Source organism: Anaerobacillus sp. ABR4_321, assembly GCF_056158505.1.
In genome coordinates this window covers 170,284-227,181 of the sequence record NZ_JBSWTK010000001.1, presented here as the reverse complement: position 1 = coordinate 227,181, position 56,898 = coordinate 170,284, and the positions used below count along the sequence as shown (strand labels likewise).

Here is a 56,898-nt window from a genome sequence, read left to right as displayed (position 1 = left end):
TTCCCATGCCGAACACGGAAGTTAAGCTCTTCAGCGCCGATGGTAGTTGGGGGCTCTCCCCCTGCAAGAGTAGGACGTCGCCAGGCTAAACATTATTCCACAGTAGCTCAGTGGTAGAGCTATCGGCTGTTAACCGATCGGTCGTAGGTTCGAATCCTACCTGTGGAGCCATGGAGAGCTGTCCGAGTGGCCGAAGGAGCACGATTGGAAATCGTGTAGACGGTCAACGCCGTCTCGAGGGTTCGAATCCCTCGCTCTCCGCCAGCTACATACTAGATTGGCCCGTTGGTCAAGCGGTTAAGACACCGCCCTTTCACGGCGGTAACACGGGTTCGAATCCCGTACGGGTCACCATTTTTCAAAGAAGCTTACGGGCTTCTCACCCAAGGGTTCCCCCGCAAGATGCAATCTCAAGAAGATTCGCAGCGGGACTAGCTAACGCGTCGGAATCCCGTACGGGGTACGGGTCACCAACTTAATTTATTGTTTTACTCTGTGGAGGATTAGCTCAGCTGGGAGAGCATCTGCCTTACAAGCAGAGGGTCGGCGGTTCGAGCCCGTCATCCTCCACCATTTCAAAGGTCCCGTGGTGTAGCGGTTAACATGCCTGCCTGTCACGCAGGAGATCGCGGGTTCGATTCCCGTCGGGACCGCCATTTTCAATCAACATAGTTGGTTTAGAAAATTCATTATATTATCGCGGGGTGGAGCAGTTCGGTAGCTCGTCGGGCTCATAACCCGAAGGTCGCAGGTTCAAATCCTGCCCCCGCAACCAATTTAAGATTTCTAACTACGTCGAATAGACTTCTTGCTAGAAATCAATGGGAGTACTCGGTAGAGTGCAACCAAAAAATTCCACTACGTCGAATAAGCATCTTAGCTGAATTTTAATTGTAGCCCTTTAGGGCAACCTAAACTCTTACTATAAGCTAGATCTAAATAACGTAAAAGCGGAATGTTTAAAACATGGCTCTGTAGCTCAGTCGGTAGAGCAGTGGACTGAAAATCCACGTGTCGGCGGTTCGATTCCGTCCGGAGCCACCATGTTGCCGGTCTAGCTCAATTGGTAGAGCAACTGACTTGTAATCAGTAGGTTGGGGGTTCAAGTCCTCTGGCCGGCACCATTTTTCTCAAAAAGGTATCAATTTCCATTGTTTTTATATATAGTATATATTACAATGATAATTGCCTGTTTTGGAGGGGTAGCGAAGTGGCTAAACGCGGCGGACTGTAAATCCGCTCCCTCAGGGTTCGGCGGTTCGAATCCGTCCCCCTCCACCATTTTGATAGGGGTATAGTTTAAAGGTAGAACAGAGGTCTCCAAAACCTCCGGTGTGGGTTCGATTCCTACTACCCCTGCCAATTAAGATTTAAAATAATGGCGATTGTGGCGAAGTGGTTAACGCACCGGATTGTGGTTCCGGCATTCGTGGGTTCGATTCCCATCAGTCGCCCCATTATGTTGGGCTATAGCCAAGCGGTAAGGCAACGGATTTTGATTCCGTCATGCGCTGGTTCGAATCCAGCTAGCCCAGCCATATTAGTTGCGGAAGTAGTTCAGTGGTAGAACACCACCTTGCCAAGGTGGGGGTCGCGGGTTCGAATCCCGTCTTCCGCTCCATTTTTATAACGGCGGCATAGCCAAGTGGTAAGGCACGGGTCTGCAAAACCCTTACGCCCCGGTTCGAATCCGGGTGCCGCCTCCAATCTTCATATTTTTTTAAAAAGTCCTGCCGGAGTGGCGGAATTGGCAGACGCACAGGACTTAAAATCCTGCGGAGGGTGTACCTCCGTGCCGGTTCGAGCCCGGCCTCCGGCACCATTTACTTTCCGAAATTAAAAAATTGTCTTTATGCCGGTGTGGCGGAATTGGCAGACGCGCACGACTCAAAATCGTGTTCCGTGAGGAGTGTCGGTTCGAACCCGACCACCGGTACCAGTTACATATTTGATACTTAAACGTCAGGATTTCTACAGTGTAGAAGTCTTTTTTTATTGTCTTAAACCTTCGATAGAAACAACCACTTCTTCATAATGTCTCATCTTTCAGTGAAAACTAGAATGTGTGATAGCCGAGATCGACTTCATGAGAAGGAGGAGAGGGTGTGTTGGATTATTCATTGTTATGGAAAGCTGTATTACTCGTTGTTGGAGGAACGTTCATCTTGCGGATTGCAGGACGAAAATCGATTAATCAGATGACGATCGCTCAGGTCGTTATTATGATTTGAATGGGTTCCTTGATCGTACAGCCGATTGCTGGGGAAAATGTGCTAGTGACGTTGTTAATAGCTTTAGTACTCGTACTTACTCTGGTTTTAATCGAACTTGGAGAGCTGAAAGTCGACTGGATCGAAGGATTGGTTTCTGGGCGGTCTAAGATGGTTATTAAGGACGGTACATTGCAAGAGAAAGAACTAAAAAAGCTGAGGTTAATTGTTGATCAATTAGAAATGAAATTAAGACACTCTCAAATCTCCTCGATCGAAGACGTTCAGGAAGCTACAATGGAAGCGAATGGCCAACTGGGTTATACACTAAAGCCTCACATGCAAGCAGCGACAAAAGGCGATGTCGATTCATTACGTCAGGATTTGATAGCGATTCAACGTTTATTAGGTGGAAGTCCATCCAATTCAGCGATAACGACAGGCCCAATGAATTCAAAATTGTTTTCTGAAGTTGAGGCATCGATGTCCTCTTCTCCAGATAATCAACACAATAACTTGCAATGAGCGAAACATTATCTCTCTATCAGCGAAAAATGGTACACTGACTGTAAATCGATTACTATGAAAGAGTGATAACCATGAGAGTAGAAATTTGGTCTGATTTTGTATGTCCTTTTTGCTATATAGGAAAAAGACGCTTAGAAACCGCGCTTCAATCCTTTCCACATCGCGACGAGGTTACGGTCGTTTATAGAAGCTTTGAACTTGATCCGAACGCAGAAAAAGCAACTGGAAAAAGCAAAGCTGAGCTTTTAGCGAGTAAGTATAATGTCAGCCTTGAACAGGCTGAAGGTATGTGTGAGAACATGAGGCAACAAGCAGAAAACGAAGGCTTAACGTTTGATTTTAAGAATATGAAGCCTACTAATTCTTTTGATTCTCACCGACTGCTTCAGTTTGCCGCAAAACACGACCTAATGGAAAAGATGGCAGAAAGACTTTTCTATGCCTACTTTACTGAAACGGAAGACATCTCTGATCATGACACGCTTTGTAACCTAGCTGAAGAGGTAGGACTTGATAGGGTAGAAGTGAATGATATGCTTCGTAGTGAAGAGTTTTCAAAAGAAGTACGCTTTGATGAGTCTCTTGGCAGCCAATTAGGCATTCAAGGCGTTCCATTCTACGTCTTTAATGAAAAGTATGCTGTTTCAGGGGCCCAGCCTCCAGAGATGTTCCAACAGGCGTTAAACAAAGCCTGGGAAGAGGATAAGCAGCTTCAGGTAATCACTAGTGAAGGTGACGCTTGTGGTACTGATTCATGTGACATCAAGTAAACGAATTAAAAGGCTCTCTTACATGTTGTAAGAGAGCCTTTTGTTATTCTTCCGCCTTTTCTTCTTTAATCGTCTTGTATGCAGTATCCAGGTTTCGAATTCTACGAACGATCTCAGAATTTTTGTTAAGATTGTCGTAAATCATAGAAGACACAACTGACCGGTAGTAGCTGTTCATCGCTTCTTGCTTTGAGAACACATCATCGTTTTTCTTTATGTACTGTCTAAAGTTTTCTTCAAAGAATGGTATTGAAAAAGGTTCCATATGCTCATTCCTTTCACATTGGTTTCAGTCACTATCATACACTTGTAGATTCTATATTGAAATATTGTAAAGCAAATCTAAAGAAAATTAAAATTACCTATTGTTTTGCTATTATACTTTGTGTTATTCTAACTACATCAGCGAGGTTTGTAGAAAAACCTCGAATTTTCACCATTTACCCAACGCAGTGTTTCGTTATGATTAACGAAGCGTTGCGTTTTTTTATGTTTGCTCTATTATCGTTCAGTTTGCTAATCCGTAATTAAAGTCTCCGCCATGAATCTGATTAAACATTTCCCCAGAAGCTTGTAAAAGTTTATTTGCCTCCTCATTAGAGAGGGAAGGTTGAATATAATATAGCTGTATAGCATTTGTCGTTTCCTCAGTAACAGCAGTACGCTCTGAGTCCACAATCGGACTTCCGAATGGTCCTTTTTCGTCTAGAGAGACTAGCTTGTTAGTGAAGTTCACTTCTCGACCATTCAATCCTTGATACGTTGTAGACTCATCGCCAAGAAGGATGGTGATCGATCCTTCTACCTTATCTAGATCATAGATACCGATCGGAATCTTATACTGCAATGAGAGAAGGTTGTTTATATCTGCAGCAGAATGAATCCTAGGAAGGTCAGAACCTTTCTTAAGCCTTCTTAATAATGCTTCTGACGAAGGGCGATAGCGTGAAGGATCGGTTCCGAGCTTTTTAAATACTGTTCGCCATTCTTTAACTGGTTGAAAAGATGTGATCTCTGCATCTTCTAGATCCATCATCATAGTTTCAAGGTAGAACTGATATCTTCCGCGCACCATTTGCGGTGAGTTTTCAACCACGATATCATGATATGTGATCCATCCAATCTTAAAGTCAGGAAGTATTTCGGTAATAGATGTTGAGAGAGAAATGTTAGTCATGTTACCGTTCTCCTTATTGTTTATTTCCGTTCATTTTATCATAAGCGACTACTAGAAGCTCAAAAGGAGGCTCACCTCATATGAAGAATTTGACCGATCATTTACAACGTATAGATGGAAAAAGTTATAAAGCTTATAAAGATATAAGAGGGAGCTATGATTTCGAGAATTACACTCTTTCGATCGATTATGTACAAGGAGATCCATTCGCAAGCCCATCTAGAATAAGAGCTATCATTCCTCGTGACAAAGCTAAGGTGAAGACTGAGTGGTTTGATGGTGACCAAAGGCGGATCAGGTTAGAGGATTTTATCGCAAGGAAGGTAGCGAAGTCCATTTATAAACACAAAGGAAATATCAAGGGTTCCGGTAAGAGTGGCACCTTTATCATTGATGCTCCTAAACAAAAAGTATTAGAACGTACAGCCGTGTCAGTAACAAAAACCGACATCACGATCTGTTTATCAGTGGGCTTACCAGCACAAGGTAGACGTGTGCTTGGTAGACAAGCCCAGCAAATGTTAACGACCTATTTACGAGAGATTCTAAAAGCATCTATTTTTTCTCTAAATGAGGGAGAGGTAATTGAAGCCATTCATCTAGCGGATCAACAAGAAACGATCAGAATGTTCTTGAAAGATAAAGGGTACGTGGCGTTTATCGCGGATGGTGCCATTTTGCCCCGAGAGAGTGGTATTAGCGATCGGCCGTTACAGAATAAAGCTGTTCCATTCAAGTCTCCGTCTAGCAAAGAAGTCTCGATCTCGATCCCCCATAAAGAAGAACCGATAAAAGGGATGGCGATCGAGAAAGGGATATCCCTCATAGTAGGGGGCGGGTATCATGGCAAAAGTACCCTCTTGCATGCACTCGAGCACGGCGTTTATGATCATATTGCAGGTGATGGAAGAGAGTATGTGATCACTGATGAACTAGCTATGAAAATTCGATCTGAAGATGGAAGAAAGGTGACAGGGGTAAATATTTCACCGTTTATTGAGAATTTACCTTTTGGGAAAGATACTCGTTCCTTCACAACAGAAAATGCTAGTGGAAGTACATCTCAGGCAGCTAATATAATAGAAGCAGTTGAGGCAGGCTGTCATGCACTGTTGATCGACGAAGATACAAGTGCAACGAATTTTATGATTCGAGATGTTCGGATGCAGCAACTCGTCTCAAAAGACAAAGAGCCGATCACACCTTTTATTGACCGTGTACAACAACTATATAACCAACATAGTGTTTCAACAATACTCGTCATGGGAGGGTCAGGCGATTATTTCGATGTAGCCGATACGGTTATTTTGATGGAGAATTACCTTCCATATGATGTAACGAATGAGGCTAAAAGGATTTCAGCCGAGTCTAATACAGCTCGAAATAAAGAAGGTGGCGAGCTTTTCGGAGAGGTAGACCGTCGCCTTCCTCATAAATCTAGTTTAAATAGTCAAAAAGGGAAAAAGGCGAAGGTTTCTGCGAAAGGACTTCACCACATTCTATATGGCAATACTGATATTTCACTCCTTCAAGTCGAGCAGCTGATCGATCCGAGTCAGACGCGATTAGCTGCGGAAATTCTTCATTTTCTTGAAAGGAAGAACAAACTTGGAGACGTATCCGTGTCGGAGCTTTTGGATGCAGTTGAAAAACAAATGAATGATGAGGGAATCGGATCCTTCTCTATGTTTGCCAATCAACATCCAGGTGATCTCGCTCGTATTAGAAGAACAGAGTTGGCAGCAGTATTAAATCGACTTAGAACATTGAAGATCGTCTAATAACATTAATTTTCATGAAGAAGGGAGGGAGTAAAGTGACAAACGCCCAGTTAAAGGAAGAGATCGTTGCATACAGTAAATCAATCGGAATCGATAAGATAGGTTTTGCTGCAGCTGATCCTTTCAAATCGCTCAAAGAGCGGTTGAAGCAACAGCAGCAGTTAGGTTATCAATCAGGGTTTGAAGAACCTGATATTGAGAAACGAACGGAGCCTGAGCTCTTGTTACGTGGCGCGACTACGATCGTTTCGATCGCCATTGCATACCCATCAAAAATGAAGGATAGTCCAAGAAGTAAAAGAGGCGAACGGAGAGGTCTATTTTGTAGAGCGTCGTGGGGCGTCGATTATCATCACGTGTTAAGAGAAAAGCTCTCCCTTCTTGAATCATTTATAAAATCGAAAGTTCCAACTGCTCAAACAAGCTCAATGGTTGATACAGGCGAATTATCTGATCGAGCAGTAGCCGAACGAGCTGGACTTGGATTTACTGGGAAGAATACGATGCTGATTACGGAAGAGTTCGGTTCTTGGGTCTATCTTGGTGAGATGATCACAGATGTCTTTATAGAGCCGGATGAACCAGTGGAAGAAGGTTGTGGAGATTGTAATATTTGTGTAGATGCTTGTCCAACTGGAGCACTAGTTGAAGGTGGTCAGCTAAACGCAAGTAAATGCATTGCTTTCTTAACTCAAACTAAAGGTTTCCTTCCTGATGAGTATCGCTCAAAGTTAGGCAACAGACTTTATGGATGTGATACATGTCAGCTGGTGTGTCCCAAAAACAAGGGGATCGACTTTCACCATCATCCTGAACTTGAACCAGATCCAGAAGTGGTGAAACCAAAGTTGATTCCACTGCTTACGATGAGTAATAGAGAATTTAAAGAGAAGTTTGGAAAAGCGGCTGGTTCATGGCGAGGGAAGAAGCCAATTCAACGAAACGCCATTCTTGCTCTAGCGCATTACAAAGACGAAGCAGCGGTGGATACACTGATCGATTTGATGAGAAATGACCCACGACCTGTCATTCGAGGGACATCCGCTTGGGCCCTCGGAAAGATCGGTGGAAACAAGGCGTATGATGCTTTAATAAATGAGCAAATGAAAGAAAAAGACCAGGAAGCGGCAGATGAGATTGAAAAAGGGCTGTCTATGCTTCAAAATAAGTCTTAATGGTATTGGTCAAATAATATAATGTCTTGTAAGATAATGAAAAATGTTGAATAAAAGAAGGGATAGCATGGAGAAACAAGTGATCAGTTATGGGGAGTTCCAATCACCGATTGGAACGCTGACATTATTTGCGGGTTCTGAAGGAGTTTACAGACTTGATTTCGGATTTGCTGAGGATATGCTACCCGCGGCTGAAGCATGGTTTAAGAAAAATCATGTAAAACCAGATTTCGTTATGAATTACGAAATCATCGACCCGATTATTGTTCAATTAGAAGAGTTTTTTAGCGGAAAAAGAAGGATGTTTGATTTAAAACTGAATTTGATTGGAACACCTTTTCAAAAGAAAGTATGGAATAGTCTTAGTACGATTCCATACGGTGAGACCCGCTCATATAAAGACGTTGCTGTTGATATTTCTGCTCCTCGAGCAGTACGTGCGATCGGTTCTGCCAACAACCGGAATCCACTTCCGATCATTATTCCTTGTCATCGTGTGATTGGAAGCAATGGTGCTCTTGTTGGATACGGTGGAGGAATGGATAAGAAGGAATACTTGCTGTCACTCGAACAGCAGACCGCAATTCAAACAGCAGTAACTTCATAAGTATTATCGAGCTCGGAGTTCATAGACGAACTTCCGAGCTTTTTTGTTCTATTCAACGTTTCACCTTGCACTAAGTGGTATGTGTAACCATTCACCAACATAAAGTGCGAAGAGGGGGGAACGCAAAATGGGTTGGGAAGAGCAGCTTAAACCCTTTTGGGAAGAACAAGCGTCATACTTAATGAACGGATCGCTATCCTTTAGAAGCAATGGAAAACGTCCAGCTACGGAAGAAGAAGCTGTTAACAGGTTTATTAAGAAATGCAACGCTCGAGAAGCTACAGTTGTGAGAGTACTGAATAAAGGTGTACTCCTCGGCAAAAAGAAGTTATCCAAAACTCGAATCTTTGATTACTATCTTCACCAGCAATTTGTGATCAAGCATGGTAAGAAGATGTATCAAGAAGAGCGTTTTGAAAAAAGGCTTGCAGAGTTAATCGATGGAGAGCTAGTCCATGATCGTTCCGTTGAGCAAGAAGGTGTACACTGTGATAATCCTGTACGGGCAGGCAGGGGAGATGAAAGGTTGAAGGGATCGTATTATGATCGCTTATCTGCTGTGAAATATGCTGAAAACTGGTGGGATGATTATAATCCTGCTTATCCAATATTTGATGGAGACTGTACGAACTATGTCTCTCAATGTATCCATGCAGGTAAAGCACCTATGAGGGGTTATCCTGATCGAACGAGAGGATGGTGGGTGCGGAAAAACAGCTGGAGCTATTCGTGGTCAGTCGCTCATGCATTACGGTGGTATCTTAGTGGTTCAAAGAGTGGGCTTAAAGCAAGAGAAGTCTATCAGCCTGATGATTTAGTACCGGGCGATGTAATCAGCTATGATTTTACTGGAGATGGGAACTGGCAACATACGACGATTGTGGTCGATCAAGATGGAAAAGGGCAGCCGCTTGTAAATGGGCATAATACGAACTGTAGAATGCGATATTGGGATTATGAAGACTCAACGGCATGGACACCGAATATCCAGTATAAATTTTTTCATATTGAAGATGAATAGCATATTCTTTCTCTCCGTGGAAAACATGCTATAATAGATATGTTTTGAAGCGGAGGTGAATCATTATGTCTTTAAATATCGTGTTATTTCAGCCAGAAATTCCTGCAAACACTGGGAATATTGCTCGTACATGTGCTGCTACGAATACAAGTCTTCATCTTATTCGTCCATTAGGTTTTTCTACAGATGATAAGATGCTAAAACGTGCAGGTCTAGATTACTGGAAATATGCTGACGTTCATTATTACGATTCTCTAGAAATATTCTTTAATCAGAATGAAGGCGGAGAATTTTATTATATTACGAAGTATGGTACGAATACTCATACTGACTTCGACTATTCGGATGTTAGTAAAGATACGTTCTTTGTTTTTGGAAGAGAAACAAACGGTTTGCCAGATGAGCTGATCGAGAATAATAAGGAGCGCTGTCTACGCTTACCTATGACAGAACACGTGCGTGCGCTTAACTTATCGAATACAGCGGCAATCATGGTGTATGAGGCACTTAGACAACAAGGATATCCTAACATGAAATAAAAAAGAACGACCGTAACGGTCGTTCTTTTTTATCGACTACCTTTTTTGGTTTTTTGAGGTCGATCATTGTACCCAGCCGTAAAGATGGCTGCTAGAAAAGCAAGTATTACTACTAAAATACCCAGGAAACTCATGGTTTCATCCTCCTCAGGTAAAATTATGTCCAAGTCTATCTATGATTATAAACGATGTTGAAGGTGTTGTGAATGTTTTGAAGGTAATTCGATACTCTTCGGGATGAATGAGTTGGAAAATTTGCCACATTCCTATACGATAGAAGGAGATTATTAAAAGGAGGCTTTTGTTTATGTATGTTGTTATGAACGAATTGAAGGTACCTGATGAACACAAAGCTGTAATGAAAGAACGCTTTGGAAAAAGTGCAGAAAGCATGAAGAACGTTGAAGGTTGTCTTGAGTTTCTTTTTCTTGAACAGCCATCTGAAAATGGAAAGCTGATCGTGTTTACGAAATGGGAAGATGAAGATGCCTATCAAAAATGGATTCATTCTGACTCATTCAAAAATGCACACAAAGAAAAGCGTGAATCAAAAGAAAAGTCTCCTGCATCTGGAAACGAGCTAAGTGAATTTAATGTTGTTTACCACACGTAAAACCGGCTATGCCGGTTTTTTTGTTTGTAGTAGACGTTATGGCTATACAGAAGAACAGCCTTTTTTTACGTAAGAAAGAAAACAGAATGTTATAGGACATCCCCGCATACCATGTATTAAATCCGATGAATCAAATTTGGAGGGGGCTCGTAATGGATATCTTACGTAAAATCCAGCAGCATCGAGATGAAGAGAGGCGGCTGAAGTGGGAAGGAACCTTTGGCGAGTACTTAGAAATTATCAAAGAACGACCTGAAGTAGCGCAGTCAGCTCATTCACGCGTTTATAATATGATAAAAGATGCTGGTATTAACGAGGTAGATGGCAAGAAAAGCTACAACTTCTTCGCTGAAGAACTTTATGGTCTTGAGGAAGCAATCGAAAGGTTAGTCGAAGAATACTTTCACCCAGCTGCAAAGCGATTAGACGTCAGAAAGCGTATCTTATTGCTTATGGGTCCTGTAAGTGGAGGTAAATCCACGCTCGTTACCATTTTAAAAAGAGGCTTAGAGAAATATTCACACGAAGATGCAGGAGCGGTTTATGCAATCAAGGGCTGCCCGATGCATGAAGATCCGCTTCACTTAATTCCTCACCACATGCGAGAGGAGTTCTACAAAGAATACGGTGTTCGAGTCGAAGGTAGCCTATCGCCATTAAACCTTATGCGTCTCGAACAAGAATACGGTGGCAGAATCGAAGAAGTTATGATCGAACGAATTTTCTTCAATGAAGACAAACGGACAGGAATTGGAACATTCAGTCCTTCTGATCCGAAGTCACAAGATATAGCAGACCTCACTGGTAGCATCGATTTCTCGACGATCGCAGAGTTTGGGTCTGAATCTGATCCAAGAGCATATCGATTCGACGGTGAATTAAACAAAGCGAACCGAGGTATGATGGAATTCCAGGAGATGCTGAAGTGTGATGAAAAGTTTTTATGGCATTTGCTATCGTTAACACAGGAAGGAAACTTCAAAGCCGGTCGCTTTGCATTGATATCAGCAGATGAATTAGTAGTAGCTCATACGAACGAAGCGGAGTATCGCTCGTTCATCTCAAATAAAAAGAACGAAGCTCTCCATTCCCGTATCATCGTGATGCCTGTACCGTACAACTTAAAAGTAAGCCAGGAAGAGCGCATTTACGAGAAAATGATTCGAGAAAGTGATGTTGCTGATGTCCACATCGCGCCACATGCACTTCGAGTCGCTGCAATTTTCTCTATCCTCACAAGATTGAAGGATTCAAAGCGTCAGGGAGTAGACCTCGTCAAGAAGATGCGTTTGTATGACGGGGAAATTGTTGAAGGATTCAATCAGGTAGATGTTGATGAGATGCAGAAAGAGCATTCTGATGAAGGAATGAGTGGTATTGATCCACGTTACGTCATCAATCGAATATCTTCTACGATCATCAGAAAAGAAGTACCTTCAATTAATGCACTGGATGTGCTTCGTTCGTTGAAAGACGGCTTGGATCAGCACGCTTCCATTTCAAAGGAAGATAAAGAGCGCTATATGAACTTTATCTCGGTTGCTCGAAAAGAGTACGATGAGATTGCTAAGAAAGAAGTTCAAAAAGCATTCGTGTATTCTTATGAAGAAAGTGCTAAGACGCTCATGGATAACTACCTTGATAACGTAGAGGCGTACTGTAACAAGAATAAGCTTCGCGACCCTCTTACTGGTGAGGAAATGAGTCCAGATGATAAGTTGATGCGTTCCATTGAAGAACAGATCGGTATTTCAGAGAACGCAAAGAAAGCTTTCCGTGAAGAAATCTTGATCAGAATTTCGGCATACGCAAGAAAAGGAAAGAAATTCGATTACAATTCGCATGAGCGTTTAAGAGAAGCGATTCAAAAGAAATTGTTCGCTGACCTTAAGGATGTTGTGAAGATCACGACTTCTTCTAAAACGCCGAACGAGAATCAGTTGAAGAAAATTAATGATGTTATCGCTCGATTGATCGATGAGCATGGATACAATTCAATCTCTGCCAATGAACTTCTTCGTTATGTAGGAAGCTTATTGAATCGATAACTGGTGAAAAAGCATGCCTAACAGGTGTGCTTTTTTTCTTGAACAGCGTCTAATTTGTAAAAAGTTTGTATATCCTATAGTGAGATTAACCGGGTGCTTGTGCCTTTTTAGTATGAGTGATAGATTATACGTAAAGACGTATTGAAGAGAGGTTTGACATGAAAAAGGAACGCAGTCCGCTTTGGGAATGGCTAAAAGCATTTTCAATAGCCGTTGTCTTGGCGATTGTAATTCGTGAATTTATCATAACGAACTATGTTGTTCACGGAGAATCCATGATGCCTACCATTCAGGATGGAAATCGGCTGATCATCAATAAAATAGGGTATGAAGTCTCTGAGCCAGATCGTTTTGATCTCGTCGTGTTTCATGCGAACGAGAATGAAGACTATATCAAAAGAGTGATAGGACTTCCTGGTGATACGCTTGAGTATAAAGATGACCAACTTTATATAAATGGCAAGAAGATGAAAGAACCGTATCTAACTCATTTTAAAAGTGAGGTCTTTAATGGGAATTTGACTGAGAACTTTAAACTCGAAGATAAAACGGAAAAAGCTGTAGTGCCAGAGGGGTACTTGTTCTTAATGGGTGATAATAGACGCCATAGTTATGATAGCAGACATATAGGTCTCGTCCCGATCGACCAAGTCGTCGGTGAGGTGAACCTGCGTTACTGGCCGATCGAAGAATTTGATTTCACTTTCAAGAAATGAATTTTCAGGTTCCAAAAAGGTGAAGCAGGGGTATTCTCTTCTTAAGGAGGTAGTTCATTGTGTCAGAACGAAAAGATAAACCTGCAAACAGTTCAATGGCAATGGATGAGAAAGAGATGAAAGAGCTTGGTAAAGAGATGGAAGAGCTTGAAACCAACCAGGAATTAAAGAAAAATGGGCGACGCCCTGACCCTGTTCAAAACGAAAAAGATAAGAAAGAGTAAAACCCATGCTTTGAGGCTGTCGAGATGTTCTCGGCAGCCTTATTTTTGTTAAAAAAAGTGTCTAGGCAGCATGGGCAATTAACGAAAAGAGAATATTCTTAATGCATTTCTTATACAATCTATCAATAGTTTTACAATTCGTACGTTCCGAGCTTGATTTGTCAGAATTAATTGTCAATTATCGCTTGTATTTGCATAGGATAAAGTATACTACCTTTTAGATTCAGGGAGTCAAAATTAGTATTCCGCTTTTGAACAATCACCATGAGCGATCATCGATCATTGAATAAATATCCGATAGAAATATTATTTTTTTAAGGAGGGGAATATGGCATGAAAGACAGGAACACCAAAAACTTTGTTGTCTCTCAGGAGAATTGGTCCCTCCACCGAAAAGGCTATCAGGATCAAGTGCGACATTCCGAGAAGGTTCAAGATGCTATCAAAAATAATTTACCAGATCTAATTAGTGAGGAGAACATTATACTATCTAATGGTCGTGACGTAATTAAAATACCAATTCGCTCTCTTGATGAATATAAAATTCGGTATAACTATGACAAATCGAAGCATGTTGGCCAGGGTGACGGGGATAGTCAGGTTGGAGATGTTATCGCCCGTGACGGATCAGGTGAGAAGAAGCCTGGTGGAGGTAAAGGCGAAGGAGCTGGGGATAAACCTGGCGATGATTTTTATGAAGCTGAAGTCTCATTGATGGAGCTGCAGGAAATTCTCTTTAAAGAACTAGAACTACCTAATTTACGTGAAAAAGAGACAGCTGAAGTTGTGAAGAAGAAAGTTGAGTTTAACGATATTCGTAAAACTGGCTTGATGGGTAACATCGATAAGAAGCGAACAATTCTTTCTGCTTACAAACGAAATGCAATCGAAGGAAGGCCAGGAATAGCACCGATTTATCAAGATGATCTTCGCTTTAAAACGTGGAACGAAGAAATAAAACGAGAATCAAAAGCTGTTGTACTTGCTATGATGGATACGAGTGGATCAATGGGTAAATGGGAGAAATATATGGCGAGAAGCTTCTTCTTTTGGATGACACGCTTCTTACGTTCGAAATACGAAACTGTGGAGATCGAGTTCATTGCTCACCATACCGAAGCGAAAGTCGTCTCTGAGGACGATTTTTTTTCAAAAGGTGAAAGCGGTGGAACCATTTGTTCATCTGCCTATCGTAAAGCTTTAGAACTGATTGAAGAAAAGTATTCACCAGCTCGCTATAATATCTATCCATTTCATTTCTCAGACGGTGATAACCTTACTTCCGACAATTCACGCTGTGTGAAGCTTGTGAATCAGATCATGAAAGTATCGAATATGTTTGGGTACGGGGAAGTTAATGCCTACAATCGCCACTCAACATTGATGAGTGCCTATAAGAATATCCATGATCCAATGTTTAGACACTATATTTTGAAAGAGAAGAAGGATGTTTACCACGCAATGAAGAGTTTTTTCAAAAAGGAAGAAGTTCATTCGTAATGGTTTCCCACCAGGGGAACCATTTTTTTGTTTTGGAAGCATGAAAAGAAAAGGAAGCTTCATACTAAAATCAACAACAAAAATGGAGGATTGCTTATGAAGAGTGCTTCCTTAGCAATTATTTTCTTCATCCTTATCCTATTTCAACCTTTCATTGCGGTTGCTGATGAAGCTAGCGCAGAGCTTCATTTCATTGATGTCGGACAAGCTGACAGTATCCTTGTACTGCAAGCAGGAAAAGCAATGCTCATCGATGCTGGAGATAATAAGGATGGTGACAAAGTTTCGAGTTATTTAAAGAATCTTGGTATCAAACGATTAGATTACCTGATCGCGACCCATCCGCACCACGATCATATTGGGGGAATGGATCAAATCGTTAACGACTTCAAAATAGGAAAAGTGATCATGCCTGATGTATCTTACCCCACTCGTCATTACCGCTCTTTAATGAAGGTGATCAAAAAGAGAGAGATACCGGTTAGTGTTGCTGAGAGCGGAAAGAAAGCAAGGTTTGGGAAGGGAATCACGCTTCATTTTTTTTCGCCCATCCGACATGCGGAATATGAGGATTTTAATGACTACAGCGCAGTCGTTCAATTAAGGCATCACAATAATTCATTTTTGCTGATGGGAGACGCTGGTGAACAAGCTGAAAAGGAGATATTAGCAGATGCAAAGAAAAAACTCCCTTCAGATGTGATTAAGATCGGTCATCATGGAGCTGATTCTGCTTCAACCAAACCATTTATAAAAGCTGTAGCTCCTCAAGCAGCCGTTATCTCAGTTGGCAAAAACAATCCTTATCATTATCCAGATAAATCTGTTTTAAAAACGCTTAGTACGATGAAGATCCCCATTTTCAGGACAGACCAACTTGGGACAATTATCGCAAAAAGCGATGGGGAAAGGATCGTTTTTCATACGGGTCAAAAAAAGGAAAAATAATTTGAGCAAACGAAGCTCAGACTAGTTTGTGTAAGACCTCGTCTTTTGAGTCTTTACCATTTATCAACTGGGAGGAATGTTTGTGCATAATAATCTGCAAGGCGTCATGTCCAGAAATGTCGTATCTGTTACACCAGAACAATCTGTTCAGGAAGCAGCCGCATTGATGAGTCAGCATAATATCGGTGCCCTTCCTGTAATGAAGGATGGGCAACTGTGTGGAATCATTACCGATAGAGATATTACGACGCGTTCGACTGCTAGTGGCGGGGCAGCAACTTCACAGGTTGGACAGTGTATGTCGAACAACTGTGTATCAGCGAACCCTAACATGTCAGCAGATGAAGCAGCAGCATTAATGGCACAAAATCAAATCCGTCGACTGCCAGTCGTTGAAAACAACCAGGTAGTCGGAATGGTTTCGCTTGGGGACTTTGCTACGAAAACACCGGATCAACAGGAAGCTGGCCCAGCTTTATCCAGCATTTCTCAAAACGGTACAACTCGAGCATAACGATGTGGAGGCTGGCTGATGTCAGCCTCTTCTTATTCTGAAAATTGTTACCTCTATGATAAAATGAAGATAAAGTCGGGTACATAGTAAGATAGGCAGTTACGTGGAGGTTGATAAGATGTCTGAATTAGATGTTTCTAAATTCGAAAAAAAGATGGAACTAAGAGGAATCAGAAAAGAAGATATCGACGAAATACTCGCTTTACAAAATGAGTGTTTTCCAGGTATGGATCCATGGAAGCGGGAGCACTTAGAAAGTCATCTAGCTGTTTTCCCCGAAGGTCAATTTTGTGTTGAATATGAAGGGAAAATCATCGGTACCTGCTCGAGCTTGATGGTGAATTTCGATGAGTATGACGATCAACATACGTGGGATGACATCACAGACGAAGGCTATATTACAAACCATAACCCAGATGGTTATAACTTATATGGAATCGAGGTAATGGTTCATCCTGAGTATAGACGAATGAAAATTGGTAAACGTCTTTATGATGCTAGAAAAGATTTAGCAAGAGAATTAAATGTAAAGAGTATCATCATTGGTGGACGTATTCCGAACTATCATAAGTATGCCGATCAGATGAAACCATCTGAATATGTTGAGGAAGTTAAATTCCAAAACATTTATGATCCTGTCCTTACATTCCAGCTTATGAATGGATTTAATGTGATGCGGATCAATCCTAACTACTTACCAGATGATAAAGCTTCAAGACGTTATGCCACGCTTATGGAATGGAATAACGTTGAATACAAAGCGAAGACGAGACGTCATTTCAGATCTTCATTCCCAGTTCGAATTTGTGCGATCCAATACGCGATGAAGAAAATTTCCTCATTTGATGAATTTGCTAATCAAGTTGAATATTATGTGGATGTTGCAGCTGATTTCGGTTCGGATTTCGCAGTGTTCCCTGAAATCTTCACGACACAGCTCATGTCGTTTATGGATGAAGACATTCCTAGTAAAGCTGTGAGACGTTTAACGGACTATACTGAACCATACATCGAGCTATTTACAGACCTTGCCGTCAAATACAATGTGAACATTATCGGAGGCTCTCACTTCGTTTTAGAAGATGAGAAGATCTATAATATCGCGTATCTTTTCAGAAGAGACGGTACGATTGAGAAGCAATATAAAATACATGTGACCCCAAATGAAAGACGTTGGTGGGGGATACACGGTTCAGATGGAATCGAAGTGTTCGATACAGATTGCGGTAAAATCGCGATCCAAATCTGTTATGATATCGAATTCCCTGAACTAGGTCGTATTGCGACAGACAAGGGCGCAAACATTATCTTCACACCGTTCTGTACGGATGATCGACAAGGGTACTTAAGAGTACGCTATTGTGCTCAAGCCCGTGCGGTTGAGAACCAAATCTATACCGTTATAGCAGGAACGATCGGAAACCTTTCACAGGTAGAGAATATGGACGTACAGTATGCGCAATCTGGCATCTTTACGCCATCTGATTTTGCGTTTTCAAGAGATGGTATTGTTGGAGAGTGTCACCCTAACATCGAAACGGTCGTTGTAGGTGATGTCGACCTCGAAATATTAAGAAGACAGCGCCAATCTGGTACTGTTCGTCAATTAAGAGACAGAAGAAAAGACTTATATGAGATTCATTACAAGAAGTAAGCCTTCCACGGCTTGCTTCTTTTTTTATTACCTTTCACTTTTTTTATTGGAATTCGTTGGAATTCATATTAATATAAACTCTAAGAGCAGGGTTTTCTTCTTTAGAGAGAAGGAATTTTGTTCATTACATAGAAGACAAATATATGCTAAAAGAAGCTAGACACAACACAGGAGGCAGAGATGAACTGGAAAAACGAATACAAACGATGGAATACAGCAACTGACCTTGATGAGGAGTTAAAACGCGACCTTACGATGCTTGAGGGTGATGAGAAATCACTAGAAGATGCATTTTATAAGAACCTTGAGTTTGGTACAGGGGGCATGCGTGGAGAAATTGGTCCTGGTATTAACAGAATGAACACGTACACGGTAAGAAAAGCTTCAGAGGGCCTTGCTCAATACATATTGAAGAATGGCGAAAGTGCTAAGAAACGAGGAGTAGCGATCGCCTATGATTCTCGTCATAAATCACCAGAGTTTGCGATGGAATCTGCAAAAGCATTGGCTAGTCATGGTATTCAAACATACGTATTTGAAGAACTAAGGCCAACACCGGAACTTTCGTTCGCTGTAAGGAAGCTGAATGCTTTCGCGGGAATCGTTATCACAGCTAGTCATAACCCTCCTGAGTATAACGGCTACAAAGTGTATGGTGAAGATGGTGGACAACTACCACCTAATGTAGCAGAGGAAGTCATCTCATATGTTAACAGTGTAGAAAACGAATTAGCGGTGAACGTTTCTTCAGAAGCTGATTTAAAAAGTCAGGGACTCATCAAAATGATCGGTTCTGAAATTGATGATCAATACATTGAACAGTTAAAGACGCTACGCGTGAATGAATCTCTCTTAGAAGAGATGGGAGATCAGCTTAAAATCGTTTTCACACCATTGCATGGGACTGCTAACCATCCTGTTCGTGATGGACTTAAAGCATATGGGTTCAAGCATGTCACTGTCGTTGAAGAACAAGAATTACCAGACCCGAACTTCTCCACAGTATCATCACCAAACCCTGAAGAACATGCTGCATTTGAACTTGCCATTCAATATGGCGAGAAAGAAGATGCTGATGTTTTACTTGCAACTGATCCGGATGCAGACCGTGTAGGTGTTGCGGTTAAGAATAAAGAAGGTCAATATGTTGTGCTTACAGGCAATCAGACAGGTGCACTATTATTGGATTACATCATTACTCAAAAGAAGGAAAAAGGTGAACTTCCTGAAAACGGTGCTGTGCTGAAAACGATCGTAACTTCTGAAATCGGTAGAGTAATCGCAGAAGATAACGGACTTACATCGTATGATACTCTTACAGGTTTTAAGTTTATCGGGGAAAGAATTAAAGAATATGAAACTTCTGGTGAACACACCTTCCTATTTGGCTATGAAGAAAGCTATGGCTACTTGATCGGAGACTTTGTTCGCGATAAGGATGCGGTTCAAGCATGTTTAGTAGCGGCAGAAGTAGCGGCATACTACAAATCAAAAGGGATGACGTTGTATGAAGGATTACAAGAAGTTTTCGAGCAATATGGCTATTATCAAGAAGGCCTAGAATCCCTAACGCTTAAAGGGAAGGAAGGTGCGGAGAAAATCAATTCACTCCTCACTCAATTCCGTGAAGAGCCACCATCAGAAGCTGCAGAATTAAACGTTGCGATTGTAGAAGACTACCAAACGAGTACACGTACGTATATGAAGGATAACCGTAGTGAAACAATCGATCTACCTAAATCAAACGTATTGAAATACAAGCTTGAAGATGGCTCATGGTTTTGTTTACGACCATCAGGCACTGAACCAAAAGTTAAGTTCTATTTTGGAGTAAACAGTACAAGCCTTGAAGACAGCGAAAGAAAACTAGACGCGCTGAGATCTTCCGTTATGTCAAAAGTTAACGAACGACTATAACAGAAAATAACCAGGACGATATTCGTCCTGGTTATTTCATGAAAAACAAAAGAAAACCGGCTTAAAGGCCGGTTTTCTATTATTGATGTAAATGTTGTTTGTTTAATTGTGCCTCGTATTCAGCTTTGTTCATTCGAATGAGCTTAAATACTTTATCTTTCGTCTCATTATCCAATTTTTCCAGAATCTTTCCTGCTTTGTATTCATTTGAAGTTACAATTTTTCTGTAAATCTTAGATAATCGTTTATCATCTTCGGATAACTCCAAAAGGTCCTGCCTCCTTTAAATGAAATAACCCTTTTTCCTATCCTTAAATTAAGATTTATTTTACAATATATGAAGAGAAGGCGCAAGTGTTTAATCTTTTATAAAAAAGTATATGCTTTTAAAATAGATTTAGCCTAATGGAAAGGAGTTCGGAGTATGGAATATACAAATGAGATGAAGAACCGGCTTAAACGAGTAGAAGGACAAATACGCGGCGTTTTGCGCATGTTGGAGGAAGAAAAAGATTGTAAAGATGTCATTACCCAGCTATCCGCAAGCAGAACAGCGATCGATCGTACAATCGGGTTAATCGTAGGGTCTAACTTAGAGGAGTGCATTAGAATGCAGCTCGATAAAGGGGAGTCGACTGAAGAAGTTGTAAAAGAAGCAGTGAATCTCCTTGTTAAGAGTCGTTAAGTTTCGTCATTACACTATTCAAAGTACGCTAAGGAGTTAAGTTGTGCAAATAGGAAACGTATCAGTACCAGAACATCTCGTTTTGATGGGGGCAAGTATAGCCCTCGCACTTTTTAGTATCGCTATTATTCGTAAAATCCTAAGCTTATCATCCAATGCTACCGATCTAGCTTTCGAAACGGTCGTTACCTTTATTATCGCTTGGAAGGCGAGTCTAATCATAGTGAGTCCGCTGCTGGTTGTTGAGTCTCCTCTATCGCTCTTATATTTTACGGGTGGTGAGACGGGCTATATTATTGCGCTTTTTATTAGTATGGTCTACCTTCATTGGAAGCTAAAGAGCGATAAACGCAAAAATAATCTATACTTACTTGGATTCGGGTTACTGATTGGAACGATAGGCTATGAAGCTTTTCACTTTCCTACTAAGAGCTCGTTGCTCCTCGTCGTGCTATTACTATCGATGGTGTTATTGATGGTTTATTGGAAATCGTACGAATGGCGCTTCCTCGATGTAATGTTGTGGGGCAGTATTCTTATCTTCATCGTGGGTATGATAAGGCAAGATGTGATGTTTCAACTATCAAAGCAGCAATGGTTGTATCTTTTCGTGGCCGTTTATACTGTTTGGGCACAATATGATGTGTTTAGGAGGAAAGCTAGATGAAGCGTTTGATCCCCGGCATCATCGTCGTAGTTAGTTTAGTCATTTATGCGGCAGTATCCTCTTTTACGGATGGTTCCGGAACGTCTCCACAAAGGGATGCTGGTCAACAGGCGTTAGCTCAAGTTGAGGAAGGTATCCAAAATGGGAACCTTGCACCTGACTTTTCATTAGAGACCCTTTCAGGTGAAAAAACAAATCTATCTGATTATAGAGGTAAAGTCGTATTCTTGAATTTCTGGGCTACCTGGTGTCCTCCATGTAAGGCTGAAATGCCTCATATGCAAGATTTCTATGAAGAAAATTCTGAGGAAGTAGAAATTGTAGCGGTCAACCTCACTTCAAATGATTCCGTTGATTCAGTTGAAGAATTCGTAAAAGAATATGATGTAACGTTCCCCGTTCTTTTAGATGTTGAAGGAGAACAAGCAGAAAAATTTGCAACAATTACGATTCCAACCACCTATATCATTGACAGAAATGGTATAATTAAACAGAGATTAGTTGGACCAATGAGTAAAGACAAAATGGAAGAGCTGGTATCTTCAGTGCAATAGGTACCAGCTAATTATTAGGGATTTCGTTCGCTGAGTCGTTCGTTTTATTGAATGGTCTGGTACTTGGAATGAAAAAGGAGGGGATCGATTGACGAGTTTTCTTTATGGAATCATATTTTTTATCATGTTAGGGTTCGTTCAGTACAGCTGGTTCTATGAACCTACACATGGACCAGCGATCGAATTTAGCTCGACAAGGTCCTATATCGTTACATCGATCGTTTTAGGCTTACTAGTGGGTTATCTAGTTACATCGGGAATCACTCAACTGTACAATTGAATGTGGAAGATGAAAAGCTGCTGGATTTCCGGCAGTTTTTTTGTTTTGTTCTCTAAATCCTGTATTTCCTTGCCTTAATCATGAAGTGGTTTGTCCTCACATACATATTAATAAGCAATACTTTAGGAGGGAAGGAAATGAGTGCTGAGAAAGAGATTTTTTACGCTATCGAAGAGATTACAGAAATAGCCAAGGGGTTCGGCCTTGATTTCTATCCAATGCGTTATGAAATCTGCCCGGCAGATATTATTTATACGTTCGGGGCATATGGTATGCCAACAAGGTTTTCGCACTGGAGTTTCGGGAAACAATTTCACAAAATGAAGCTGCAGTATGATTTAGGATTAAGCAAAATTTATGAACTCGTTATTAATTCAGATCCATGTTATGCATTTTTGTTAGATACAAATACGTTGATTCAGAATAAGTTGATTATTGCGCACGTCCTTGCACACTGTGATTTCTTTAAAAACAACGTCCGATTTTCAAACACCCGTCGCGATATGGTGGAAAGCATGACTGCGACTGCAGAACGAATTGCGAATTATGAGCATCAGTATGGAAAAGAAGAAGTTGAGAATTTCCTAGATGCAGTGCTTTCGATACAAGAGCACATCGACCCTTCCATCATGCGTGCGAAGTTAGCTTATGACCTTAGTGAAGATGATGAAGAGGTGAAGGTGGTAAAAGACGATTCACCTTATAACGATCTATGGTCGTTAGATGGTGACGACACGAAGGACGAGCAGCGTCCGAAACAAAGAAAAAAATTCCCTCCTCAACCTGAGAAGGACCTCTTATTGTTTATACAGGAATACAGTAAAGAGCTCGAAGATTGGCAGCGTGACATCATGACGATGATGAGAGAAGAGATGCTCTATTTCTGGCCACAGCTTGAGACAAAGATCATGAATGAAGGATGGGCGAGTTATTGGCATCAGAGAATCTTACGGGAAATGGATTTAACAACTGAAGAATCAATCGAGTTTGCTTCCTTAAATGCGAATGTTGTTCAGCCTTCAAGAACAAGAATAAACCCATACTACTTAGGACTGAAGATTTTTGAAAACATTGAAGAGGTCCATGATAACCCTACGGAAGAGATGTTAATGAGAGGAGTAAAGCCTGGTAGTGGGAGAGAGAAGATGTTTGAAGTTCGAGAGGTAGAGGCTGATATCTCGTTCATTCGAAATTATTTAACGAAAGATCTTGTTCATAGAGAAGATTTGTACTTATTCCAGAAAAAAGGTAGAGATTATAAAATTGTTGATAAAGAGTGGGAAATGATCCGTGATCAGCTCGTAACAATGCGAGTAAACGGAGGCTTTCCATATTTAACAGTAGTTGATGGGGACTACATGAGGGCTGGAGAGATGTACATCAAACACTCTTACGAAGATACTGAGCTCGATCTTCAATATTTAGAGCGCGTTCTGCCTTACATTCATCAAGTATGGGGCCGCCCTGTTCATATGGAAACGATGGTAGAAGAAAAAGAAGTTGTATTCTCATACGATGGAAAGAAGATGCATCGCAGGTATCTGTGATGAGCGACATTGCGTTAGGAGCGCCATTCCCGGGCTTCTGGACTTATGTTCTGTTTGTGGTTTCTGCTGGAGTATTAGGTGGTTTAGGCAATATTCTCCTCTCCGGTGAATTCAGACTGTGGCGTAAAGTAAAAAGCGAAGTCCAAGGCGTTTATTATAGTATCGGTTCTTTAAAAGAACCACTAATAGGAGGAATTGGAGCGTTATTAATGACGCTCATGTTTTTTGAGACATATAAAAACGTAGAAAATCTATTGTATATATCGATTTTGACTGGCTTCGGAAGCAGTGCGTTTTTAAAACGTTACATCGACTCAAAAATCAATGCTATTCAAGAACAAAGCACAGCGCTTTTACAAACTGAGAACCTACAGTACTACGATGAGGAAGGTAAAAATACTGGAGATACAGCAGTTAAGGGAGTCATGACGACCAATGGTCCACTACCCGTTTATTTAACGAAAGATGAAATGCAGAGGTTGATGGATCTACAGTCAAGAGTGGGTGATGCGATCAGTCATAAGGAAGCAAAAGTGTGTCAATTTGAGATGAAAACGTTGATCAACAAAGGGAAACAAAGAGCATTTTAATAGAATACTGGACGGGACCGTATCACTACGGTTCTTTTTTGTTGTGTGTAAAATGAACATCCACTATGACAAAATGGGTATAAGAAAGAGAACGAATGAAGATTCTCAATAATGAGGATGATTGTGCCAAACGTTGACAGATCATTCATTTGGTTTATGATAGGGAATGTAATTATATGAAAAGGCTGTGGGTGCTTTGTTAAGATCTCGTTTTAGACGCATACGATTAACATCCGTACAATTAATCGTTTTGTTTTATTTACTAGCAGTGACTATATCCACAATATTAATAAGTTTGCCCGTCGCTCATCAGCCAGGGAAAGAACTTTCATTCATTGATGCGCTGTTCACAGCCGTAAGTGCTGTTAGCGTAACCGGTCTTACGGTGGTCACGACTGCTGATACGTTTAGTGTGACAGGTATCATCATCATTGCATTTGTGCTACAAATCGGTGGGATCGGTATCATGACGCTTGGGACGTTCGTATGGCTAGTAATGGGTAAAAAAATTGGGTTAAAAGAAAGACAGCTTATCATGACGGATCAAAACCAATCGACATTATCTGGACTAGTACAATTGATGAAACAAATATTAGCACTGATTTTTATTATTGAATTAGTTGGAGCCGTCGTGCTAGGAACGTATTATCTTCGTTTCTTTGAAACTTGGCAAGAGGCATATCTACAAGGGTTCTTTGCCTCAGTTAGTGCAACGACTAACGGAGGCTTCGATATCACGGGTAAATCACTACAGCCCTTTGCTCAAGATTATTTTGTTCAATTTATTCATATCCTTTTGATCATTACAGGAGCGATTGGGTTTCCTGTTTTAATCGAAGTTAAAAATTTCTTATTTTCTCGGCAGAATACGTATCGTTATAAATTCTCTTTATTTACGAAGCTTACAACGATGACATTTTTTGTTCTAGTGGTGCTAGGAGCCATATTGATCTGGGCGTTTGAAGCGACAACATTTTTTGCTGATAAGTCATGGCATGAGTCGTTCTTCTATGCGATGTTTCAATCTGTCACGACTCGAAGCGGTGGACTATCAACAATGGATGTTAACGAGTTTCAAGAACCTACTCAATTATTGATGTCTGCACTGATGTTTATTGGTGCATCACCAAGTAGTGTTGGGGGCGGTGTGCGTACGACCACCTTTGCTATCGTGCTTATCGCTATTTATTCTTTCGCAAAGGGTGGAAGCTCGATTAAAGTATTCGGTAGAGAGCTTCACCCAGAAGATGTTCATAAGGCCTTTGTCGTATTTGCCGTTGCCGTTATGGTTTGGAGCACGGGAATCATCATGCTTTCATTCTCTGAACCTTATCCGCTCGTGGCTATTGTCTTTGAGGTTTCATCTGCATTCGGAACTACAGGCCTTTCGATGGGAATCACACCGGGGCTCAGTACCTTCGGAAAGATCGTTACGATCTGTTTGATGTTTATCGGACGGATTGGGATATTATCCTTCTTATTCTTGATCAGAGGGACTGTATTACGAGAAAGATATCATTATCCAACTGAACGAGTGATCATTGGTTAGAAAGCATGAGGGGAGATCCTCGTGCTTTTTTTGTTTGGGGAGGATTTGGGGTTGAGAGGTTCAATAGTTCTTTGAGAGTTCCAATATCTCCGTTTCTAAACGCCCGTCTCCGCTTTTCGTATGTCTAGCTGCGGTGGGCAGAAACTGCGATATTTCACTCTTTCACCTGAACACAAAAAGCGTGTTCAAGTTCAAGAGTTCCAATATCTCCGTTTCTTAACGCCCACCTCCGCTTTTCGTATGTCCAGCTGCAGTGACCAGGTCCTCGATCGCTTCGCTCTTTCACAAGAACACAAAAAGCGTGTTCATGGGAAAGCGCTCCAGCGCTTGTCGGGTCTAAACGCCCACCTTCGCTTTTTGTATGTCCAGCTGCGACTCGCAGAAACTGCGATATTTCACTCTTTCAACAGAACACAAAAGGCGTGTTCTATTTCAAGAGCTCCAATATCTCCGTTTCTAAACGCTCGTCTCCGCTTTTCGTATGTCCAGCTGCAGTGACAAGGTCCTCGATCGCTTCACACTATCCCAAGAACACAAAAAGCGTGTTCATGGGATAGTGCTCCAGCGCTTTTCGGACCTAAACGGTCACTTCCGCTTTTCGTATGTCCAGCTGCGGTAGCCAGGACCTCGATCGCTTCACCTTTAGGAATGAACACAAAGATCGTGTTCTTTCCTAAAGGCTCCAGCGCTTGTCGGTCCTAAACGGCTACCTTCGCTTTTCAAGATGTCCAGCTGCGGTGGGCAGAAACTGCGATATTTCACTCTTTCACCTGAACACAAAAAGCGTGTTCAAGTTCAAGAGTTCCAATATCTCCGTTTCTAACCGCCCACCTCCGCCTTTCACATGTCCAGCTGCGACTCGCAGAAACTGCGATATTTCACTCTTTCAACAGAACACAAAAGGCGTGTTCTATTTCAAGAGCTCCAATATCTCCGTTTCTAAACGCTCGTCTCCGCTTTTCAAGAAACATTTACCAAAAAAATATAGTATATAAAAAACGAGAAATCACAAACTAGTTGTACAAAGGAGGTGATTGACATGGCTCAACAACAACAAAGCTCAAATCAACTTGTAGTACCTGGTGTAGCTCAAGCTATCGACCAGATGAAGTATGAAATCGCTTCTGAATTTGGAGTGCAACTTGGTCCAGATTCTACTGCTCGCGCTAACGGATCTGTTGGTGGAGAAATCACTAAGCGTCTAGTTCAGATGGCTGAACAACAACTTGGTGGATACCAAAAATAATTGTATACCATGGCTGTGAAGGGGTGGACGAGTCCATCCCTTCTTTTGATTGCTACATATAGAATGAGGAGTGATCAAATGGCGTTCGAGTGTCCTCTTTGTAATAGTTATACATCTATCCAGCTTGCTTGTTCAACTTGCGGTAGTGCGCTTTTAGATAAGGGAAGGGAAGCGGATTATTATGATGACTATAGTCCGTATGAAGCGTTTGAATCAGTGAAGATGACGGACGGGTATGGATTAGATGAAAAGGACCATGAGTGTCCCCATGTTTTATCATGTCCAGATTGTAGAACTTCTGTCGTCTATCTAATTGAAGAATGGATGATTTAAAAAAGGAGCTGTCGTGATGACAGCTCCTTTTAAGAGGATGGGATGTATAGGCGTTTCTCAAGAAAGCCTTGTATGAGATTGAGCACCGTTGTAAAGAACCAGTAGATGCATGCTGCCGTAAGCATGATCGGTAATACTTCATAACTAGATGCTGCGATCTGGTCAGAGTTATAGGTAAGTTCAGATATTGTAATAACTGAGGCAAGAGAAGATGCCTTCACGATGTCGATCAAAGAGTTCCACACGGGAGGGATGGCTCTTCTCCAAGCTTGAGGAATGATGATTTCTCTATAGATCAAGGACTTATTCATTCCAAGTGACATCGCTGCTTCCCATTGTCCTTTTGATAGCGATAGAATAGCTGCACGCAATGATTCCGATATATAAGCACCGAAGTGTAAAATGAGTCCAGTATACGCTGCTTGCCATGCAGTTAATTGAATGTTTACGGATACGAGTCCGAAGTACAAAATAAATAGTTGGATTAGCAATGGTGTGCCTCTAAAGAACGATACATATAGTTTAGCAAATCCGATTGCGATCTTTATTTTTGAGATTCTAAGTAGTGCGATGATTAACCCGACGATGAGTGCACCGAAAATCGAGAAGAAGCTCAGCAAAAGGGTATTCTTTGCCCCATCTAATAGAAAGGGCAAAGCGTCCCATAATACGTTAGCTAGTTCACTCACTTACGTTCTCTCCGTCAAAATATTTAGCGGATATGTCTGCAAGTGTTCCATCTTCTTTCATTTCTTCAAGTGCACCATTAATTTTTTCAGCCAAGTCTTCTTTTCCTTTAGGTAATGCAAAGGCCATTTCTGTTTGATTAAACGTCTCGCCTACACCTTTTACATTAAATTCGGTTTTTGGAAGCTCTGTAAGGATGAACAGACGATCATTCATAGCTGCATCGATTCCACGTTTGTTACTTAGATCAGTTAAAGCTTGGTTCGCACCTTTGTAAATTTTTGTTTCTGCTCCAGCATCAATTGCTGCTTTTTCATAGTTACTACCCTGGGTCGTTCCAACCGTCTTTCCTTCTAAGTCGTCGATGCTCTTGATGTCTTCGTTATCGTTATGAACGATGACCTGTCCACCTGAAATGGTATATGGTGTCGTAAAGTCAAATTTCTCTTTACGTTCTTCGGTGATCGTGACTTGGTTTGCGACCATATCGATTCGTTCTGTTTCTAGAGAAGAAAGAAGCCCTTTCCATTCGATCGCTTTAAATTCAGCTTCCATGTCGATACGCTTCGCAACTTCACGAGCTACTTCTACATCATATCCAGTGATCTCATTGTTTTCATCACGGTAGCTGAAAGGTGGGTAAGTCGCTTCAGTACCGATCAATAGTGTTTCCTTTTCACCACTCTCTTCTGACGTTTCTTTATTCTCACTATTTGCACCGCATGCAGCAAGTACGCCTAGAGTTAATACCAAAACAATTCCTAACCATGTCTTTTTCAAACTTAATTCCTCCTTAAATCCCTACAAAATTGATATGAATTACAGGTTTTATTTTAGTGAGCATTTGCTCTAAAGTCAATCATGAACCATTATTAACTTTAAACCTTAAGTTCATGCAATTTATGGAAAACAAAAAAGCACCCTCAGAGGGGTGCTTTCGATTTTAAATTAATAAATACGCTGTTCTGTTTCTGTATCGAAGAAATGACATTTATTCATGTTTAGGGCAAGGTCGATGTGTTGACCACTATGAATATCAGAACGAGAATCGACACGTGCGATGAAATCTTGGTCAGCTACTTTTGAGTAGAGGTAAGTTTCGGCACCCATTAATTCTGCAACATCGATTGCTGCTTTGATCTTTGTATCTTGAGAAGATTCGATGAAAACAGGCTCGTCATGAATATCTTCTGGACGGATACCAAGAAGGACTTCCTTATTCGTATAGCCGTTGTCACGTAACGTCTTCATTTTTCCTTCAGGCACTTTCACTCGAACATCGTTCATCGTGAAGTAGCCGTCTTCTAATTGGCCACGAAGGAAGTTCATTGCCGGAGACCCGATAAATCCACCTACAAAGACGTTATCAGGAGCATCATATACTTCTTTAGGTGAACCAACTTGTTGAATAACGCCGTCTTTCATAATGACGATTCGAGTTGCCATCGTCATCGCTTCCGTTTGGTCGTGCGTTACATAAATTGTAGTCGTTTGAAGGCGCTGGTGTAGTTTAGAAATTTCAGCACGCATCTGAACTCGTAACTTTGCATCAAGGTTAGAAAGAGGCTCATCCATCAAGAATACTTGAGGATCACGTACGATTGCTCGTCCTAGTGCAACACGCTGACGCTGTCCACCGGAAAGTGCTTTTGGTTTACGATCGAGTAGGTTCTCAAGCCCAAGAATACGAGCAGCATCCATTACGCGACGCTCGATTTCTTTTTTGTCGAACTTACGAAGTTTTAGACCAAATGCCATATTGTCATATACGTTCATATGCGGGTAAAGAGCATAGTTCTGGAAAACCATTGCGATATCTCGATCTTTTGGAGCAACGTCGTTCACGCGTCTATCACCGATAACGAGGTCTCCATCAGAGATATCTTCAAGTCCTGCGATCATACGTAGTGTTGTTGATTTACCACAACCTGATGGACCAACGAATACGATGAACTCTTTGTCTTGAATATCAAGGTTAAAATCTTTTACAGCTTCGAATTTGTTATCATATCTTTTATAAATGTGATTCAACTTAATTTCAGCCAATGTTATTCCTCCTAGTAAGTGAAGTGCTTTTGATAGTTCTAAGTGTACGTTATGAAAACGCTGTCGTAAATTGGGAGGCTGCACAAAAATTGATAGCTGTTTTGTGCAAAATGAACGAATGGCACAAAAAAACTGCGTCGCTTAACGCAGTTCGTAAGTAAGAAGAGCCAAGTAAACCATAACGGCTCCTTTGAAGGATTTAACGTCGATCCCGGTTCGTTCTATGAATTTATCTACTCGGTATTGCAAGCTGTTTCTATGTACGTAAAGCTGTTTAGAAGCCATGGTGATGTTTAAGTTCGCTTCTAAATAAGCACGAATGCTTTTCAGTAATTCAGCGTCTTCACTCACAGGTTCAATCAAGGTTTTTATATAGTGAATTGTTTCCTTACTTGCTTCACTAAATAAGATTGCCGGTACAATAGCAGGTTGAGTGAACACCAATTGAGATGGTATAAGTTTTATGCCAGAAGTGAACCATCTCTTCTCAGTTTGATACGTATTCAGTAAGTTCGATGGGGTAGTGTCTTCAATAACCTGCCCAACGAAAAGAGACATCTCGATAAAAAAGTCGGCGGTTAACGCTGCTGCCATTTGCTCCAATTCTTCAACGAGCTGTTCGCCTTCAGTATTTTCTTGGACCATAAGACCCTCTTTTTCATTTTTAAAAAGAAAAATGACTTCAGTGGAGAATAAACCTATCATCGCTTCTTTAAATTCAGTAAAGTCAGAGGGAACTTCTTTTAAATGAAAATGAATGTATCTTACTGGTTTCTCGGTTACAGTGGAAACGTCAAGATTCTCATCGAAAAGGACAGATACCCACTTTTGTTGAACAGGATCTTCCATGTCGCTGTCTACCTCGTGATAAAAAAGGGTGCAAAGAAGCATATGTTCTTCATCTGAGAGGCGTGCTTTTCGAATTCCGAAGCGCTCTCCACCAGCTGTTTTGTACCAATAGTATCGTTCAGGTTGTTCAGATGTAACTGCATAATCTTCACCATATAGTTCTGATAAATTGTTCATTTTCTGAACCTCCTTAAGGCCTTCAATAAGAAAGAACCCCTGTACATAGCAGAGGTTCTCATTATTATACCATCAAGATACTATCCGTCACATCGATGTGGTGGTTCTTGTTCCATGACTGGTATCGCTTCTTCGATTTGGGCTTGTCTATAGCTTTGATGAACAGCTCCACCAGCCATTCCTTCATTCACCATCCGGTCAATATCCATGTCGAACTTGTCTCGACCCTCGTAGTGTGATCCTTCAGTTTGCTTTTTCGGCATCGCTTTTTCAACTCCCTATAAAGGTTCTATAAGGTTAGTATGCGTTGGAAAGAAGCTATTTATTAGTTGAGTTTTCATAAACGTGAAAGAGCATCAGTTCATGAATTTGAGATTGTAGTTTCTTTTTATCTTCTTCTTTAGGTGATGGTTCAAACCAGTCGAATTCTCCGTTGTGAAGATAGAGTGAACGATAATAAGTACCTTGATAAAAGAAGGAGACTTCCCATTTCGTCTTACGAACTTTTGGTCCTATCTGTTTATATTGAAAATGCGATAACATCTAAACTCCCCCTATTTGAAAACGCTTTTTTCTATCATACCACATCAAGCTAATACGCTGAAAACGTGCGGAAGGTAGAAATAAGGGAAGACATCGAAGCTCGGTGGATGGTCGGTTCGTCAAAACGCATAGGTTTGGCATTCACTTCAAAAATCCATAGCTGTCCATTATCATCCTTTCCAATATCCATTGAAAGCTCAGCGAAAAAACCTTCTTTCTTAAGAAGTGATGCAGTAGAAATAGCTAACTGGTTGATCTTTTCTTCATCCATAGGTTTCGCAAGTTTTGTGAAAGACAGGATGCGTCCACCTCTTGGAACGTGGGTTGTTAAACGGCTTTTGTGATTTGCGCGTATTCCAATTCCAGTCACGGACCAGTCGTCAAAAGGTCTTTGGAGCAAAACTCTGAAATCATATCGATAGCTGCCATGCGTGCAAAGTGAGACAGCTTTTTGGATTAAATACACTTCTTTAAGGAGTGGTTTCAAATAGGTGTTGAGGTCGTTAACCGTTTCAAACAAATGTGTCTTTTCATGGTCACTATATTTGTATGCATTCATGATTTTCTCGAGCTTAAAGATGCCGTGACCTTTACATCCAGCAGAAGGTTTGCAGTATGCGATTGGGTGCTGTTGTAGGAAAGGTTCTAGTGTGTCTTTTGTCAGAATTTCTGTAGGTGGCAAATGTGGTTTCAATTCTTCATGAGTTTTTAGAAGCTCGTATAGGTCTGCTTTATTTAAAAAACGCTTGTTGAAGTATGGAATCTTCTTTTTATCTAAATAATTCAGTATGTTGGTTACTGAAATAGATCGTTCTTCATCTCGATTCGGAATTCTGTTATAGACGATGTTCGGATAAGGGAACCGATAACCTGTCCATTTTTGTGTTATTTCATCAAAGATATAACCTAGGATATCGTTCTTATAAAAACTGCTAGGAGTGAAAACGAAAGATAAACCACCTTGTTTGGTGATCTCTTTTTGAATCGAATGGAAGATCGCTGCATTTCCACTAAAGTGGTGGTTTGCATTATCTCCAGCAAGAATACCAACCAAAGGGCGAATGCCGTTTTTACTTGAGTAAATCTTGATGATCGATTTAGCAAGTTTAGTTGAAGGGGGGAAGAGCGGACGTTGCTCATTCCCCCAATATAATGTTTGATACGTACTTCTTTGAGACCATCTTTTCGTTTCATCATCATAATATAGCGTGATCATCTGTGGTGAACCAGAGCTTTTTCAATTGCAGATTTAGCAAGGTGTATCGCGTATTCCATCGGAAGAACCCGTGTACTCATTTCTTCTGCCTTCAATCTTTTATGACCAAATATACTTCTTCCTGGCTTTGAATTTGCCTCAAACAGATAGATCTCACCGTTTTTAGTAATACCGAGGTCGAAACCAAACTCTCCGATGAAACCAGGTATTTTATCATCGAGTGAATGACTAAGTTTTAATGCTGCTTCACTCAATGATTTTTCATAATCTTTACTAAAACCGTAATCTGTAACGAGTTCATTTAATGTTTTTACTGTGCCTTCAGATGACGTGTGAGTCGTTAAACTGCCTTCTCCAGCAATTTTTGCAGCGATCGCACTAACTTCCCATTTCCCATCCTTGTTCTTATTTGTATGAACACGGTAATCCATTGGCCTCTGATTAATTTTATGAAGGTCGATTCCTTGTTGAACAATGAATCCATCTAATTTCCCAGAAGGATACTGTTGTTTGATTAATCTTGATAGTGAGCTATAGCTCCTTAGTCTGTTTTCTTTGCCAGTTCGGAAGCGACAATAGTAATAATTTTCGTTAGCCGGCTTAAGGATTTGCTGGATCCCTAAACCAAGACTACCGTTAGCTGGCTTAATATAGATCTGTTCATACTCTTCTAGCATCTTTGCGAGGGTTTCTTGTTTTGGATTGAGTATCGTTCCTGGTAAATAGTGACGAACGGCATCATCTTCCTGTAATTTCTCAAACACCTTCCATTTATCAAAAAAGCTAGGGTTGAACCACGGGATCAAATACTGAGATTGTAGCTTGTGCCTTGTAGATGCCACTTGTTCTAGGGATTCTGAGCTTCGATTCGGCAGCCGATCATACACCACGTCAGGAAGCGGGACTTTCACTTGTTTCCAACCCTTTTTGTTATACATGAGTCCTTTGATCGACTGATCCTTAAAGTCCACTTGATGCGCACCAAAGACAAAGGCAAAAGCACCGCATTTCCTCGCTGCAGTCATTAGCTTCGCAAAGTACATGCTTCGTTCACCAATCGGACGCATACTATCTTTTGTAAAGCCAGCTGTGAATACTCCGATAAGAGGACCAATATGAAGAGAGTCTCCATGTTGAAATAGGTGAACAGAAGTTTTCTCAGGGATACCGAGTATCTTCCACAAGTCTTCAGACATCATATATTCTTCCTTGTTGTCTGGGTGTGGAGACACAGCGCAAAAAGATGTCCTCGTGCCAAAACAAAGCTTGTTAGGAAAGGAGACCCTTTCAACATACGACTTAAACGTTGAGGGGGGAACATACAAACACCCAGAAGATGTGGTGTCTTTTGTTAAAGGACATGGATCTGTCATCATTTGTTTACCCCTTTCTTTTGAGATTGGAGGTATCGACAGTATTGAAAAGGAAGGAGGTGGAGATCTTGTTTGTTTTGAAGTATCGAGTGTCCTGGTTTTGAATTGGCTTCTAGAAGCCAAACATGTCCTGTTTGATCAATACCAAAGTCGAGTCCAAGCTCAAATTTAGGTGGAAAATGCAGCTCTAACAGTCTAGCTGCTCTTAAGGAAAGCTCAGAAATCTTTTCATCTGCTCTTGCTAGAAGGTCTTTACTTAAACCAAGGTCAGCGTATGGTTTAATCACTCCGCCACTATGAAGGTTTGAAACGAACGAATGAGGCAATCCAACCCGCGTTCCTCGACCAAGCTCCTTCCATAAATCCGCTTGTTTTTTCATCACCACTCTTCGGTCGAATGGACGACCATTTTGATCTCGGAGATGAAGCATCTCCTGTGCCATATACTCCTTTTTTGAAAGTAAGTTCTCAATGAAAGTATGAAAAGACCTGGTTGTATCATAATTATGACGGTGAATGTCTCCTTTATGATTGATTATCAAATGAAAAACGTCATCACGCTGTGTGATATGGACCAGGCCATTCCCTTGAGATCCATTAATGGGCTTTAATAACAGTTCCGTTTTCTCATCTAATAAGCTTTGAATGACTTTCATAGCCGTTCGATAGTTGAGCTGAAACGTTTGAGGAAGGTGTTCGTTCAAATCACTGTCGTTTTTTAGAACGTTATGAACTGCCCACTTCCCTGGCAAGCCATATCCAAGGAATACGGTATTTGAGTATTGTTTGAGTTCTTTAATGAACGTAAGGGATTGCTCTGTTGGAGCTGTATGGAAGCAACGGTCATAGATAAAACTTGGAACTTCAAATGTCGCTTTCCTCCATCGATCATGACCATGATCGTAGTGTAATCCTTGAAGGGTCGATCGGAAACCCCCACTTGGTTGAAATCGAAACACCATAAAGCCACAGGTCGTACCAGCTCTTGCGAGTTCACGCATATAACGCTTCTCATGCCGAAATGAGGTTTGCATGATTCCGAGAGTAGCCATTTTTTCACCTCTCTTAGTTAGAAGTGAACCAATAAACGAATTGAATCAATGCTTTTACAGATGGACGGCAGTTGGTGCTCGAAGGGTGATCAGGGGTTTTTGAAGGCTTTGTGTTTACCTCGATTATCCATGGATGCCCTTCTTTATCTATGCTTAAATCGATACCGAGCTCTCCATACATCCCGTCCGTTTCACCATCGATTACCTTAGAGACTTCTAGAGCGAGCTCTGGAAGAATTCGTTTGATTTGTTTTCGGGATACTTTATCAAATTGTGAGAGAACGTCATCTACTGACTTGATGAGTCCACCTCGAGCAATGTTCGAAACGAATTGATCTTTCGACTGAGATACTCGCGCAACTGTTGAAACAACCCTCCATTTATCACCAGGTCCCTTTAAACATAGAATGCGAAAGTCAACTGGACAATCTCCTACCTCAAAGAGGGGGATGCCCTGTTGTATCAAATATGGCACCTTTTTGCTTCTCGCTCGTATAGCAGGATAGAGACCTGATAATGTAGGGGAGGTTAGTGCCTTGTTTCCGCTAAAACTCGAATAGCCCAGCAAATAACAATCTTGACTCTTACTGATCCGATAAATGTGCCTTCCTTGACTACCGTTAATCGGCTTAAGGTAGATGGTGTTGTACTTATTCATCATTTGTTCAACTTTATCGATCGTATCGAGTATGTCTGATTCAGGGAGGTAGGGAGCGAGCTCCTCATATAAGAGTAGTTTTTCGTGAACATCCCATTTATCTATGAATGCTTCATTAAAATAAGGTATGTTGAGCTCTCGCCATAATTCCTTCAAGCTCTCTATTTCACTTGAATTCTCTAACCGTCTTGAGTGAATGCGATTATAGATGATGGAAGGTAATGGGAGTGGGGCTTCAATCCATTGGTCAGTTTGCCATCTCGTCCCGATTACTGAGTTGTTGTCCCACCTTTTTAAAGTGTTAACAAAAAAGAAGATATGGTGTTCTTCGCAGTACTTTGCAATTTCTAAACAAAAATCAGTATAAGCAGAAAAAGGAGTGTCTTCCTTTCCTTGCGCATTCGTAGTCAGGCAGAATATCGGTCCTAACGTAATCACGCTAGTTTCTTTACAAAAGGATAGTAGAACACGTAGTTCGTTTTTAGGAATGAAAAGGCGTGACAAGATCTCTTCTGAACAATACACTGCTTGATCAGAGTTTGTTTCATAGCTCTCCAGGTGAACTGGATATTGAAGAGATCCGCATTTAAAAAATACGTCTGTATTCTCTATGTGCCATCTAGTAGCTAGGTACTCAGGAATAATTAGTCGGTTTTTACCCGTTTCTTCGAGTAAAGGGTGTAAGATCACTTTATGTGTATGTTTCATAGAAACCCTCGTTCAACTATTTTTTTCGATAGATTGCCTTCCTTAAACTGGATAGGCAATTGCGGATAACGTATACTATGAAGATGGAGTTTTCTTTGTGAAAACGTGAGATAGAAAGGTTGATTGTTTATGTCGTCCATTATTATTACGATTCTATTTATGGTCGTTATCGGAGCGATCATAGGTGGATTTACGAATTCATTAGCGATAAAAATGCTATTCAGACCATATAAACCGCTATATATTGGGAAGTGGAAAGTTCCGTTTACTCCTGGTCTTATCCCTAAGCGCAGAGATGAATTGGCGGTACAACTCGGTAGAATGGTTGTAGAACATTTATTAACACCAGAAGGCATTCAGAAGAAAATGCATGATCCTGTTTTTAAGCTAACGATGGTCGAATATGCTCAAAAAGAAGTCATGAAGTATCTTGAGAAAGAAGATACGATCGAAGAACTGATTTCAAAAGGTCTCCATATGGAATCACCATCTACTGTGACGAAGGAAAAAGCGAGAGCGTATATAAAAGGAAAGCTTGAAGCGAAGGTAAACGAATTGAAGGCGAAGGAAGTAGGAGAAGTGCTGCCTGATAGGCTTGTTTCGAAAGTCGATAGTGGCATCGAACCGTTTTCTGATTTGATCCTAACAAAAGTCAGTGATTATATCGCTTCGCCAGAAGGTAAAGAAAAATTATCGGTGATGATCGATCTTTATCTAGCAGAACGAGGAACACTAGGAAGCATGATCAATATGTTCTTTACCAATACGAGGATCGTTGATAAGGTCCAGCCTGAACTTCTTCGTTTGTTAAAACAAAAAGATATTCAACAAGTCATCGTCACGATGCTTGAAAAAGAGTGGAGTTCGATAAAGGAAAGTAAAGTTGAGACGTTTGAAGATAAGGTGAATCTGAACGATGTCGTACACGATCTTTCTGAAGCGATTGTAAAGGAGCTTCCCATCGACCAGATCATGGAACTGCCGCTGTCGAAAGCAATCGAACCGTTTAAGGATCGAATCATTGAAGACTTTGTTCCAAGAATCGTAGATGCAGCTGGAAATTACTTAAGTCACCAATTACAGCCGTTGATGGAACAACTACAGCTTGCTGAAATCGTAAAGAGTCAGGTGGAAGGCTTCTCGGTTGGACGAATCGAAGAAATGGTTCTGTCAATTTCTAGAAGAGAATTTAAGATGATCACGTACCTTGGGGCTGTTCTTGGAGGATTGATCGGAGTTGTTCAGGGAATCATTATTACGATTATTGGATGATTTGGTCGGTCTTTGTTATAGTGGGTAGGTACGGGGTTATGAGAGCGAAAATAATCCTTATAATCTAAGGAGGTATATATCATGGCTGAAAAAAATCTTTACGATGTAGCTTATGAGCTAGAAAGTGCTATGCGCGAGCATGAGGACTACACAAAACTTAAGGAACTTTACGATCAAGTAAACCAGGATGAAGTTGCGAAGAAGTTATTCGATAACTTCCGTAACATGCAGATGGAGCTTCAACAGAAGCAAATGACTGGTCAGCAAATCACTGAAGAGGAAGCGCAAACTGCTCAACAGCAAGTAGAACTTGTTCAACAGCACGAAGTGATTTCCCAGCTTATGCAGCAAGAGCAGCGTATGAGCCAAGTGATTCAAGACATCAACAAGATCGTTACGAAGCCACTTGAAGACCTTTACGGTAAAGCTGACGAAGACAACGTTCAACAATAAGACAAAAAGAACTCCCGCAAATCATTGCGGGAGTTCTTTTTATTCGATCATGATAGCTTGCTTATTTGAGTGAAGGTTTACTCACGTCACTCTCATGAAATGAGCAAACTATCATGACTCTAGCTATGTTTATGACGCAACGTTTTCAATTACTCCGACTACTTCAAACTGCTTCGGTTGAGTGATGATTCGTTCTTCCAACTCACATTCAGGACACTGAAGCTCGTGTTTTTCAATCTGAACTTTTCCTCTGAATTCATGATCACACGTCGTACATTTGTATATATGTGGTTGAGTAATCGTACCTACACAATCAAATCTGATTCTCTCTTTGCCTTCTGTCATTTCAAATACCCCTTTCATGGTAGTTTTATTGTAATGATTTTGTAATATAATTGGATTTATAGTAGAAGTTCCCACGAGAAGAAAAACTTAAACGCTTTTTTCTAAAGAGATTTTCCTAGAGAAAATTTTGTGATAGGACAAATTACACCCTTCATAAAAATAAATGACATAGGGACGACTTTCAGGTGAAAAGGGGGGACGACATGGTATATAAACTATTGGCTTTAGATATTGATGGTACGCTGCTTAGGTCTAATCATAAAATCGACAAGGAAACGAAGGAAGCCATTGAGTATGTGAAAGATAAAGGGGTTTATGTCACGCTGATAACTAGTCGAAATTTCGCCTCTGCTAAAAAGATCGCAAAATCCGTTAAGTTAGATGACTCGATCATAGTGACTCATAGCGGGTCATTTATCGCTCAAAACGTACAAGAGCCGATCTATCAAGAAAGAATCAGTAAAGATGATGTTCGCGACATCATTCATATACTCGAAAAGTTTGATTGCCATATTCGTATCATTCATGAACGGTTAGCGGTTGGAAACCGGGTGAATCAGAACCATTACCTGTCAGCGAAGATGACGCTCGGAATCGGAGATCCGCTTTTCTATCCTGTGAATTTTGTTGAGACGCTTAGTGAGTATTTAGAGAAGAAAGAGCTGTCACCACCTAAGATCGATGCGCACTTTTTTAACGAAGATGAACGCGAGGAAGCCAAAAGAATTTTGGAAGACCTCATCCCTACTATTTCAATTGTTCGCTCTACAAAATGTAATTTCGGAATCATTCCTAAAGGTGTCTCTAAAGCGAAGAGCCTTCGTCTTTTAGGAGATCATCTCGGAATCTCTGTTGATAGTATGGTAGTGATAGGTGACTCAGATTGCGACAAAGAGATGATTTATCAAGCTGGGCTCGGTGTCGCGATGGGGAATGCTCCTAAAGAAATAAGGAGATTAGCGGACTGGGTCACACGATCGAACGATCAGCAAGGGGTTTCTTACATGGTGAAAGAAGTGTTTAGAAAGCAAATGCGCCTTCAACTTAAAAGGTAGTTTTTCAACACTTATTGGCAAAATTAAGCGCTGTTTCCTCAATTTCGAGGAGATAAGCGCTTTTTTTATGAGACTTTTGGCGCATTTTCGCAAAATGAAAAGGCTTTCAAAGAAAAATATCTAATAAGTATAATGTTTGATAATTTTGAAATTATGGAGGGTTATTAATGGAAAAAATTCTCGACATGAATCCTAAGGTAGCTGAATTCTTGAAAGGCAAGAAACAACTTTATATCAATGGTCAGTTTAAGGATTCGTTATCAGGAAGAACTTTCGACACGCTCAACCCCTCAACAGGTGAAGTGCTTGCAACAGTAAGTGAAGGAGTAAAAGAAGATATTGATGAAGCGGTAATGGCGGCTAGAAAGGCATTCGATAGCGGCCCATGGTCTAAAATGTCAGCTTCACAGAGAAGCAGAATAATTTATAAGCTAGCTGATCTTATGGAAGAGAACAAAGAAGAGCTAGCGATGATTGATACGCTTGATAATGGTAAACCAATACGTGAAACGAAAAACGCTGATGTCCCTCTAGCGATCGAGCATTTCCGCTACTACGCTGGATGGGCAACAAAAATTATGGGGCAAACAATTCCAGTAAATGGTCCATTCTTCAACTACACGCGTCATGAAGCGCTCGGAGTTGTAGGACAGATCATCCCTTGGAACTTCCCGTTACTAATGGCTGCGTGGAAACTTGGTGCGGCTCTAGCAACAGGATGTACGGTAGTTCTTAAGCCAGCAGAGCAAACACCTCTTTCTGTTCTATATCTTGCAGAACTAATGGAAGAAGCAGGATTCCCAGAAGGAGTTATCAACATTGTTCCAGGATACGGAGAAACAGCAGGAGATGCACTTGTAAAGCATCCTGAAGTTGATAAGATTGCATTCACTGGTTCAACTGAAGTAGGAAAATATATTATGAACCAGGCGTCAAACGACCTTAAGAGAGTGACTCTTGAGCTTGGTGGTAAATCACCAAATATCATTCTGCCAGACGCAGACATGAAAAAGGCGATTCCTGGAGCGCTAGGCGGTATTATGTTTAACCAGGGACAGGTTTGCTCTGCAGGTTCTAGACTCTTTATTCAGAAGAAAGCTTATGACAATGTGATGGCTGACCTCGTTAGTCACAGTCAGAAGATTAAGCAAGGTTCAGGTCTTGATCCATCTACTGAAATGGGACCTCTTGTTTCAGATGAGCAGCATAAAAAAGTTCTTGAGTATATCTCAAAAGGTCAAGATGAAGGTGCTGAGCTTCTTACTGGTGGACAAGTTCCTTATGAGAACGGCTACTATGTTCAACCGACAATCTTCTCAGATGTTGATGATAAGATGACGATCGCAAAAGAAGAAATCTTTGGACCAGTTGTAGCAGCTATGCCGTTTGAGGACTTAGATGAAGTTGTAGAGCGTGCAAACAACTCTAACTATGGCCTTGCAGCTGGACTATGGACTGAGAACTTGAAGTCTGCTCACTATGTAGCGAATCGCATTAAAGCAGGTACAGTTTGGGTGAACTGCTACAATGCATTCGATGCTGCTTCTCCATTCGGAGGATACAAGCAGTCTGGTATCGGAAGAGAAATGGGCTCTTACGCGTTGGATAACTATACTGAAGTTAAGAGCGTGTGGATCAACCTTAAATAAGTTTAATAACAAAAACGCTAGTCCGAATTGGACTAGCGTTTTTTTGAGTGTTTCCGTTTTGGGAAGGTTGGAGTGCTTGTCGGGCCTAAACGGCTATCTCCGCTTTTCTTTTGTCTAGCTGCAGTGGGCAGGCCCTCGATCGCTTCACCTTTTCGATTGAACACAAAGAGCGTGTTCATTCGAAAAGGTTCCAGCGCTTGTCGGGCCTAAACGCCCACTTCCGCCTTTCGTTTGTCCAGCTGCGGTAGCCAGGTCCTCGATCGCTTCACCCTTTCGTAGGAACACAAAAAGCGTGTTCATACGAAAGGGCTCCAGCGCTTGTCGACCTATACGGCTACCTCCGCATTTCATTAGTCCAGTTGCGGCTCGCAGAAACTACGAGATTTCACTCTTACGCAGGAACACAAAAAACGTGTTCATGCGTAAGAGTTCCAATCTCTCCGTTTCTAAGCGCTCGCCTTCACTTTTCATTGTCCAGCTGCGGCTCGCAGAAACTGCGAGATTTCACTCTTTCAACAGAACACAAAAAGCGTGTTCTATTTCAAGAGTTCCAATCTCTCCGTTTCTGAACGCTCGCCTTCGCTTTTCATTGTCCAGCTGCAGTGGGCTAAATCCTCCGGCTGTTTCGCCCCCTCGGTTGAGACAAAAATCGTCTCATCCTCACGGGCTCCAACATCCTACGGATTTAAAACGCGCCCACTTCCGCTTTTCGAATGTCCAGCTGCAGTGGGCAGGCCCTCGATCGCTTCACCTTTTCGATTGAACACAAAGAGCGTGTTCATTCGAAAAGGTTCCAGCGCTTGTCGGGCCTAAGCGCCCACTTCCGCTTTTCATTAGTCCAGCTGCGGCTCGCAGAAACTCCAAGATTTCACTCTTTCAACAGAACACAAAAAGCGTGTTCTATTTCAAGAGTTCCAATCTCTCCGTTTCTGAACGCTCGCCTTCGCTTTTCATTGTCCAGCTGCGGTAGCCAGGTCCTCGATCGCTTCACCCTTTCGTAGGAACACAAAAAGCGTGTTCATACGAAAGGGCTCCAGCGCTTGTCGGACCTAAACGGCTACCTCCGCTTTTCAGCGTTGCAATACAATCAATTTACCGGTTGAGGAAACGACTCTTGCGGGTTTGGATTCGAAGCCTTTTTCGTTTAGAATTTCTTGGCCTATTTTTTTTGCGTCTTTGTCGTTTTGGGCTTCGAAGCTGTCGTCTAGGATGGTGGTTCCGTCTTTTTCAAATGCTGTGATAATGTACTTTTCCATGTGCTGTCCCTCCTACTAGTTATAGTTATTATTCTACCGATTCGATTTGGTATTGTCACTTTTTTCAGAAAAAACGAATCTTTTAAGAGTGAGAAACGTTATAGTAGTATGAGTGGATAATCGATTTTCGAAATAGGGGGGAAGTAGATGCTTCGTTTAGAGAATGTAACGAAGAAGTTTGGTTCGTTTACTGCTGTCGATGGGTTGAATTTATCGATTCCAGAAAATGAAGTGTTCGGGTTGCTCGGGGGAAACGGAGCGGGTAAAACGACAACGTTTCGAATGTTGCTGCGTTTGATCGATCAAACGGATGGAACGATTTCATGGAAGAATAATGACATATCATATAATAAAAGTCATCTTATCGGATATCTACCTGAGGAAAGAGGACTTTATCCAAAGATGAAGGTTAGAGAGCAATTGATTTACCTTGGGAAGCTTAGGGGGATGAAGAAAGAAGAGATTGAGATCGAAATGAAAAATTGGCTCGAACGTTTTGGTGTGCCAGAAAATGCGAATAAAAAAGTCGAGGACTTATCAAAGGGGAATCAGCAGAAAATACAGTTTATAGCGGCAGTGATCCATAAACCAGAGTTGCTTATTCTCGATGAGCCATTCAGTGGTCTTGATCCTGTTAATGTAGAGTTACTAAAAGACGCTGTTCTCGACCTAAAGGAGAAGGGGACGACGATTCTGTTCTCAAGTCATCGAATGGAGCATGTTGAAGAATTATGTGAGCACTTGTGTATTTTACATAAAGGGAAACCTGTGGTGAATGGTAATTTAAAAGAGATCAAGCAATCGTATGGTAAGAAAAACCTTATTGTGAACGTTGATTTTGATCTCGCTTTTCTTAAAAACATACCAGGTGTCCTTCGGATAAAGAGCGGGGTCAATCAATCGATCATACAGATTGAAAATGAAGCTGTTTCACAAGAAGTGCTGACTGAATTGATGAAGAACGGTTTTGTTAGACATTTTGCGTTAGAAGAACCTTCTCTGAATGACATTTTTATTGAGAAAGTAGGTGCTTCGTATGAATAAGCTATTCATCGTGTTGTTTCAAACCTACTTTAACCGATTAAAATCCAAACCGTTCATTTTTACGACATTAGTAACGATACTCTTTATTTTCTTAATCACAAATCTTCCAAGCATTATGGATTCGTTCGATAAAGATGAAGCTGACCGTGTAGGCGTAATGAGCTCAGAGTCTTATTATTCTCTTTTAGACCAACAGCTCTCTCTGATGGAGTCCAATATCGAGATTATGCCCTACGAAGGAAGTGAGGAAGAAGCACAAGAAGCAATAGATTCAGGTGAGATCGATAGTTACCTTGTTTTAGAAAGTACAGAGGACGGGAATCCTCAAGGAGTTTATAAGGCTGAAACAGTAGCGGAGCAAAAAACCCCGCAAATTCTGCAGTCTGCCCTTCAACAAATAAAGAGCTCGATCGCAGCAGAACAAGCGGGGGTCACCCAGGAGCAACTGCTTAAGATCGATCAACCAGTAATGTTTGAAAAGATAGCACTTGAAAAAGGAGCCAAAACCGAAGATGAACTGAATCAAGCAAGAGTATTTGTATACATCCTCTTGTTTGTGATCTACTTCTCTGTCATCTTTTATGGAAACATGGTTGCGGTAGAAGTAGCAGCAGAAAAATCTTCTAGAGTGATGGAAATTCTTATTTCGAGCGTATCTCCTGTTAAACAAATGTTTGGAAAAATACTAGGGGTAGCGCTATTAGGATTAACTCAGTATGCTGTCATCATTTTGTGTGGTTATTTATTCCTGAAGTTTAAGGATGATGACTTTACAACAAGTGGGTTTATGTCGTTTCTCGACTTTAGCAATCTATCAGCGTCACTTGTTATCTATGCCGTCCTCTTTTTTGTATTAGGTTACTTGCTTTATGCAACGATCCTTGCCATGGTTGGATCTCTCGTAAGTCGGGCTGAAGAAGTTCAACAAGTCATTCTGCCTGTGCAATTCTTAATTATCATTGCGTTCTTCATCGCAATGTTTGGGTTATCGACACCATCTGCACCAATCATTACAGTGACATCGTACATCCCATTCTTTACGCCTGTCGTGATGTTCTTACGAATAGGTATGCTTTCTGTACCGTTTTGGGAAATCGCACTTAGTCTTGTTCTCTTAGTGGGAACGACGGTGTTCTTTGCAATCCTCGGTGCAAAAGTTTATAGAGGTGGCGTACTGATGTATGGAAAATCATCATCTATTAAAGACATTGGAAAAGCACTTAAATTATCTAAGAAAGATAATTGATGTTTGCCCGTTCAAGTACTTCTTGAACGGTTTTTTTTATGAAGAAACATACAATGCGAACGTGCGCTCTACCTAATGTGGTAAAATTAAAGGTAGATAGCAATAGAAAGGGTGGTAAGCAATGAAAGAAATTTCATTCCTGCACTGTGCGGATCTCCACTTAGACAGACCTTTTTCTGGAGCACAAAGCTTGCCTCCAGATATACATAACTTTGTTAAGGATAGTGCACATCGATCGTTACATAAACTGATCGATGTAGCTTTAGAGAACAGCGTTGATTTTGTTTTGTTTGCAGGAGATCTTTTCGATAGCAGTTATCGAAGCCTGCACTCTCAGATGGTTTTGTACCGTGAACTTCAACGTCTAGATAAAGCAGGAATTCGTAGCTTTCTTTCTCATGGAAATCATGACGCTCTCGATGGGGAGTGGAACGCGATCGATTGGCCTAAGAGCAGCTATTTTTTCGGACCGGAAGTAGAGTCTGTTCCTTTCTATCGAGAAAATGAGAAGCTTGCTGATATTCATGGGTTTAGTTATCCTCGTCGGCATGTTAGTGAAAATATGTCCACTTATTTTGAACGAATGGATGATGAAAGTTATCAGATCGGAATGCTGCACGGAAACGTAGAAGGAAACACGGACCATGCGTCTTATGCCCCTTTTACTTTAAGCGATTTGATCGATAAAAACTTTGATTATTGGGCGCTCGGTCATATTCATGTTCGAACGATTTTAGTAGAAAATCCACCGATCATATACCCAGGGAATATACAAGGTGCTCATCGAAAAGAAGTTGGGGAAAAAGGGTGTTATATCGTATCGATGGACGAAGGGAACGTTACGACAACCTTTCACTCTACTTCTGATGTGACATGGCAGAAGGAAACCATCGATCTATCAAAGATCGAAACGATTCAGGATCTTCTTCGGATTTGTGAGGAACGTCTTCATGATGAGACGTACAGTTCTGGTGGCCACTTAGTCGAGTTTGAATTCATTGGAATAAGCACTCTTCATCATCACTTATTACAAGATGACGTACTTGATGATTTATTGCAGGCTCTTCAAATTGGAAAAGAAGGAGAGCTTGATGGATTCGTATGGCCTTATAAGCTTTCACTTCATTCTCAGCCATCCTGGGATAGAAATGAGCTTAGAAAGCAGGACGGATTTTTACAAGATTTACTTCACGTTTCAGACTCGTACAGCACTGAGGATGTAACAGAAAGCATCGCTCCTCTCTATCATCACAGAAGGGCAAAAAAAGCGTTTCCTCCCATCGAAGATCAAAGTACAGTCGTGGAAGAGGCTGAAGAATTGCTGCTCTCATATCTAGTAGATGATAAAGGGGGGCGGTCATCATGAAACTGATCGGGTGGCATATTTATGGATTTGGGAAATTTGAGGACTACAAAGTTTCCACCTTATCAGATCAGCTCCAGACGATCTATGGAGAAAATGAAGCTGGTAAGTCGACTTTAATCGCTTTTATAGAGAATGTTTTATTTGGTTTTTCTAGTAGAAAAGAAGAGAGCTATTTTGTGAAAAAGTATTCTCGCACTGGCGGGTGTTTGTACTTTGAACTCGATGGAAGCCCAATAACGATCGAGCGTACGAGAGGCAAAGCATCTGGAGATGTCACGATTCATTACTTCGACGGCACAATAGGTAGTGAAGAGGACCTTGCTCGATTGTTGAAAGGGATGGATCGAAAAACATTTAGACAGCTTTTCTTTTGTAATCTGAACACGTTACATGATCATACTGATCATAGTGAAGAGAGCTGGAACAGCATCCTTTATGAAGCAGGGATGACAGGGGGCGCATCTCTACTTACGATCGAGAAAGAATTGGAGAAGCGTCAGAGTGAACTGTTCAAGCCTAATGGAAGAAAGCCTCTTATCAATGCAAAGCTCGAGGAATGGGAAAACACTAAGAAAAGTGTTTATGAACTAGAGAAGCGAAATCGTACGTATAACGAGACGGTAGATAAGATCGAAGCACTGAAGAAAAGAATCGAAGAAAATAAGGTAGTGTTGATCTCTTATCAAAAGAAACGCCGAGAGTTAGATTATGAAAAGACAATCTTGCCTTTAGTAAAAGAACAAACAAAGTTACATAGGCAGCTAGAGTCTCTTCCTTCACATACTCCTTTTCCGGAAGATGGGCTTTCACAACTAGATAAATGGAAAGAGAGAGTCGTCATTACTTCCGGTGAGATCGAACAAGTTCAAACCGAGCAGGCAGAGGTTGAGAAAGAGATCACAACTCAGGAACTCCAAGGTCGTCATGATCTCCTTCATCATGTGAGCCAGTTGAATGAGCAATTGGTCGTATACCGAACGAAACAAGACGAGAAGAAGCGATTAGAAAAGGAAAAACGAGAGAGAGACAATAAGCTTCATTCGAGTTTGAAAGAAGTAGAGCTATCAGAACATCAAATAAGTAAGATGGTCACGTCGTTTAGTGCGAAAGAAGAGCTAAAAGCACTCGTTCAGCGTTATCAGCGGTCTGATCAACAGTATGATTATTTGAACGACTCACTATTATCTGCACGTGAAGAACTTGAAAGGGAGGAAGGTGAGTACGAAAGGCTACTCGCTCGTAGAAAGGGTGACCGTCCCGAAGAGCATTCAACAAAAAAATCAACATATCGATCTTCAAATGTCATGCTCTTCATTTCATTAATACTTTTCCTCGGAATTGGTATTATTGAAAACTGGTTTTTAGCAATCGGTGCAGCAGTGATTGTAATAGTTGGGGCCATAGTCATGAGGTTGACCGGTGAGAAAAGTGATGAAGAACATGCAGAACAGCGCGAACTGAGAAGGCGTTCAGAGAGTGTGAAAGAGCAGGTCGAGCGGTTGAATAGGACGTATACGAAAGCCGCAGAAAAAGTAGATCAATGGGAGCTAGAAAGGTTCCAGTTGGATGAAGCGTTTGAAAAATGGAAAGCAGACTATTCCTTCCATATTGAACTATCACCTGAACTGATGAGCGAGTTAGTTGAAAAGGTTGCCGTCATCAAGCAGATGAAACAAGACGCTAAAGTTATTGAGAGGCAAATTGAGGAACTTGACTATGAGATGCGGGTAGTTGAAGATGGAATTAAGAAAAAATGTGAAGAAGTCGAGGTCCAATTTCACGACGTAGAGACAGCCATTCAGCAACTCTTGTTAGTAGCAGACAAGCAAAGGGAGACCATGCAGCACATTGAAAAACTGCATGATAAGCTATCAAGCCTTAAGCAAAAAGAAAAAAATGAACAAGCAAAGCTTCGTTCATATAACAAGCAGATCGATCAATTATTTGTCGATGCAGAAGTGAATACAGAAGAAGCGTTTCGCGTTAAGGGTAATGCGCAAAAAAAAGCGAGGGAACTGTTGAGTCAAAAAGTAATTGTTGATTCACAACTGGACGGAGCTGAAGATGCCGGTATAAACCATTCCTCAGTTGAAGAGATTGAAGAAGAAAAGGCTGGGATTGAGAAAGAGGAAGGTGTCTTGATGAAAGAACAACAAAAGCTTTACCAAGATATCGCAACGCATCAGGAACAGCTTCGTACACTTACAGAAGATGGAACGTTAGAAGATCTTCTTTTAAAAAGTCAGCAAAAGGAAGACGAGCTTCATTCACTAGGGAGAAAGTGGGCAGTGTTTAAAGTCGCCTCAGAGCTTTTACAAAAAGCGAAAGCGAAGTATCAAGAAGAACGCCTACCAGCTGTGCTACACCATGCTGAGCGCTATTTTTCAGCGATAACGGATGGAAGGTACACTGCAATTCATGCTCCTAAAGACAAGAATGGTTTTCAAATTCGTCATAGAGATGGTACGGTCTATCTTCCTTCGCAATTAAGCAGAGGGACAGCGGAACAGCTCTATCTTTGTATACGGCTTGCCCTTGCTTCAGTCACTTCGATAAAATTACCCGTAATATTAGATGATATCTTCGTGAATTTCGATGAAAAGCGCACCGAAGTGGCGAAAGGTTTTATAAAAGAATTTTCAAAAGAACAGCAAGTGTTGATGCTAACTTGCCATCAAACGACTTTAGATAGCATCGATGATCATGTTATAAAGCTCGAGCGTGTTTTCCATTAGGAAGGTATTTTAAAATGAGGTGATTGGATTTGGAAGAAACCTATAAGATCAATCTAGTAGAAGATGAAGAAAACCTTGTCCAAATTTTGAAAACGTATATGGAAAAAGAGGGATTTGAAGTTAAGACATTTTTGAGTGGTGAAGATGCGATGGACAACATCCACGATTCGTGTCACCTTTGGATTCTCGATATCATGCTTCCTGGAATAGATGGGTATGAGTTACTTAAGAAGATTAAAGCGGAGAAGGATGTTCCGGTCATCTTTATTTCGGCTAGAGATGAAGATCTCGATCGAATTGTGGGGCTTGAACTTGGAAGCGATGACTACATCGCTAAACCCTTCATGCCACGAGAGTTGATTATCAGAGCAAAAAAGCTATTGAATCGAGTCTATCAGCAAGCATCCCAAAAGAAATACGAAGTATCCGAATATCAAGTAGATCCAATTACTCGCAAAGTTACAGATCGAGGAGAACCGATCGAACTAACGACGAAAGAAATGGATTTAATTTTATATTTAGTAGAGCACGTGAATCAAACGTTATCTAGAGAACAAATTCTAACTCATGTTTGGGGAGAAGATTATTTCGGTTCAGATCGAGCGGTGGATGATGTGATTAGACGTGTTCGGAAGAAAATGCCTCGCATGAATCTAGAGACTTCTTACGGGCTTGGTTACCGGTTGATCACATGAATTTGCTTCGCGTGAATTTAACGAAACGTATATGGCTGTCGTTTATGATACTCGTACTACTCGTGGGAGTCGTCATTGCGGTTATTTATCCTTTGTCGATCAAAGGAACACTTACTGAAGAAACGTATCAGATTATTGAATCTGAACAGCAGCGGTATACGTTCCCTGACCGGGATGCCCCTCTCCCTCCTGAGACAGATCAAGATTTCATCGAACGAAGGGATGCCTCTCGCTCTGTAGGACACACGCTCATTACTAGATTATATAGAGGGCCACTACAAGGAGACCCAATTCCTGATGCCGTAATCGTTGAAATGCGTAAAAACGCTCTTGAACAAGAGACGCCAAAAGCGAGATATGAACTTACGTACAATAACCAGGCGTCCCTTTTTTACGTGATCTCAAAAGTTCAGGTTAATAGTCAGGAAGCTTACTTCATCTCCTATATGTGGGATACGTATCGTAATCAGATGATCGAGCGTTTATGGTGGAGACTCATCATCATATTGGCGTTCGCTATGGTTCTAAGTTTACTCCCTGCGATGTGGATCGCGCGATACTTAAGAAGGCCACTAACTGTACTAGGAGAAAGATTTGATCAAATCGCAAACCGAAATTGGAAAGAGCCTTTCGTCTGGGAAGGCGATGAAGAGTTCCAAAAGCTATCGAATCAATTCGAATCGATGAGACAAAACTTGATGCGGTATGACAAAACTCAAAAGACGTTCATCCAACATGCGTCACATGAGTTAAAAACGCCGATTATGGTTATAAAAAGCTACGCACAGTCCATTAAGGACGGCGTGATGCCCGATTCGATGGAGAATACAATGGACGTTATATTGAACGAATCTGACCGGATGGAGCAGAGAGTGAAATCGATGCTCACCTATATAAAACTAGATTCGATCGATGAGCCTGAAGGCAGATATGAAACGTTTCGTTTTGGAGGGCTTGCAGAAGAAATTAGGGAACGTTTCATGTATCAACGAGACGATGTAGAGATTTCGATAACTGGTGAAGACGTCCTGTTAACGGCTGTTCAAGAGCAGATGCTGACGGCGCTTGATAACCTTGTTCAGAACGCCCTTCGATATGCAAAGAGTGACATACAAATCGAAGCGAGAGAAGATGAAAAAAAGACGGTTATTAGCGTCAGTAACAACGGTGAACCGATCTCGTTTAAATCGGGAGAAAAAGAAAGACTGTTTGAACCATTCCAAAAGGGTGACAAAGGACAGTTTGGCATCGGCCTAGCAATCGTGAAGAAGGTAGCAGAACGTCATCAGGGATATGCAAAAGTAGAAAATGAAGAGGACGGTGTAACCTTCTCTATCGTCATACCAAAAAAAGTGAACATCGTTTGAAACTAAATTGAATCGAACCGGTTGGTTGCTATGCTATACTAAGAAAATAGATGTTGACACGGAGGTGGAAAGATGAAGGAATCAAAGGGAATCGGGCACTATAAAGTAGGAGAACCGGTCGATCAGTATGTGCTGATCAAATCATCATTAAAAGGAGTAGCAAGTAATGGGAAGCCATTTCTTACGCTAATTCTCCAAGATAAAACGGGTGATATCGAAGCGAAATTATGGGACGCTTCTCCAGAAGATGAAGAGAGCTTTGATGCTCAACAAATCATTAAAGTCACTGGGGATGTGAACAGCTATAGAGGTAGAAACCAGCTTAGAATTAAAACCATTCGTCTAGCCACTGAAATGGATCAAGTAAAAGTTGGGGATTTTGTTGAATCGGCTCCACTCGAAGTAAATGATATTATGGAAAAAATCACTCAATATATATTTGAAATGCGTAACCCTCGCATTCAACGAATAACGCGTCATCTCGTAAAAAAACACCAAAATGATTTTCTAACTTTTCCTGCGGCGACAAAAAACCATCATGAATTTGTTTCAGGGTTATCGTACCATGTCGTTTCGATGTTAGACCTCGCTAAGTCACTTGCGACTCTCTATCCGTCCCTCGATACGGATCTATTGTATGGAGGCATCATCTTGCATGATCTTGGGAAAGTCGTTGAGCTATCAGGTTCTGTAGCAGCGAGCTATACGAAGGAAGGTAAGCTACTCGGACATATATCGATCATGGTGAACGAGATCGGACAAGCCGCAAAAGAACTAGAAATCGATGGAGAAGAAGTGACGCTTCTTCAACATATGATTCTTAGCCATCACGGAAAGGCAGAGTGGGGCAGTCCGAAGCCTCCTATGATTCGAGAAGCAGAAATGCTTCATATGATCGATAACATCGATGCAAAGATGAACATGCTCGACCGTGCGTTAGATAAAGTCGAGCCAGGCGAATTCACAGATCGTGTGTTTGCACTTGATAATCGTTCATTCTATAAACCGAATACTCCGGCAACAGTCCAAAAGGAAACAGCCAAATCATAATGTTGTAGATCGATAGAGAAACGCTACGGAGCGTTTCTCTATTTTACTGTGAGCAAGTCTAATCATTTGTATGGATGTATGGAGGAAAAGAAGATGAAATTAAGAGATTGGGATCGAAATTTAAAAATTCGTCTGTTTGGTGAAGGGATGATCAACGTTCTGTTCTGGATGTTCTTCCCCTTTATGGCGATCTATTTTTCTGATTCATTTGGGAAAGGGATGGCAGGACTACTTCTTGTGCTTTCTCAAGTATTTGGTGTCCTAGCAAATCTCGTAGGAGGCTATTGTGCAGATAAGTATGGTCGTAAACGAATGATGGTAATCGCCGCGTACGGACAAGGGATAACGTTCCTACTCTTTGCTTATGCAAATTCTCCTTGGCTCGATTCCCCTATGCTAACTTTCATCAGTTTCTCTATACTTGGCATTTTCGGCGCACTCTATTGGCCTGCTAGTCATGCGATGGTAGCTGACGTTGTGGATGAAAAGGATCGAAATACGGTGTTCGCCGTTTTCTATACTGCATTGAATATATCCGTTGTAGTGGGACCAATACTCGGCGGAATTTTCTTCTTCCAGTATCGATTCGGACTATTGCTCACGGCTGCGATCGTGAGCTTCGGGGTTGCTGTGGTGATTAGTACATTCATTCGAGAAACGGCTCCAGAGCAAATGGATAAAAAGCTCGTGAAAGATTCATCTACTAAGTGGTATGGGTTTATGAAAGAGCAGTTGCGAGACTATAAGGTCATCGTTCAGGACAAAGTGTTTCTACTCTTCATTCTGGCAGGAATTTTCGTTGCGCAGACATTTATGCAACTTGATCTCTTGATCGCGGTCTACCTTAGTGAGTCTGTACCAGAACAATCTGTACTCTTCAATATTCAAGCAGATGGGAAGCAAATCTTCGGGTGGCTCATCGCTGAAAACGGCTTACTAGTTGCGCTATTAACTGTCTATATGACTACAAGAATGAATCACTTCAAAGAGAAAACGGTGTTCATTGCTTCTTGCTTTATTTATACGTTTAGTATGCTTGTGTTTGGATTTACCACCCACGTATGGGTGCTTGTTTTTGCGATGTTCCTGTTTACGATGGCGGAGCTTATGGTTGTCGGCATTCAGGAAGGGTTTGTTTCAAGGTTAGCGCCAGAACATATGAGAGGGCAATACTTTGCAGCAGCTAGTCTCCGGTTTACGATCGGTAGAACGATTGCCCCACTAGCCATCCCATTAACTGCTCTAGTAGGGTTTACGTGGACATTCTCTATCATCGGTTTATTAGCTATTATCGCAGCACTATTGTATTACGTGATGTTTCGATTAAGAGAGGCAAAGGAAGAAGTGGTCCATCAAAGCGTTCTATGATGAAACAATGGTATATTCCTTTCTATTCCTTCATAAAGTGTAGTAATCTGAAGAGCTTGTACTTAGAAGTGAATGAAGGGGAGGGGCAAAAGGTGAGAAAAGGAATTCTTGTCATACTTGGTGTCTTATTTATTATTAGTATTTTACAGCTTACAGAGATCTTTTCTGCAGTTACAGCGTTTGCTTCAGGTTTACCTTGGTGGGTTTATTTCGTTTTAGCAGGGATCATCTACAGCGGGTATAAATCAATGACATTAACTGTCGAAGATCGAAAAGTCGACCAGATCCACATTGAAGAGGAAGGAAAGGTATATGTGAAGCGGATGGAGGATGAGAGGGAGAGAAGAAAAAAAGCTCGTGTAAGCGGACAATGAACAAATAAAGCCGAGAGGGAGCGTTCCCTCTCGGCTTTTATGCTATTCAGCACTTTCTTCATTTGCTTCTGGCTCTTGCTCCTTTTCTTTAAAAAGATCTTTAAACTGATCGTCTTTAACTTTGATATCAGATTCTTTAATCAGTTCGTCGATTACAGTTGGAACGTCTTTTGCGTTCTGCTGTAGATATTGCTCTTTAACTTCATCTTTAGACTCTTCAAAAGGTTTGACTGTTTTGCTTTTTAGCTTGATGATGTGATAGCCAAACTGTGATTGAACGATGTCACTGACTTCTCCTTCTTTAAGAGCGAATGCAGCCTCTTCGAATTCTGCAACCATGTCACCCTTCTTAAAGATGCCAAGATCACCGCCATTTTGGGCAGATCCATCTTTAGAATACTCTTTCGCAAGTTCTGCGAAGTCTCCACCGTCATTTAACTTTTCTTTCACTTCTTTTGCTGTTTCTTCATCGTCAACTAGAATATGACTTGCTTCTAGCTCTGTGAATAGATTTTGATTTTCTTCATAGAACGTTTTAAGCTTCTCATCAGATACATCTACGCCTTCAGTAGCTGCTTTTTGAGCAAGAAGTTGTTTACGTACATCAACTTTAAACTGATCTAAATCCTTATAGCCATTAGCTTGTAGTGCTTGCTCTAACTGCTCATCGGATTCGAAATTTTCCTTAATCTTATCAAGCTCAGCTTGAACTTCTTTATCTGAAACATCATATTTATCTTCAAGGATTTTTGTTTGAACAAGGTCGCTAAGTACAGTTTCACCAGCCTGATCTTTCATAGCCTGATAAAATTCTTCTTTCGTTATGTTACCGGCATTTGTTTCTACTACTACTTCTGAATCATCACCTGAATCATTGCTGCATGCTGATATAGCAAGCATTGTGATGAAAGCAGTGAGTATAATGAACGTTTTTTTCATCAAGCATACACTCCTAAGCGTTAGTTAAATTTAACATTTTTGTGTCACAATTAATACTATAGCACAAATTGTACGATGAAGTTAAATTGCGTGAGAAATATGAGAGAATTTACATATTACAATGAAAGCGAAATCATTCAGTATAATAAAAAAGATAGGGCATAAGCCCCATCAAATTTGCTTTATTATGTGAAGAGAATTTCAACATAGGATGAAATAAGCAGAATAGTGATCAAAACATTGATCGTTCGAAAGACGTTAGGCTGCTTTTCCTCTGGAATATTCTTCTTCGTGCACAATGCATTTGTCATTGAATTAAATGCAAGCAAGATCATTGTAGCGAACAGGATGAAAATCAACCCTATAATTGTCATTTGAAAACCTCCCAGAGTCCAATTCGATAATGCGAAGAAATGTATAACAGTATTTCCTTAAGCTGTCTATTCGTAGTATGATGAAAAAGATTCGTCCCACAAGGAGATGGTTAGAATGTTAAAGAACAAATGGCGGACCGCTTTTATTGCACTTGCTTCTGTAGTGTTGATCGTAATAGTGGTTTTAATTGGGTCCTATCACTATTATTTCCCTGAAAGCGAGTTTGCTAGAATCCCAGATCAGACTTCAGAAGAAGAGTCCTTTGAAACGACTTTTTCTATTCAGATGAAGAAAGACCAACTAAATGAAATCATCAATAACGAGCTAGAAAAGTATAGTGAAAAGCAAGAAAATCTTGGGTACAGTGTGAACCTAAATGAGCTTGCAACTTTTCAAGGCTATCTTACGATTTTTGATCGGAAAGTCGATTTCTTTCTTAAATTTGAACCTCAAGTCCAACCAAATGGCGATCTCTTATTAAAAGAAAAGGCTTTTCAAATTGGAATTCTTGAGCTGCCGAGTGACAAAGTACTTTCGTTTATAAAAAAACAGGCATCGTTACCGCCTGAAATTACGATTGATGCCGACGAAGGAACAATCTATATGGCTGTTAGCGATCTAGAGTTAAAGAATGGTATGAAATTAAGAGCTCAATCATTTGATCTACCGAATGATCAAATTATTTTTGATGCTTACTATCCAATTAACTAGATCTGTGCTCTATTGTTATTATGAAGGAAGTCTTATAAGAATTCAATACTGCCGGCTTTTTGCTAGATGTAAAAGAACAGAGCGCTTAACGAGAGCGCTCTGTTTAATTTCTAATATGAGAATCAAGATGCTCTCTTGATCAAAATGTGAAACCCTTCGCTTCGATCTTCTACAAAAGCATGTCTTGGAGCTTTTATTACTTGTGAAGCATAGAGAAAATCGCTAAAGCTAAAACCGAGATTGATAGCAGCGAGTATTGAGAAAAACGATACATATTGAGGCATCGCGATCGAACATGCAGTCGCACCAGCTGTGATAATAACGGCTGGGCTTAAAGAAGCGATCAAATAAAGATTACGAGAAATCGGATTACATGTTTCGCAATGCATCTTCGGAACGATTGCTAACCCCTTTTCTAATCGCATCGTCGCCTTCATCCCAGCAAATGTTAAAGGAAGCCAGTGTAGAAGCTTATGAATAGGGAAAAGAATTGCCAACGACCCTAGAAAAGGAAGAATCGGCACAATCGCGTGTTCTGTATTAGGATAGAACATACTGAACGTAAGGTAAAAAGCAATGAAGTAGAGTAGTGTTAATAGAGTAGAGAAAATCGTAAGTCGGTGTACTCCGAATTCGCGATTTAAATAGATTGATTTCCAGCAATTCATAAGGATCACCTGCTTCCGTCTAAGATGTTAATTATGTTGAATACTCGTATACTGTACAGCGATTTTCTGAAGAAATCAATACGTTTTTTAGAATTGAAATATGTCAAAAAATTTTAGACAAAATACTCGTTTTTTCGCATTGGTTTGAATTGGAAAAGACGTTTTCATTCCTACCCCAGTCCGTTAAAATATAAGTACAATTGATCGCAGAGTGAGGAGTTATTTTGG

The 56,898-nt window shown here is 41.0% G+C and carries 59 protein-coding genes, 16 tRNA genes and 1 rRNA gene (1 of these 76 only partly in view); 57 read left to right on the top strand and 19 right to left on the bottom strand.

Annotation, left to right across the window (positions count from 1 at the left end; translation table 11 throughout):
- The 20 genes from rrf to ACXADT_RS01165 all read left to right on the top strand — a co-directional run.
- A 5S ribosomal RNA gene (rrf, locus tag ACXADT_RS01260) occupies positions 1–86 on the top strand; it begins 31 nt to the left of the window's first position.
- Between the two features lie 10 nt (positions 87–96).
- Positions 97–171: transfer RNA gene (locus tag ACXADT_RS01255), tRNA-Asn, on the top strand.
- 1 nt (position 172) lies between these two features.
- Positions 173–264, top strand: a tRNA-Ser gene (locus ACXADT_RS01250).
- A 15-nt stretch (positions 265–279) separates the two neighbouring features.
- Positions 280–354 (top strand) — tRNA-Glu (locus ACXADT_RS01245).
- Between the two features lie 143 nt (positions 355–497).
- Positions 498–573, top strand: a tRNA-Val gene (locus ACXADT_RS01240).
- Positions 574–580: 7 nt separating this feature from the next.
- Positions 581–656, top strand: a tRNA-Asp gene (locus ACXADT_RS01235).
- Between the two features lie 42 nt (positions 657–698).
- Positions 699–775 (top strand) — tRNA-Met (locus ACXADT_RS01230).
- 193 nt (positions 776–968) lie between these two features.
- A tRNA-Phe gene (locus ACXADT_RS01225) sits at positions 969–1,044 on the top strand.
- A 4-nt stretch (positions 1,045–1,048) separates the two neighbouring features.
- Positions 1,049–1,124 (top strand) — tRNA-Thr (locus ACXADT_RS01220).
- Between the two features lie 72 nt (positions 1,125–1,196).
- Positions 1,197–1,281: transfer RNA gene (locus ACXADT_RS01215), tRNA-Tyr, on the top strand.
- 7 nt (positions 1,282–1,288) lie between these two features.
- Positions 1,289–1,362, top strand: a tRNA-Trp gene (locus ACXADT_RS01210).
- A 19-nt stretch (positions 1,363–1,381) separates the two neighbouring features.
- Positions 1,382–1,457 (top strand) — tRNA-His (locus tag ACXADT_RS01205).
- A 6-nt stretch (positions 1,458–1,463) separates the two neighbouring features.
- Positions 1,464–1,538, top strand: a tRNA-Gln gene (locus ACXADT_RS01200).
- 8 nt (positions 1,539–1,546) lie between these two features.
- Positions 1,547–1,621 (top strand) — tRNA-Gly (locus ACXADT_RS01195).
- Between the two features lie 10 nt (positions 1,622–1,631).
- Positions 1,632–1,706 (top strand) — tRNA-Cys (locus tag ACXADT_RS01190).
- 26 nt (positions 1,707–1,732) lie between these two features.
- A tRNA-Leu gene (locus ACXADT_RS01185) sits at positions 1,733–1,822 on the top strand.
- Positions 1,823–1,854: 32 nt separating this feature from the next.
- Positions 1,855–1,939, top strand: a tRNA-Leu gene (locus ACXADT_RS01180).
- 166 nt (positions 1,940–2,105) lie between these two features.
- Entirely contained in the window at positions 2,106–2,231 is a 126-nt protein-coding gene (locus tag ACXADT_RS01175) for a hypothetical protein (RefSeq protein ID WP_474832987.1), read from the top strand.
- 45 nt (positions 2,232–2,276) lie between these two features.
- The gene (locus tag ACXADT_RS01170; RefSeq protein WP_474832986.1) at positions 2,277–2,735 is read left to right on the top strand and encodes a YetF domain-containing protein; all 459 of its coding nucleotides are present in this window, start codon (positions 2,277–2,279) and stop codon (positions 2,733–2,735) included.
- A gap of 74 nt (positions 2,736–2,809) precedes the next feature.
- Positions 2,810–3,508: a DsbA family oxidoreductase gene (locus ACXADT_RS01165; RefSeq protein WP_474832984.1), complete on the top strand. Its 699-nt coding sequence runs from the start codon at positions 2,810–2,812 to the stop codon at positions 3,506–3,508.
- A 43-nt stretch (positions 3,509–3,551) separates the two neighbouring features.
- On the opposite strand, the gene yvfG is transcribed toward ACXADT_RS01165, so the two are convergent.
- Together yvfG and ACXADT_RS01155 are read right to left on the bottom strand one after the other, a co-directional pair.
- On the bottom strand, positions 3,552–3,773 hold the full coding sequence (gene yvfG, locus ACXADT_RS01160; RefSeq protein ID WP_474832982.1) for a protein YvfG: 222 nt from the start codon (positions 3,771–3,773) through the stop codon (positions 3,552–3,554).
- Between the two features lie 243 nt (positions 3,774–4,016).
- Positions 4,017–4,685, bottom strand: coding sequence for a B3/B4 domain-containing protein (locus ACXADT_RS01155; protein ID WP_270182383.1), 669 nt, complete (start codon positions 4,683–4,685; stop codon positions 4,017–4,019).
- Between the two features lie 80 nt (positions 4,686–4,765).
- Here ACXADT_RS01155 and ACXADT_RS01150 point away from each other — a divergent pair, with 80 nt between their 5' ends.
- From ACXADT_RS01150 to ACXADT_RS01085, 14 genes are all read left to right on the top strand, one after another.
- Complete coding sequence (locus ACXADT_RS01150; RefSeq protein ID WP_474832981.1) at positions 4,766–6,466, top strand: ABC-ATPase domain-containing protein; 1,701 nt, start codon at positions 4,766–4,768, stop codon at positions 6,464–6,466.
- A gap of 35 nt (positions 6,467–6,501) precedes the next feature.
- On the top strand, positions 6,502–7,641 hold the full coding sequence (gene queG / locus ACXADT_RS01145; protein ID WP_270182385.1) for a tRNA epoxyqueuosine(34) reductase QueG: 1,140 nt from the start codon (positions 6,502–6,504) through the stop codon (positions 7,639–7,641).
- Between the two features lie 67 nt (positions 7,642–7,708).
- Complete coding sequence (locus tag ACXADT_RS01140; protein WP_270182386.1) at positions 7,709–8,248, top strand: methylated-DNA--[protein]-cysteine S-methyltransferase; 540 nt, start codon at positions 7,709–7,711, stop codon at positions 8,246–8,248.
- A gap of 127 nt (positions 8,249–8,375) precedes the next feature.
- On the top strand, positions 8,376–9,269 hold the full coding sequence (locus ACXADT_RS01135; protein ID WP_270182387.1) for an amidase domain-containing protein: 894 nt from the start codon (positions 8,376–8,378) through the stop codon (positions 9,267–9,269).
- Between the two features lie 65 nt (positions 9,270–9,334).
- On the top strand, positions 9,335–9,808 hold the full coding sequence (gene trmL, locus ACXADT_RS01130; RefSeq protein ID WP_270182388.1) for a tRNA (uridine(34)/cytosine(34)/5-carboxymethylaminomethyluridine(34)-2'-O)-methyltransferase TrmL: 474 nt from the start codon (positions 9,335–9,337) through the stop codon (positions 9,806–9,808).
- A 307-nt stretch (positions 9,809–10,115) separates the two neighbouring features.
- Positions 10,116–10,421 (top strand): antibiotic biosynthesis monooxygenase family protein, encoded by a 306-nt coding sequence (locus ACXADT_RS01125; RefSeq protein WP_270182389.1) that lies wholly within the window; start codon positions 10,116–10,118, stop codon positions 10,419–10,421.
- Positions 10,422–10,573: 152 nt separating this feature from the next.
- Positions 10,574–12,469 carry a PrkA family serine protein kinase gene (locus ACXADT_RS01120; protein WP_270182390.1) on the top strand — a complete coding sequence of 632 codons (1,896 nt, stop codon included), beginning with the start codon at positions 10,574–10,576 and terminating at the stop codon, positions 12,467–12,469.
- A gap of 158 nt (positions 12,470–12,627) precedes the next feature.
- Positions 12,628–13,185, top strand: coding sequence for a signal peptidase I (gene lepB / locus ACXADT_RS01115; protein WP_270182391.1), 558 nt, complete (start codon positions 12,628–12,630; stop codon positions 13,183–13,185).
- 59 nt (positions 13,186–13,244) lie between these two features.
- Complete coding sequence (locus ACXADT_RS01110; RefSeq protein ID WP_474814286.1) at positions 13,245–13,409, top strand: hypothetical protein; 165 nt, start codon at positions 13,245–13,247, stop codon at positions 13,407–13,409.
- Between the two features lie 333 nt (positions 13,410–13,742).
- A complete protein-coding gene (gene yhbH / locus ACXADT_RS01105; RefSeq protein WP_270182393.1) occupies positions 13,743–14,909 on the top strand; it encodes a sporulation protein YhbH in 1,167 nt (388 codons plus the stop codon).
- A gap of 27 nt (positions 14,910–14,936) precedes the next feature.
- Positions 14,937–15,857: a ComEC/Rec2 family competence protein gene (locus ACXADT_RS01100; protein WP_474835814.1), complete on the top strand. Its 921-nt coding sequence runs from the start codon at positions 14,937–14,939 to the stop codon at positions 15,855–15,857.
- Between the two features lie 76 nt (positions 15,858–15,933).
- Positions 15,934–16,371, top strand: a complete 438-nt coding sequence (locus ACXADT_RS01095; RefSeq protein WP_270182395.1) for a CBS domain-containing protein — start codon at positions 15,934–15,936, stop codon at positions 16,369–16,371.
- A 118-nt stretch (positions 16,372–16,489) separates the two neighbouring features.
- Positions 16,490–18,025, top strand: coding sequence for a GNAT family N-acetyltransferase (locus ACXADT_RS01090; RefSeq protein ID WP_270182396.1), 1,536 nt, complete (start codon positions 16,490–16,492; stop codon positions 18,023–18,025).
- A 180-nt stretch (positions 18,026–18,205) separates the two neighbouring features.
- Entirely contained in the window at positions 18,206–19,942 is a 1,737-nt protein-coding gene (locus ACXADT_RS01085; protein ID WP_474832978.1) for a phospho-sugar mutase, read from the top strand.
- 79 nt (positions 19,943–20,021) lie between these two features.
- Here ACXADT_RS01085 and ACXADT_RS01080 read toward each other — a convergent pair whose 3' ends face one another.
- Positions 20,022–20,210, bottom strand: a complete 189-nt coding sequence (locus tag ACXADT_RS01080; protein ID WP_270182398.1) for a hypothetical protein — start codon at positions 20,208–20,210, stop codon at positions 20,022–20,024.
- A 156-nt stretch (positions 20,211–20,366) separates the two neighbouring features.
- On the opposite strand from ACXADT_RS01080, the gene ACXADT_RS01075 reads away from it, so the two are divergent.
- From ACXADT_RS01075 to ACXADT_RS01035, 9 genes are all read left to right on the top strand, one after another.
- A complete protein-coding gene (locus tag ACXADT_RS01075; RefSeq protein WP_270182399.1) occupies positions 20,367–20,627 on the top strand; it encodes a metal-sensitive transcriptional regulator in 261 nt (86 codons plus the stop codon).
- A 43-nt stretch (positions 20,628–20,670) separates the two neighbouring features.
- Positions 20,671–21,294, top strand: coding sequence for a hypothetical protein (locus tag ACXADT_RS01070; RefSeq protein WP_474832976.1), 624 nt, complete (start codon positions 20,671–20,673; stop codon positions 21,292–21,294).
- Positions 21,291–21,848 carry a redoxin domain-containing protein gene (locus tag ACXADT_RS01065; RefSeq protein WP_474832974.1) on the top strand — a complete coding sequence of 186 codons (558 nt, stop codon included), beginning with the start codon at positions 21,291–21,293 and terminating at the stop codon, positions 21,846–21,848. Before ACXADT_RS01070 ends, ACXADT_RS01065 begins: the two co-directional genes overlap by 4 nt.
- An 88-nt stretch (positions 21,849–21,936) precedes the next feature.
- Positions 21,937–22,128, top strand: a complete 192-nt coding sequence (locus tag ACXADT_RS01060) for a hypothetical protein (protein ID WP_270182402.1) — start codon at positions 21,937–21,939, stop codon at positions 22,126–22,128.
- Positions 22,129–22,265: 137 nt separating this feature from the next.
- Entirely contained in the window at positions 22,266–23,675 is a 1,410-nt protein-coding gene (locus ACXADT_RS01055) for a SpoVR family protein (RefSeq protein WP_270182403.1), read from the top strand.
- Entirely contained in the window at positions 23,675–24,265 is a 591-nt protein-coding gene (locus tag ACXADT_RS01050; protein ID WP_474832971.1) for a hypothetical protein, read from the top strand. The genes ACXADT_RS01055 and ACXADT_RS01050 overlap by 1 nt, the downstream gene beginning before the upstream one ends.
- Positions 24,266–24,461: 196 nt before the next feature.
- Positions 24,462–25,814, top strand: coding sequence for a TrkH family potassium uptake protein (locus ACXADT_RS01045; protein ID WP_442865211.1), 1,353 nt, complete (start codon positions 24,462–24,464; stop codon positions 25,812–25,814).
- Positions 25,815–26,853: 1,039 nt separating this feature from the next.
- Positions 26,854–27,060 (top strand): alpha/beta-type small acid-soluble spore protein, encoded by a 207-nt coding sequence (locus ACXADT_RS01040; protein WP_270182406.1) that lies wholly within the window; start codon positions 26,854–26,856, stop codon positions 27,058–27,060.
- Positions 27,061–27,138: 78 nt separating this feature from the next.
- The gene (locus tag ACXADT_RS01035; RefSeq protein WP_474832970.1) at positions 27,139–27,393 is read left to right on the top strand and encodes a hypothetical protein; all 255 of its coding nucleotides are present in this window, start codon (positions 27,139–27,141) and stop codon (positions 27,391–27,393) included.
- A gap of 29 nt (positions 27,394–27,422) precedes the next feature.
- Here ACXADT_RS01035 and ACXADT_RS01030 read toward each other — a convergent pair whose 3' ends face one another.
- The 10 genes from ACXADT_RS01030 to ACXADT_RS00985 all read right to left on the bottom strand — a co-directional run bounded on the left by ACXADT_RS01030 (position 27,423) and on the right by ACXADT_RS00985 (position 36,702).
- On the bottom strand, positions 27,423–28,082 hold the full coding sequence (locus tag ACXADT_RS01030) for an amino acid ABC transporter permease (RefSeq protein ID WP_474832969.1): 660 nt from the start codon (positions 28,080–28,082) through the stop codon (positions 27,423–27,425).
- A complete protein-coding gene (locus ACXADT_RS01025) occupies positions 28,075–28,860 on the bottom strand; it encodes a transporter substrate-binding domain-containing protein (RefSeq protein ID WP_474832967.1) in 786 nt (261 codons plus the stop codon). The genes ACXADT_RS01030 and ACXADT_RS01025 overlap by 8 nt, the downstream gene beginning before the upstream one ends.
- A 168-nt stretch (positions 28,861–29,028) precedes the next feature.
- Positions 29,029–30,126 (bottom strand): ABC transporter ATP-binding protein, encoded by a 1,098-nt coding sequence (locus ACXADT_RS01020; protein ID WP_270182410.1) that lies wholly within the window; start codon positions 30,124–30,126, stop codon positions 29,029–29,031.
- 141 nt (positions 30,127–30,267) lie between these two features.
- On the bottom strand, positions 30,268–31,152 hold the full coding sequence (locus tag ACXADT_RS01015) for a PucR family transcriptional regulator (RefSeq protein ID WP_474832966.1): 885 nt from the start codon (positions 31,150–31,152) through the stop codon (positions 30,268–30,270).
- Positions 31,153–31,232: 80 nt separating this feature from the next.
- Positions 31,233–31,415 (bottom strand): hypothetical protein, encoded by a 183-nt coding sequence (locus ACXADT_RS01010; protein ID WP_474832964.1) that lies wholly within the window; start codon positions 31,413–31,415, stop codon positions 31,233–31,235.
- Between the two features lie 55 nt (positions 31,416–31,470).
- Entirely contained in the window at positions 31,471–31,695 is a 225-nt protein-coding gene (locus tag ACXADT_RS01005; protein WP_474832963.1) for a DUF5342 family protein, read from the bottom strand.
- Between the two features lie 49 nt (positions 31,696–31,744).
- Complete coding sequence (locus tag ACXADT_RS01000) at positions 31,745–32,911, bottom strand: YheC/YheD family endospore coat-associated protein (RefSeq protein ID WP_474832961.1); 1,167 nt, start codon at positions 32,909–32,911, stop codon at positions 31,745–31,747.
- On the bottom strand, positions 32,908–34,107 hold the full coding sequence (locus ACXADT_RS00995) for a YheC/YheD family endospore coat-associated protein (protein WP_474832960.1): 1,200 nt from the start codon (positions 34,105–34,107) through the stop codon (positions 32,908–32,910). The genes ACXADT_RS01000 and ACXADT_RS00995 overlap by 4 nt, the downstream gene beginning before the upstream one ends.
- A gap of 176 nt (positions 34,108–34,283) precedes the next feature.
- Entirely contained in the window at positions 34,284–35,336 is a 1,053-nt protein-coding gene (locus ACXADT_RS00990; RefSeq protein ID WP_474832958.1) for a YheC/YheD family endospore coat-associated protein, read from the bottom strand.
- A 13-nt stretch (positions 35,337–35,349) separates the two neighbouring features.
- Positions 35,350–36,702 carry a YheC/YheD family endospore coat-associated protein gene (locus ACXADT_RS00985; protein WP_474832956.1) on the bottom strand — a complete coding sequence of 451 codons (1,353 nt, stop codon included), beginning with the start codon at positions 36,700–36,702 and terminating at the stop codon, positions 35,350–35,352.
- A 129-nt stretch (positions 36,703–36,831) separates the two neighbouring features.
- Between ACXADT_RS00985 and ACXADT_RS00980 the strand changes: the two genes are divergently transcribed.
- Both ACXADT_RS00980 and ACXADT_RS00975 read left to right on the top strand, forming a co-directional pair.
- Complete coding sequence (locus ACXADT_RS00980; protein ID WP_474832954.1) at positions 36,832–37,974, top strand: DUF445 domain-containing protein; 1,143 nt, start codon at positions 36,832–36,834, stop codon at positions 37,972–37,974.
- A gap of 81 nt (positions 37,975–38,055) precedes the next feature.
- Complete coding sequence (locus tag ACXADT_RS00975; RefSeq protein ID WP_270182419.1) at positions 38,056–38,427, top strand: YlbF/YmcA family competence regulator; 372 nt, start codon at positions 38,056–38,058, stop codon at positions 38,425–38,427.
- 129 nt (positions 38,428–38,556) lie between these two features.
- Here the strand turns inward: ACXADT_RS00975 and ACXADT_RS00970 are convergent, their stop codons facing one another.
- Positions 38,557–38,772, bottom strand: coding sequence for an FmdB family zinc ribbon protein (locus ACXADT_RS00970; RefSeq protein ID WP_270182420.1), 216 nt, complete (start codon positions 38,770–38,772; stop codon positions 38,557–38,559).
- Positions 38,773–38,975: 203 nt separating this feature from the next.
- Here ACXADT_RS00970 and ACXADT_RS00965 point away from each other — a divergent pair, with 203 nt between their 5' ends.
- Both ACXADT_RS00965 and ACXADT_RS00960 read left to right on the top strand, forming a co-directional pair.
- On the top strand, positions 38,976–39,827 hold the full coding sequence (locus ACXADT_RS00965) for a Cof-type HAD-IIB family hydrolase (RefSeq protein WP_270182421.1): 852 nt from the start codon (positions 38,976–38,978) through the stop codon (positions 39,825–39,827).
- 167 nt (positions 39,828–39,994) lie between these two features.
- Positions 39,995–41,476 carry an aldehyde dehydrogenase family protein gene (locus ACXADT_RS00960; protein ID WP_474814254.1) on the top strand — a complete coding sequence of 494 codons (1,482 nt, stop codon included), beginning with the start codon at positions 39,995–39,997 and terminating at the stop codon, positions 41,474–41,476.
- A 144-nt stretch (positions 41,477–41,620) separates the two neighbouring features.
- Here the strand turns inward: ACXADT_RS00960 and ACXADT_RS00955 are convergent, their stop codons facing one another.
- Together ACXADT_RS00955 and ACXADT_RS00950 are read right to left on the bottom strand one after the other, a co-directional pair.
- A complete protein-coding gene (locus ACXADT_RS00955; RefSeq protein ID WP_474832952.1) occupies positions 41,621–41,776 on the bottom strand; it encodes a hypothetical protein in 156 nt (51 codons plus the stop codon).
- Positions 41,777–42,546: 770 nt separating this feature from the next.
- Entirely contained in the window at positions 42,547–42,732 is a 186-nt protein-coding gene (locus ACXADT_RS00950; RefSeq protein ID WP_270182423.1) for a YhzD family protein, read from the bottom strand.
- Positions 42,733–42,879: 147 nt separating this feature from the next.
- Between ACXADT_RS00950 and ACXADT_RS00945 the strand changes: the two genes are divergently transcribed.
- The 9 genes from ACXADT_RS00945 to ACXADT_RS00905 all read left to right on the top strand — a co-directional run bounded on the left by ACXADT_RS00945 (position 42,880) and on the right by ACXADT_RS00905 (position 53,977).
- Positions 42,880–43,776, top strand: a complete 897-nt coding sequence (locus ACXADT_RS00945; RefSeq protein ID WP_474814252.1) for an ABC transporter ATP-binding protein — start codon at positions 42,880–42,882, stop codon at positions 43,774–43,776.
- On the top strand, positions 43,769–45,022 hold the full coding sequence (locus ACXADT_RS00940) for an ABC transporter permease (RefSeq protein ID WP_474832950.1): 1,254 nt from the start codon (positions 43,769–43,771) through the stop codon (positions 45,020–45,022). The genes ACXADT_RS00945 and ACXADT_RS00940 overlap by 8 nt, the downstream gene beginning before the upstream one ends.
- Positions 45,023–45,143: 121 nt before the next feature.
- Complete coding sequence (locus ACXADT_RS00935) at positions 45,144–46,388, top strand: metallophosphoesterase family protein (RefSeq protein WP_474832949.1); 1,245 nt, start codon at positions 45,144–45,146, stop codon at positions 46,386–46,388.
- Positions 46,385–49,123 carry an ATP-binding protein gene (locus ACXADT_RS00930; RefSeq protein ID WP_474832947.1) on the top strand — a complete coding sequence of 913 codons (2,739 nt, stop codon included), beginning with the start codon at positions 46,385–46,387 and terminating at the stop codon, positions 49,121–49,123. The genes ACXADT_RS00935 and ACXADT_RS00930 overlap by 4 nt, the downstream gene beginning before the upstream one ends.
- Before the next feature lie 29 nt (positions 49,124–49,152).
- Positions 49,153–49,818, top strand: a complete 666-nt coding sequence (locus ACXADT_RS00925) for a response regulator transcription factor (protein ID WP_270182428.1) — start codon at positions 49,153–49,155, stop codon at positions 49,816–49,818.
- On the top strand, positions 49,815–51,185 hold the full coding sequence (locus ACXADT_RS00920) for a sensor histidine kinase (protein ID WP_474832945.1): 1,371 nt from the start codon (positions 49,815–49,817) through the stop codon (positions 51,183–51,185). The genes ACXADT_RS00925 and ACXADT_RS00920 overlap by 4 nt, the downstream gene beginning before the upstream one ends.
- A gap of 72 nt (positions 51,186–51,257) precedes the next feature.
- A complete protein-coding gene (gene yhaM, locus ACXADT_RS00915; RefSeq protein WP_270182429.1) occupies positions 51,258–52,235 on the top strand; it encodes a 3'-5' exoribonuclease YhaM in 978 nt (325 codons plus the stop codon).
- Positions 52,236–52,328: 93 nt separating this feature from the next.
- Positions 52,329–53,603, top strand: coding sequence for an MDR family MFS transporter (locus tag ACXADT_RS00910; protein ID WP_474832943.1), 1,275 nt, complete (start codon positions 52,329–52,331; stop codon positions 53,601–53,603).
- Between the two features lie 92 nt (positions 53,604–53,695).
- Positions 53,696–53,977, top strand: coding sequence for a sporulation YhaL family protein (locus ACXADT_RS00905; protein WP_270182431.1), 282 nt, complete (start codon positions 53,696–53,698; stop codon positions 53,975–53,977).
- Positions 53,978–54,019: 42 nt separating this feature from the next.
- On the opposite strand, the gene ACXADT_RS00900 is transcribed toward ACXADT_RS00905, so the two are convergent.
- Together ACXADT_RS00900 and ACXADT_RS00895 are read right to left on the bottom strand one after the other, a co-directional pair.
- On the bottom strand, positions 54,020–54,916 hold the full coding sequence (locus tag ACXADT_RS00900) for a peptidylprolyl isomerase (RefSeq protein ID WP_270182432.1): 897 nt from the start codon (positions 54,914–54,916) through the stop codon (positions 54,020–54,022).
- A gap of 185 nt (positions 54,917–55,101) precedes the next feature.
- On the bottom strand, positions 55,102–55,281 hold the full coding sequence (locus tag ACXADT_RS00895; protein ID WP_224884855.1) for a hypothetical protein: 180 nt from the start codon (positions 55,279–55,281) through the stop codon (positions 55,102–55,104).
- Positions 55,282–55,405: 124 nt separating this feature from the next.
- On the opposite strand from ACXADT_RS00895, the gene ACXADT_RS00890 reads away from it, so the two are divergent.
- Complete coding sequence (locus tag ACXADT_RS00890) at positions 55,406–56,002, top strand: YpmS family protein (RefSeq protein ID WP_270182433.1); 597 nt, start codon at positions 55,406–55,408, stop codon at positions 56,000–56,002.
- 122 nt (positions 56,003–56,124) lie between these two features.
- Here ACXADT_RS00890 and ACXADT_RS00885 read toward each other — a convergent pair whose 3' ends face one another.
- Positions 56,125–56,670, bottom strand: coding sequence for a DUF3267 domain-containing protein (locus ACXADT_RS00885; protein WP_270182434.1), 546 nt, complete (start codon positions 56,668–56,670; stop codon positions 56,125–56,127).
- Between the last annotated feature and the right edge of the window lie 228 nt (positions 56,671–56,898).

What these genes read in the sequence shown, in the direction of transcription:
- ACXADT_RS00955 (WP_474832952.1), bottom strand. Translation starts at nt 41,776, where the DNA reads ATGAACACGCTTTTTGTGTTCCTACGAAAGGGTGAAGCGATCGAGGAC.
- ACXADT_RS00950 (WP_270182423.1), bottom strand. Translation starts at nt 42,732, where the DNA reads ATGGAAAAGTACATTATCACAGCATTTGAAAAAGACGGAACCACCATC.
- ACXADT_RS01095 (WP_270182395.1), top strand. Translation starts at nt 15,934, where the DNA reads ATGTTTGTGCATAATAATCTGCAAGGCGTCATGTCCAGAAATGTCGTA.
- lepB (WP_270182391.1), top strand. Translation starts at nt 12,628, where the DNA reads ATGAAAAAGGAACGCAGTCCGCTTTGGGAATGGCTAAAAGCATTTTCA.
- ACXADT_RS01125 (WP_270182389.1), top strand. Translation starts at nt 10,116, where the DNA reads ATGTATGTTGTTATGAACGAATTGAAGGTACCTGATGAACACAAAGCT.
- ACXADT_RS01075 (WP_270182399.1), top strand. Translation starts at nt 20,367, where the DNA reads ATGGAATATACAAATGAGATGAAGAACCGGCTTAAACGAGTAGAAGGA.
- ACXADT_RS00990 (WP_474832958.1), bottom strand. Translation starts at nt 35,336, where the DNA reads ATGGCTACTCTCGGAATCATGCAAACCTCATTTCGGCATGAGAAGCGT.
- ACXADT_RS00940 (WP_474832950.1), top strand. Translation starts at nt 43,769, where the DNA reads ATGAATAAGCTATTCATCGTGTTGTTTCAAACCTACTTTAACCGATTA.
- ACXADT_RS00960 (WP_474814254.1), top strand. Translation starts at nt 39,995, where the DNA reads ATGGAAAAAATTCTCGACATGAATCCTAAGGTAGCTGAATTCTTGAAA.
- ACXADT_RS00985 (WP_474832956.1), bottom strand. Translation starts at nt 36,702, where the DNA reads ATGAAACATACACATAAAGTGATCTTACACCCTTTACTCGAAGAAACG.
- ACXADT_RS01120 (WP_270182390.1), top strand. Translation starts at nt 10,574, where the DNA reads ATGGATATCTTACGTAAAATCCAGCAGCATCGAGATGAAGAGAGGCGG.
- ACXADT_RS01140 (WP_270182386.1), top strand. Translation starts at nt 7,709, where the DNA reads ATGGAGAAACAAGTGATCAGTTATGGGGAGTTCCAATCACCGATTGGA.
- ACXADT_RS00970 (WP_270182420.1), bottom strand. Translation starts at nt 38,772, where the DNA reads ATGACAGAAGGCAAAGAGAGAATCAGATTTGATTGTGTAGGTACGATT.
- ACXADT_RS01155 (WP_270182383.1), bottom strand. Translation starts at nt 4,685, where the DNA reads ATGACTAACATTTCTCTCTCAACATCTATTACCGAAATACTTCCTGAC.
- ACXADT_RS00890 (WP_270182433.1), top strand. Translation starts at nt 55,406, where the DNA reads ATGTTAAAGAACAAATGGCGGACCGCTTTTATTGCACTTGCTTCTGTA.
- ACXADT_RS01090 (WP_270182396.1), top strand. Translation starts at nt 16,490, where the DNA reads ATGTCTGAATTAGATGTTTCTAAATTCGAAAAAAAGATGGAACTAAGA.
- ACXADT_RS00995 (WP_474832960.1), bottom strand. Translation starts at nt 34,107, where the DNA reads ATGTCTGAAGACTTGTGGAAGATACTCGGTATCCCTGAGAAAACTTCT.
- ACXADT_RS01150 (WP_474832981.1), top strand. Translation starts at nt 4,766, where the DNA reads ATGAAGAATTTGACCGATCATTTACAACGTATAGATGGAAAAAGTTAT.
- ACXADT_RS00920 (WP_474832945.1), top strand. Translation starts at nt 49,815, where the DNA reads ATGAATTTGCTTCGCGTGAATTTAACGAAACGTATATGGCTGTCGTTT.
- ACXADT_RS01050 (WP_474832971.1), top strand. Translation starts at nt 23,675, where the DNA reads ATGAGCGACATTGCGTTAGGAGCGCCATTCCCGGGCTTCTGGACTTAT.
- ACXADT_RS00980 (WP_474832954.1), top strand. Translation starts at nt 36,832, where the DNA reads ATGTCGTCCATTATTATTACGATTCTATTTATGGTCGTTATCGGAGCG.
- ACXADT_RS00910 (WP_474832943.1), top strand. Translation starts at nt 52,329, where the DNA reads ATGAAATTAAGAGATTGGGATCGAAATTTAAAAATTCGTCTGTTTGGT.
- ACXADT_RS01085 (WP_474832978.1), top strand. Translation starts at nt 18,206, where the DNA reads ATGAACTGGAAAAACGAATACAAACGATGGAATACAGCAACTGACCTT.
- yhaM (WP_270182429.1), top strand. Translation starts at nt 51,258, where the DNA reads ATGAAGGAATCAAAGGGAATCGGGCACTATAAAGTAGGAGAACCGGTC.
- ACXADT_RS01055 (WP_270182403.1), top strand. Translation starts at nt 22,266, where the DNA reads ATGAGTGCTGAGAAAGAGATTTTTTACGCTATCGAAGAGATTACAGAA.
- ACXADT_RS00945 (WP_474814252.1), top strand. Translation starts at nt 42,880, where the DNA reads ATGCTTCGTTTAGAGAATGTAACGAAGAAGTTTGGTTCGTTTACTGCT.
- ACXADT_RS00900 (WP_270182432.1), bottom strand. Translation starts at nt 54,916, where the DNA reads ATGAAAAAAACGTTCATTATACTCACTGCTTTCATCACAATGCTTGCT.
- yhbH (WP_270182393.1), top strand. Translation starts at nt 13,743, where the DNA reads ATGAAAGACAGGAACACCAAAAACTTTGTTGTCTCTCAGGAGAATTGG.
- ACXADT_RS01000 (WP_474832961.1), bottom strand. Translation starts at nt 32,911, where the DNA reads ATGATCACGCTATATTATGATGATGAAACGAAAAGATGGTCTCAAAGA.
- ACXADT_RS01010 (WP_474832964.1), bottom strand. Translation starts at nt 31,415, where the DNA reads ATGCCGAAAAAGCAAACTGAAGGATCACACTACGAGGGTCGAGACAAG.
- ACXADT_RS01005 (WP_474832963.1), bottom strand. Translation starts at nt 31,695, where the DNA reads ATGTTATCGCATTTTCAATATAAACAGATAGGACCAAAAGTTCGTAAG.
- ACXADT_RS01015 (WP_474832966.1), bottom strand. Translation starts at nt 31,152, where the DNA reads ATGAACAATTTATCAGAACTATATGGTGAAGATTATGCAGTTACATCT.
- ACXADT_RS01065 (WP_474832974.1), top strand. Translation starts at nt 21,291, where the DNA reads ATGAAGCGTTTGATCCCCGGCATCATCGTCGTAGTTAGTTTAGTCATT.
- ACXADT_RS01035 (WP_474832970.1), top strand. Translation starts at nt 27,139, where the DNA reads ATGGCGTTCGAGTGTCCTCTTTGTAATAGTTATACATCTATCCAGCTT.
- ACXADT_RS00935 (WP_474832949.1), top strand. Translation starts at nt 45,144, where the DNA reads ATGAAAGAAATTTCATTCCTGCACTGTGCGGATCTCCACTTAGACAGA.
- ACXADT_RS00885 (WP_270182434.1), bottom strand. Translation starts at nt 56,670, where the DNA reads ATGAATTGCTGGAAATCAATCTATTTAAATCGCGAATTCGGAGTACAC.
- trmL (WP_270182388.1), top strand. Translation starts at nt 9,335, where the DNA reads ATGTCTTTAAATATCGTGTTATTTCAGCCAGAAATTCCTGCAAACACT.
- ACXADT_RS00930 (WP_474832947.1), top strand. Translation starts at nt 46,385, where the DNA reads ATGAAACTGATCGGGTGGCATATTTATGGATTTGGGAAATTTGAGGAC.
- ACXADT_RS01040 (WP_270182406.1), top strand. Translation starts at nt 26,854, where the DNA reads ATGGCTCAACAACAACAAAGCTCAAATCAACTTGTAGTACCTGGTGTA.
- yvfG (WP_474832982.1), bottom strand. Translation starts at nt 3,773, where the DNA reads ATGGAACCTTTTTCAATACCATTCTTTGAAGAAAACTTTAGACAGTAC.
- ACXADT_RS00975 (WP_270182419.1), top strand. Translation starts at nt 38,056, where the DNA reads ATGGCTGAAAAAAATCTTTACGATGTAGCTTATGAGCTAGAAAGTGCT.
- ACXADT_RS01135 (WP_270182387.1), top strand. Translation starts at nt 8,376, where the DNA reads ATGGGTTGGGAAGAGCAGCTTAAACCCTTTTGGGAAGAACAAGCGTCA.
- ACXADT_RS00965 (WP_270182421.1), top strand. Translation starts at nt 38,976, where the DNA reads ATGGTATATAAACTATTGGCTTTAGATATTGATGGTACGCTGCTTAGG.
- ACXADT_RS01165 (WP_474832984.1), top strand. Translation starts at nt 2,810, where the DNA reads ATGAGAGTAGAAATTTGGTCTGATTTTGTATGTCCTTTTTGCTATATA.